This is a genomic window from Synechococcus sp. R5-13, from assembly GCF_047462015.1.
Lineage (GTDB): Bacteria > Cyanobacteriota > Cyanobacteriia > Thermostichales > Thermostichaceae > Thermostichus.
This window is the reverse complement of record NZ_JANSIL010000022.1, coordinates 1-53,508: the sequence shown is the minus strand read 5'-3', so window position 1 is coordinate 53,508 and position 53,508 is coordinate 1. Positions and strand designations below refer to the sequence as shown.

53 protein-coding genes and 1 tRNA gene are annotated in these 53,508 nt (G+C 59.1%); 23 read left to right on the top strand and 31 right to left on the bottom strand.

Features of this window, described 5'->3' with window-relative positions; genetic code table 11:
* Positions 1–161: 161 nt before the first annotated feature.
* The 3 genes from NW840_RS02000 to NW840_RS01990 form a co-directional block, all read right to left on the bottom strand.
* Positions 162–2,705, bottom strand: a complete 2,544-nt coding sequence (locus tag NW840_RS02000; RefSeq protein WP_414342096.1) for a UPF0182 family protein — start codon at positions 2,703–2,705, stop codon at positions 162–164.
* Positions 2,706–2,709: 4 nt separating this feature from the next.
* Positions 2,710–4,152 carry a TIGR03279 family radical SAM protein gene (locus tag NW840_RS01995; protein ID WP_414342094.1) on the bottom strand — a complete coding sequence of 481 codons (1,443 nt, stop codon included), beginning with the start codon at positions 4,150–4,152 and terminating at the stop codon, positions 2,710–2,712.
* 108 nt (positions 4,153–4,260) lie between these two features.
* Positions 4,261–4,545 carry a DUF2103 domain-containing protein gene (locus NW840_RS01990; protein ID WP_011432039.1) on the bottom strand — a complete coding sequence of 95 codons (285 nt, stop codon included), beginning with the start codon at positions 4,543–4,545 and terminating at the stop codon, positions 4,261–4,263.
* A 21-nt stretch (positions 4,546–4,566) separates the two neighbouring features.
* Between NW840_RS01990 and NW840_RS01985 the strand changes: the two genes are divergently transcribed.
* From NW840_RS01985 to NW840_RS01960, 6 genes are all read left to right on the top strand, one after another.
* On the top strand, positions 4,567–5,316 hold the full coding sequence (locus NW840_RS01985) for a molybdenum cofactor guanylyltransferase (RefSeq protein WP_414342092.1): 750 nt from the start codon (positions 4,567–4,569) through the stop codon (positions 5,314–5,316).
* Between the two features lie 32 nt (positions 5,317–5,348).
* Positions 5,349–7,490: an FAD-dependent oxidoreductase gene (locus tag NW840_RS01980; RefSeq protein ID WP_414342090.1), complete on the top strand. Its 2,142-nt coding sequence runs from the start codon at positions 5,349–5,351 to the stop codon at positions 7,488–7,490.
* A 326-nt stretch (positions 7,491–7,816) separates the two neighbouring features.
* Complete coding sequence (locus NW840_RS01975) at positions 7,817–8,155, top strand: hypothetical protein (RefSeq protein ID WP_414329426.1); 339 nt, start codon at positions 7,817–7,819, stop codon at positions 8,153–8,155.
* Between the two features lie 84 nt (positions 8,156–8,239).
* The gene (locus NW840_RS01970; protein ID WP_011432043.1) at positions 8,240–8,581 is read left to right on the top strand and encodes a histidine triad nucleotide-binding protein; all 342 of its coding nucleotides are present in this window, start codon (positions 8,240–8,242) and stop codon (positions 8,579–8,581) included.
* Positions 8,582–8,666: 85 nt separating this feature from the next.
* Entirely contained in the window at positions 8,667–9,317 is a 651-nt protein-coding gene (locus NW840_RS01965) for a precorrin-8X methylmutase (RefSeq protein WP_414342089.1), read from the top strand.
* 238 nt (positions 9,318–9,555) lie between these two features.
* Positions 9,556–10,035 carry a hypothetical protein gene (locus tag NW840_RS01960; protein WP_414342087.1) on the top strand — a complete coding sequence of 160 codons (480 nt, stop codon included), beginning with the start codon at positions 9,556–9,558 and terminating at the stop codon, positions 10,033–10,035.
* 106 nt (positions 10,036–10,141) lie between these two features.
* Here NW840_RS01960 and NW840_RS01955 read toward each other — a convergent pair whose 3' ends face one another.
* Together NW840_RS01955 and hflX are read right to left on the bottom strand one after the other, a co-directional pair.
* Positions 10,142–11,890 carry a diflavin flavoprotein gene (locus NW840_RS01955; RefSeq protein WP_414342085.1) on the bottom strand — a complete coding sequence of 583 codons (1,749 nt, stop codon included), beginning with the start codon at positions 11,888–11,890 and terminating at the stop codon, positions 10,142–10,144.
* Between the two features lie 115 nt (positions 11,891–12,005).
* Positions 12,006–13,772, bottom strand: a complete 1,767-nt coding sequence (hflX, locus tag NW840_RS01950) for a GTPase HflX (protein ID WP_414329429.1) — start codon at positions 13,770–13,772, stop codon at positions 12,006–12,008.
* Between the two features lie 195 nt (positions 13,773–13,967).
* Between hflX and NW840_RS01945 the strand changes: the two genes are divergently transcribed.
* The gene (locus NW840_RS01945) at positions 13,968–14,102 is read left to right on the top strand and encodes a hypothetical protein (RefSeq protein WP_414342083.1); all 135 of its coding nucleotides are present in this window, start codon (positions 13,968–13,970) and stop codon (positions 14,100–14,102) included.
* Positions 14,103–14,236: 134 nt separating this feature from the next.
* On the opposite strand, the gene NW840_RS01940 is transcribed toward NW840_RS01945, so the two are convergent.
* The 4 genes from NW840_RS01940 to NW840_RS01925 are packed head-to-tail and all read right to left on the bottom strand — an operon-like array spanning position 14,237 to position 16,246.
* On the bottom strand, positions 14,237–14,668 hold the full coding sequence (locus tag NW840_RS01940) for a DUF488 family protein (RefSeq protein WP_011430421.1): 432 nt from the start codon (positions 14,666–14,668) through the stop codon (positions 14,237–14,239).
* Positions 14,665–15,282, bottom strand: a complete 618-nt coding sequence (locus NW840_RS01935; RefSeq protein ID WP_414342081.1) for a DUF488 family protein — start codon at positions 15,280–15,282, stop codon at positions 14,665–14,667. The genes NW840_RS01940 and NW840_RS01935 overlap by 4 nt, the downstream gene beginning before the upstream one ends.
* Complete coding sequence (locus NW840_RS01930) at positions 15,279–15,773, bottom strand: dual OB domain-containing protein (RefSeq protein ID WP_414342098.1); 495 nt, start codon at positions 15,771–15,773, stop codon at positions 15,279–15,281. Before NW840_RS01930 ends, NW840_RS01935 begins: the two co-directional genes overlap by 4 nt.
* Positions 15,774–15,799: 26 nt before the next feature.
* On the bottom strand, positions 15,800–16,246 hold the full coding sequence (locus NW840_RS01925) for a hypothetical protein (protein WP_414342079.1): 447 nt from the start codon (positions 16,244–16,246) through the stop codon (positions 15,800–15,802).
* Between the two features lie 401 nt (positions 16,247–16,647).
* On the opposite strand from NW840_RS01925, the gene NW840_RS01920 reads away from it, so the two are divergent.
* Positions 16,648–17,922 (top strand): amidohydrolase family protein, encoded by a 1,275-nt coding sequence (locus NW840_RS01920; RefSeq protein ID WP_414342077.1) that lies wholly within the window; start codon positions 16,648–16,650, stop codon positions 17,920–17,922.
* A gap of 3 nt (positions 17,923–17,925) precedes the next feature.
* Here the strand turns inward: NW840_RS01920 and NW840_RS01915 are convergent, their stop codons facing one another.
* From NW840_RS01915 to NW840_RS01900, 4 genes are read right to left on the bottom strand one after another with little or no spacing between them, the layout of a single operon-like run.
* Positions 17,926–18,384 (bottom strand): FxLYD domain-containing protein, encoded by a 459-nt coding sequence (locus tag NW840_RS01915; RefSeq protein ID WP_414332474.1) that lies wholly within the window; start codon positions 18,382–18,384, stop codon positions 17,926–17,928.
* Positions 18,385–18,415: 31 nt separating this feature from the next.
* Positions 18,416–19,042, bottom strand: a complete 627-nt coding sequence (locus NW840_RS01910) for a 5-formyltetrahydrofolate cyclo-ligase (protein WP_414342075.1) — start codon at positions 19,040–19,042, stop codon at positions 18,416–18,418.
* Between the two features lie 44 nt (positions 19,043–19,086).
* Positions 19,087–19,551: an FKBP-type peptidyl-prolyl cis-trans isomerase gene (locus tag NW840_RS01905; protein ID WP_414342074.1), complete on the bottom strand. Its 465-nt coding sequence runs from the start codon at positions 19,549–19,551 to the stop codon at positions 19,087–19,089.
* A 59-nt stretch (positions 19,552–19,610) separates the two neighbouring features.
* Positions 19,611–20,291: a hypothetical protein gene (locus NW840_RS01900; protein WP_011432060.1), complete on the bottom strand. Its 681-nt coding sequence runs from the start codon at positions 20,289–20,291 to the stop codon at positions 19,611–19,613.
* Positions 20,292–20,365: 74 nt separating this feature from the next.
* On the opposite strand from NW840_RS01900, the gene cobJ reads away from it, so the two are divergent.
* The gene (gene cobJ / locus NW840_RS01895; protein ID WP_414342073.1) at positions 20,366–22,276 is read left to right on the top strand and encodes a precorrin-3B C(17)-methyltransferase; all 1,911 of its coding nucleotides are present in this window, start codon (positions 20,366–20,368) and stop codon (positions 22,274–22,276) included.
* 16 nt (positions 22,277–22,292) lie between these two features.
* Here the strand turns inward: cobJ and modB are convergent, their stop codons facing one another.
* Positions 22,293–24,080, bottom strand: a complete 1,788-nt coding sequence (gene modB / locus NW840_RS01890) for a molybdate ABC transporter permease subunit (protein ID WP_414342071.1) — start codon at positions 24,078–24,080, stop codon at positions 22,293–22,295.
* Between the two features lie 37 nt (positions 24,081–24,117).
* A complete protein-coding gene (modA, locus tag NW840_RS01885) occupies positions 24,118–24,879 on the bottom strand; it encodes a molybdate ABC transporter substrate-binding protein (RefSeq protein WP_414342069.1) in 762 nt (253 codons plus the stop codon).
* A gap of 255 nt (positions 24,880–25,134) precedes the next feature.
* On the opposite strand from modA, the gene NW840_RS01880 reads away from it, so the two are divergent.
* On the top strand, positions 25,135–25,347 hold the full coding sequence (locus NW840_RS01880) for a TOBE domain-containing protein (RefSeq protein WP_414342067.1): 213 nt from the start codon (positions 25,135–25,137) through the stop codon (positions 25,345–25,347).
* Between the two features lie 26 nt (positions 25,348–25,373).
* Here NW840_RS01880 and NW840_RS01875 read toward each other — a convergent pair whose 3' ends face one another.
* The 14 genes from NW840_RS01875 to NW840_RS01810 all read right to left on the bottom strand — a co-directional run bounded on the left by NW840_RS01875 (position 25,374) and on the right by NW840_RS01810 (position 34,365).
* On the bottom strand, positions 25,374–27,026 hold the full coding sequence (locus NW840_RS01875) for a helix-turn-helix domain-containing protein (RefSeq protein WP_414342065.1): 1,653 nt from the start codon (positions 27,024–27,026) through the stop codon (positions 25,374–25,376).
* 343 nt (positions 27,027–27,369) lie between these two features.
* On the bottom strand, positions 27,370–27,627 hold the full coding sequence (locus NW840_RS01870; protein WP_011430669.1) for a hypothetical protein: 258 nt from the start codon (positions 27,625–27,627) through the stop codon (positions 27,370–27,372).
* 99 nt (positions 27,628–27,726) lie between these two features.
* The gene (locus tag NW840_RS01865) at positions 27,727–27,996 is read right to left on the bottom strand and encodes a ferrous iron transport protein A (RefSeq protein ID WP_238376962.1); all 270 of its coding nucleotides are present in this window, start codon (positions 27,994–27,996) and stop codon (positions 27,727–27,729) included.
* A gap of 137 nt (positions 27,997–28,133) precedes the next feature.
* Positions 28,134–28,433, bottom strand: a complete 300-nt coding sequence (locus NW840_RS01860; protein ID WP_414342063.1) for a 2Fe-2S iron-sulfur cluster-binding protein — start codon at positions 28,431–28,433, stop codon at positions 28,134–28,136.
* 42 nt (positions 28,434–28,475) lie between these two features.
* Positions 28,476–28,841: a nitrogenase-stabilizing/protective protein NifW gene (nifW, locus tag NW840_RS01855; RefSeq protein WP_414342061.1), complete on the bottom strand. Its 366-nt coding sequence runs from the start codon at positions 28,839–28,841 to the stop codon at positions 28,476–28,478.
* The gene (locus NW840_RS01850; RefSeq protein ID WP_011432070.1) at positions 28,838–29,101 is read right to left on the bottom strand and encodes a CCE_0567 family metalloprotein; all 264 of its coding nucleotides are present in this window, start codon (positions 29,099–29,101) and stop codon (positions 28,838–28,840) included. Before NW840_RS01850 ends, nifW begins: the two co-directional genes overlap by 4 nt.
* Positions 29,102–29,167: 66 nt before the next feature.
* Positions 29,168–29,623, bottom strand: coding sequence for a NifX-associated nitrogen fixation protein (locus NW840_RS01845; protein ID WP_414342059.1), 456 nt, complete (start codon positions 29,621–29,623; stop codon positions 29,168–29,170).
* Positions 29,624–29,625: 2 nt separating this feature from the next.
* Positions 29,626–30,045, bottom strand: coding sequence for a nitrogen fixation protein NifX (gene nifX, locus NW840_RS01840; protein WP_414342057.1), 420 nt, complete (start codon positions 30,043–30,045; stop codon positions 29,626–29,628).
* 74 nt (positions 30,046–30,119) lie between these two features.
* Positions 30,120–31,457: a nitrogenase iron-molybdenum cofactor biosynthesis protein NifN gene (nifN, locus tag NW840_RS01835; RefSeq protein ID WP_414342055.1), complete on the bottom strand. Its 1,338-nt coding sequence runs from the start codon at positions 31,455–31,457 to the stop codon at positions 30,120–30,122.
* A complete protein-coding gene (nifE, locus tag NW840_RS01830) occupies positions 31,457–32,851 on the bottom strand; it encodes a nitrogenase iron-molybdenum cofactor biosynthesis protein NifE (protein WP_414342053.1) in 1,395 nt (464 codons plus the stop codon). The genes nifN and nifE overlap by 1 nt, the downstream gene beginning before the upstream one ends.
* On the bottom strand, positions 32,842–33,201 hold the full coding sequence (locus NW840_RS01825; protein ID WP_414342051.1) for a Mo-dependent nitrogenase C-terminal domain-containing protein: 360 nt from the start codon (positions 33,199–33,201) through the stop codon (positions 32,842–32,844). The genes nifE and NW840_RS01825 overlap by 10 nt, the downstream gene beginning before the upstream one ends.
* Before the next feature lie 3 nt (positions 33,202–33,204).
* On the bottom strand, positions 33,205–33,429 hold the full coding sequence (locus NW840_RS01820) for a DUF2949 domain-containing protein (protein WP_011430659.1): 225 nt from the start codon (positions 33,427–33,429) through the stop codon (positions 33,205–33,207).
* A 42-nt stretch (positions 33,430–33,471) separates the two neighbouring features.
* Positions 33,472–34,017, bottom strand: a complete 546-nt coding sequence (locus NW840_RS01815) for a ferritin-like domain-containing protein (RefSeq protein WP_414342049.1) — start codon at positions 34,015–34,017, stop codon at positions 33,472–33,474.
* 54 nt (positions 34,018–34,071) lie between these two features.
* Positions 34,072–34,365, bottom strand: a complete 294-nt coding sequence (locus NW840_RS01810) for an Asr1405/Asl0597 family protein (RefSeq protein ID WP_099813101.1) — start codon at positions 34,363–34,365, stop codon at positions 34,072–34,074.
* A 773-nt stretch (positions 34,366–35,138) separates the two neighbouring features.
* On the opposite strand from NW840_RS01810, the gene nifB reads away from it, so the two are divergent.
* The 12 genes from nifB to NW840_RS01750 all read left to right on the top strand — a co-directional run bounded on the left by nifB (position 35,139) and on the right by NW840_RS01750 (position 47,028).
* Positions 35,139–36,575, top strand: a complete 1,437-nt coding sequence (gene nifB, locus NW840_RS01805) for a nitrogenase cofactor biosynthesis protein NifB (RefSeq protein ID WP_414342046.1) — start codon at positions 35,139–35,141, stop codon at positions 36,573–36,575.
* Positions 36,576–36,598: 23 nt separating this feature from the next.
* A complete protein-coding gene (fdxB, locus tag NW840_RS01800; protein WP_011432079.1) occupies positions 36,599–36,892 on the top strand; it encodes a ferredoxin III, nif-specific in 294 nt (97 codons plus the stop codon).
* Between the two features lie 39 nt (positions 36,893–36,931).
* Positions 36,932–38,131, top strand: a complete 1,200-nt coding sequence (gene nifS, locus NW840_RS01795) for a cysteine desulfurase NifS (protein ID WP_414342044.1) — start codon at positions 36,932–36,934, stop codon at positions 38,129–38,131.
* Positions 38,132–38,190: 59 nt separating this feature from the next.
* Positions 38,191–39,102: a Fe-S cluster assembly protein NifU gene (gene nifU / locus NW840_RS01790; protein ID WP_414342042.1), complete on the top strand. Its 912-nt coding sequence runs from the start codon at positions 38,191–38,193 to the stop codon at positions 39,100–39,102.
* Positions 39,103–39,379: 277 nt separating this feature from the next.
* On the top strand, positions 39,380–40,258 hold the full coding sequence (nifH, locus tag NW840_RS01785; RefSeq protein ID WP_011430651.1) for a nitrogenase iron protein: 879 nt from the start codon (positions 39,380–39,382) through the stop codon (positions 40,256–40,258).
* A 95-nt stretch (positions 40,259–40,353) separates the two neighbouring features.
* The gene (nifD, locus tag NW840_RS01780) at positions 40,354–41,817 is read left to right on the top strand and encodes a nitrogenase molybdenum-iron protein alpha chain (protein ID WP_414342039.1); all 1,464 of its coding nucleotides are present in this window, start codon (positions 40,354–40,356) and stop codon (positions 41,815–41,817) included.
* Positions 41,818–41,882: 65 nt separating this feature from the next.
* Complete coding sequence (nifK, locus tag NW840_RS01775) at positions 41,883–43,418, top strand: nitrogenase molybdenum-iron protein subunit beta (protein ID WP_414342037.1); 1,536 nt, start codon at positions 41,883–41,885, stop codon at positions 43,416–43,418.
* Between the two features lie 247 nt (positions 43,419–43,665).
* Positions 43,666–44,853, top strand: a complete 1,188-nt coding sequence (gene nifV, locus NW840_RS01770) for a homocitrate synthase (protein ID WP_414342035.1) — start codon at positions 43,666–43,668, stop codon at positions 44,851–44,853.
* Between the two features lie 135 nt (positions 44,854–44,988).
* Positions 44,989–45,252, top strand: a complete 264-nt coding sequence (locus NW840_RS01765; protein WP_011430646.1) for a nitrogen fixation protein NifZ — start codon at positions 44,989–44,991, stop codon at positions 45,250–45,252.
* Positions 45,249–45,449, top strand: coding sequence for a putative nitrogen fixation protein NifT (gene nifT / locus NW840_RS01760; RefSeq protein WP_414342032.1), 201 nt, complete (start codon positions 45,249–45,251; stop codon positions 45,447–45,449). The genes NW840_RS01765 and nifT overlap by 4 nt, the downstream gene beginning before the upstream one ends.
* A gap of 136 nt (positions 45,450–45,585) precedes the next feature.
* Positions 45,586–46,788 carry an OFA family MFS transporter gene (locus NW840_RS01755; RefSeq protein ID WP_414342029.1) on the top strand — a complete coding sequence of 401 codons (1,203 nt, stop codon included), beginning with the start codon at positions 45,586–45,588 and terminating at the stop codon, positions 46,786–46,788.
* A gap of 156 nt (positions 46,789–46,944) precedes the next feature.
* A tRNA-Leu gene (locus NW840_RS01750) sits at positions 46,945–47,028 on the top strand.
* On the opposite strand, the gene NW840_RS01745 is transcribed toward NW840_RS01750, so the two are convergent.
* On the bottom strand, positions 47,029–49,212 hold the full coding sequence (locus NW840_RS01745; protein ID WP_414342027.1) for a glycosyltransferase 61 family protein: 2,184 nt from the start codon (positions 49,210–49,212) through the stop codon (positions 47,029–47,031).
* A 193-nt stretch (positions 49,213–49,405) separates the two neighbouring features.
* On the opposite strand from NW840_RS01745, the gene NW840_RS01740 reads away from it, so the two are divergent.
* The gene (locus NW840_RS01740) at positions 49,406–52,102 is read left to right on the top strand and encodes a phycobilisome rod-core linker polypeptide (protein WP_414342025.1); all 2,697 of its coding nucleotides are present in this window, start codon (positions 49,406–49,408) and stop codon (positions 52,100–52,102) included.
* Positions 52,103–52,164: 62 nt separating this feature from the next.
* On the opposite strand, the gene ruvB is transcribed toward NW840_RS01740, so the two are convergent.
* Positions 52,165–53,301 carry a Holliday junction branch migration DNA helicase RuvB gene (ruvB, locus tag NW840_RS01735; RefSeq protein ID WP_011430641.1) on the bottom strand — a complete coding sequence of 379 codons (1,137 nt, stop codon included), beginning with the start codon at positions 53,299–53,301 and terminating at the stop codon, positions 52,165–52,167.
* Between the last annotated feature and the right edge of the window lie 207 nt (positions 53,302–53,508).

Sequence of the window (53,508 nt, the reverse complement as noted above, 5' to 3'; positions counted from 1 at the left end):
GCAGAACTGCTCCCACACGTTGCTGGTTGAGCGACGTTGGATAACAGTAGTCATGAGGACAAACTTCCCTAAGGAAGCGCGAAGATTGACAACCTAAACTTAAAACATCCGTTAAGTTTCGTCAACTACCTGCCTCAAAAATGAGGAGGGGATCCCTTTCTCTATCGGCTGCCCCTCGGCAGAAAGAGGGCTTCTAAGGCCTGGCCGAGAGTCGGTTCCATCACCACCCGGTCTTCGTAGGCAGCGATCACCCGGGTGAGCTGAGGCAAGCGGCCCTGTTCTGCTTCGATGTAAAGGGGCTGAACATAGAGCAAAGAAGTCTCGATAGGAATGACCAGCAGCGTGCCCAGGTTCACCCGCGACCCATGCTGGTTCCAGAGGGAAATTTGCTCGGAGATTAAGGGATCCTGATTGACCCGTGCTTCCACCTGTTCCGGGCCATAGATGAGCCGTTGCTTGGAAAACTCGTACACCAGGAGCTTGCCGTAGTTTTCCCCGTCGCAGCGGGCCGCTATCCAAGCCACCATGTTCTGCTTGTTAACAGGGGCATAGGGGGAGAGGAGGACGAACTCAGGAGTGTGGTTTGCAACCCCTTGGGGATCCCTCGGCAAGGTGAGAATGAGATACTGCGGCTGCATGGGAATGCGCCGTCGATTGCGGAACTGGCCGGGGATCTGCCATTGATCCTCGCGGTTGTAGAAGAGGCGGGGATCCGTCATGTGGTAGGTGGCAAACTGCTGCGCTTGCAGGCGGAAGAGGTCTTGGGGATAGCGGATGTGTTGCCGCAGCGGCTCCGGCATTGCCTCCAGAGGCTTGAAGAGGGTGGGGTAGATGCGGGCGTAGGCTTGGATGAGGGGATCCCGAGGGTCGGCAATGTACCAATCGATGCTGCCGTTGTAGGCGTCCATCACCGCCTTGACCGAGTTGCGGATGTAGTTGAAGGGAAAGCCGGGCAGGTGCTCCGAGTAGGGGTAGCGGCTGCTGGTGGTATAGGCATCGAAAAACCAGTAGAGCTTGCCGCCTTGAATGACCAGGTAGGGATCCCGGTCGTAGAGCAAAAAGGGCATCACCCGACGGATGCGCTCGCGGATTTGGCGGCGATAGAGAAAGCGGGTGGTAGAAGATAGCTCGCGGCTGAGAAGGATGCGCAGATCGCCAAAATGCCAGGCGTAGAGAAACCGCTGCCAGAGGTGGGGAATGGGCACGCCACCGCTGCCCTGATAGCTGCTGTACACATAGCGCTCTGCTGCAGGGTAGTCCAACTCCCGCGCCTCAGCGCCCACGAAAACATCGGTGGTGGTCAGCTCGCCATAGTAGAGGGCCGGCTGCTCCACCCGCAAGACGGAGGCCACCTCAGGGTAGCGGGGAGAAACCCGCGGCGGGATATCCGATAGGAAAAAATCCGGCAGGCCCTCAGGGGTCACCACATTCACCGGGCTGAGGGTGAGGCCATAGCCGTGGGTGTAGAAAAACCGCCGGTTAACCCAGGTTTGGGCGGCGGGGGGTACCTGGGCAAAGTCCAGCTCGCGGGCGGCATGCATGACTTGGCGCAATTCTCCCCCAATGCGGTAGCGATCCACATTCACATAGGGAAATTGGTAGTAGGGGCGGATTTCTTGCAGTTGGCGGTAGGTGGCCAATAGGGGATCCGCATCCCAGAGGCGCACGTTGCTCAGGGTGGATTGATTCTGCTGCAGGATCTCCCAGGTGAGGGCTCCCCCCTCCGGGAAGGGTTGGACTTCGACATCGGCCAGGCCAAAGCCAGCACGGGTAAAACGGATGTTGTCCTCGATGTAGGGGCGCTCCAGCTCCAGCTCGTTGGGGGCCACCAAGAAAGTTTGCACCAGTTGGGGATAAAGTTGGGTGGTTAGCAGCCCAAACCCCAGGTAGGCCCCCCAGAGGATGGCCGGCGCCAGGAGAGAGCTGGCCCAGGAAGGGCACCAGGACTTGAGGAAAGGAAGGTTGAGGCGGATCCCCTGGCGGGCCAAAGCCCAGAATCCCACCGCCGTCAGGCCTGCCACCCCGCTCATCAAGGTCGTGGCCGGCAGAGTTGCATGCACATCGGCAAAACCGGCCCCAAACACAACGCCGCGGGTGGAATAGAGCAGCTCGTAGCGATCCAGCCAATGGCCCCAAGCCCGAATGAGAAACAGGGATCCCCCCAGGATCAGCAAGTGCCGCTGGGCATAGAGAGAAAGGGCCAAGGTCAGCCGTTGCTCGGAAAGCCCCAGCTCCACCAAGTAGATGAGGACAACGGTAACCAAGGTGAGCAGCACCAGGTTGAAGCACCAATGCTGCACCGTCTCCCAGAAAGGCAGGCTGAAGAGAAAAAAACTGAGATCGCGGTTGAAAATGGGATCCGACTCCCCGACGGGCCCCTGGTTCAGCCAGAGCAACAGCGTGAACCAGTGATTGGAAAGAGACCAAGCAAAGAAAACACTCAAACCTGTGGCAATCGCCCAGGCCCCGGTCAAGGTTGCCCCCCGCCAGCAGGAGCAGATGTTGGATCCCGTCACCGCCAGGGCAAAGAGGAAAGCGCCCAGGCCCAGCCCCCAGCGGGCAATCACCCGCGTCCACAGCACCGGCAGAGCATGCAGCTCGGCAAACCAAGCCAGATCTACGTAGAAAGCCGCCAAGCCCGTGATGGCCAGGATCCCCAGCCCCACCCCCAGCAGCAGAAACAATCCTCGCCGCAACCTCTGCATCGCCTCAGGATCCTCGGCTCAAAGCTGTTCTTGGTCGCGTCAGCGGTGCAGTTTCCCTTCGCCCGAGCGTTGCGGAACAACACAGGGTGCCGTAGGCATAGCCCTGTTCTAGCTGTTGCACCGCCTGCACCAAGCCTGCCGGCCCGCCGTCCACCCGCACCACCGGGATCCCCACCTGGGCCTGCAGATCCTGCCAGGTCAGATCGTCCAAAAAGCGCTCCCCGTCCTTGAGGGCGATCTGGGGTAGCAATAGCCCATCATAGTCCGCCAAGTTTTCCACAGACTTCAGGGCATCCAAGATATCCTGCCCCGTCAGCAGCCCGGTTACCGTCAGGGTTTGTCCCCAAAATTGGCTGGCAATAGGCAAAAGATCCAACTGCAGCCCGCGGATGCGGTTCATCTGCTCCACCACAGGCTGGAAGGCTTGCTCTACGGCATTGCCCACCACCCACAGAACCTTGAGGGGAGAAGGGAGCTCAGGCGGCAGTTTGAGCTGCTCGAACTGGCTGAGGAAAAGCCGCAGGGAGCCTACCCCGTTCCCCAGCTGCGGGTAATCTTCATAGTGCTCTGCCGGTGGCAGTTCCCGCCCGGCCAGCAGATACCACTCATCGGCCAGCCAGGCAAAGGTGGATCCCAATGTTTGCCGAAACCCGACCTGCAAAGTTTCCACCTGCCGGATCACTTCTCGGGCCTTGGCCGCATCGACAGGAACCAGCTCATCACCAGGGGGGCGAAAGCGCGTCAACCCCACCGGCACCACTGCTGCCGAGAGGACGGTGGGGATCCCGTCTACGGGCCGGCGAAAGGCGGCCAAATCGAGGAGTGTGCGGGTGAGGTGATCCCCATCGTTCCAGCCTGGGCAGACCACCACCTGTGCGTGCAGTTGCAAGCGATGCTGGCGAAACCAGGCCAACTGCTCCAAAATCAGGCCAGCCCGCGGGTTTTTGAGCAAGCGGCTGCGCAGCTCCGGGTCGGTAGCATGCACTGACACGTAGAGGGGAGAAAGGCGCAGGCGAGCGATGCGCTCCCATTCGGCAGCAGGCAAGTTGGTGAGGGTGAGGTAGCTGCCGTAGAGAAAGCTGAGGCGGTAGTCGTCGTCCTTGAGGTGCAGCGTTGCCCGCATTTCCGGAGGTTGTTGGTCGATGAAGCAAAAGGGACAAGCGTTGGCGCATTGGATCAGGCCATCGAACAGGGCCGTTTCAAACTCCAGCCCCAGATCCTCGTCGATCCCCTTCTCCAGCTCAACTGTGCGCGGGATCCCTTGGCTATTCAAGATCTCCAGGCTTACACACTCCTCAGCGATCAGGAAGCGGTAGTCGATGAGATCGCGGGGGCGTTCGCCGTTGATGCTGACCAGGGCCTCTCCAGGTTGGATGCCCACTTCTGCTGCCAGGGATCCGGGTAAAACAGCGCTGATACGGGCGGGCTTGAGACTAGCACGAGACATAGCTAACTCATCCTCAACTGATGTGCCATTTGCCCCAGCAGGACGAAGTTCTGGGTCGGGACAGCGTTGCGGAGCAATAACGAGACTCGGTTGACTACAAACAGTTGACTACAAACAGCGGAGAATAGCCGCCTCTAGCTCGGTTTGGCTGAGATCCGTTACCACAAACACCTCTTGCACGCTGCTTCCCTTGCGGGCCACCAGCTTGTACCCGCCCCGGATCGGCACCGAAACCCGCAACTGCAACTGGGGGATCCGCCCACGGCTGCAGGACAGAGCGCCCGGCGTCACGGTTTTAATGCCGGCCTGCCGGGTCAGGCGTTCCAAAACAGGGATCAACCCTGAGATGTGGGTGGAGTGGTTCCAAACCAGACGACCAGAGGGCTCAGACATAGCGGCTAGAGTGAGGAGAGGATGGGATCCCTATCCTATTCCCCCACCCATACCTGGTGCTCGGCAACCCTGTGGAAAAGCCGCATGCCCAAGATGTCTGAAGATTCCCTAGATTCCCTGCCTGCGGTCGTGGCTCTGATCTTGGCCGGGGGCAACAGCCGCCGCATGGGATCCGACAAAGCCTTGGTGCTTTGGGATGGGATCCCCCTGCTGCGACGGGTGGCTCAGGTGGCAGCAGCCTGCGCCGACGCGGTTTACATCCTCACCCCCTGGCCGGAGCGCTATGCGCCGGTGGTGGATCCCGGTTGGCATCTCTGGCGGGAAAACGTTCACAGCCGCGACAGCGTTGCGGAGCAACACCGAGGCCCGCTGCTGGCCTTTCAAGAGGGGATCCGGCGGCTACAAACCTTGGCTGCTCCCCCGGAGTGGATCCTGCTGCTGGCCTGCGATCTGCCCTGCTTGCAGGAGCAGGTTCTTGGGGATTGGCGACAGCGCCTTGCCACCCTGCCCCCTCAGACGGTGGCCGCCCTGCCCAAAAGTCAGCGGGGCTGGGAGCCCCTGTGTGGCTTCTATCGCCTGGCGCAGCTAGGTTCTCTGGAGAGTTTCTTGCAGGCAGGAGGAAGATCCTTTCAGGGCTGGTTGTCCCAGGTGCCAACAGCCATCCTGCCCCTGACCGTTCCCGACAGCGGGACGGAGTCCCTTGAGAGGATGCTCACCAATTGCAACACCCCTGCAGATCTGCAGCTCGGGGAACAACTGGGTAGGGGGTGATCCCCGGGATCGGCAAAGGGAGGGATCCCCTCATGTCACAATGGGTAAAGATTTGCTCGGTTTCTTATCTCGGCGCCGTGCTTACTTCCCTTTACTACCGCGAGATCCCTTGCCCCGATAGTGCTCAAGTGCTGCGCTGGCTACAGGAGTGTATCCCCCTGCCCCAAGGCAGCCAGAAGGTTCTTACCCCCACGGGCCTGCGCCTACAGGGATCCGGCGCTGAGCTGGCCCTTTTCTTGTGGTCGGGGCTGAACACTACCTATCTCAAGGTGTTCCAGTGGTCGGAGCAGCCCTTCCCCCGCCAAGCTCGCTGGCTGGGAGAGCTGGAACAGGCCATTCAAAGCCAATTTCCCCACCGCTACCCGCAGTTGCCCCAGATCGACCTGAACCGGGGATCCATCTTCGATCAGCTTGAGCCTTTCTACCCGCAAACGGTGAAGTATTTTCGGCGGATCCCCAATGGCGAGTTCGACCTACAGCGGGTGTACTGGTGGGAAAAGCGCTGGCGGGAAGAAGTACAACATTGCCACGCAGCCCACCGCTCTGCTCAGCCAGTATTGTTTCGCCAGCCTGCCCCTGAGCCGGCCCCGGTGGAGTGGGATCTGGCCATCGTGGGGGGAGCGCTGGGAGCCCTCTATGGAGCGGCCATGGCCCGCTTGGGCTACCGCGTGGCCTTGGTGGAGCGACTCCCTTTTGGCCGCATGAACCGCGAGTGGAACATCTCCCGGCGGGAGCTGCAAACCCTGGTGGATTTGGGCCTTTTGAGCGCCGAGCAGATGGAGAGCTTGATCCTGCGGGAATACACGGATGGGTTCAACAAGTTTTTTGACGGCAATAGCCCGGTTCGCGCTCCCGTTTTGCACACGCCGACGGTACTCAATCTGGCCATTGACGCGGAAAAGCTATTGCAGCTCTGTGGCCAAATTCTCACTTCCTGCGGGGGAGCTATCTACGAGCGCACCGAGTTTCAGCGGGCCTATGTTGGCGAACAAGGCGTCACGCTGGTTTTGAAGGATTTGCCCACCGGCGAGGAGTTTCGGCTGGGATCCCGCCTTGTGGTGGATGCTATGGGAACAGTCTCTCCCATTGCCCAGCAGCTTTACCGCCATCGGGCTTTTGATAGCGTCTGCCCCACGGTGGGGGCTACCATTGCGGGGGGGTTTGAGCCAGGGGTATGGGATCCCCAGTTTGGGGACATTCTGGCCAGCCATGGGGACATCAGCCGCGGTCGGCAACTCATCTGGGAGCTGTTCCCCGGGCCAGGCGAAGATCTCACCTTCTACCTGTTCCACTACCACCAGGTGCATCCAGAAAACCCCGGATCCCTGCTGGAACTGTACGAAGATTTTTTCACTATTCTGCCGGAATACCGCCGCTGCGACCCAGAGCGCTTGCAGTGGAAAAAAGCGACCTTCGGCTATATCCCCGGACGATTTGGCCAGCCCCGGCACCCTGTTCGCGGCAGCGGGGCGGAGTCTTCGGAACCCTTTGACCGGATACTGCTCATAGGGGATGCGGCGGCTATGCAATCGCCCCTTAGCTTTACCGGCTTTGGATCCCTGGTGCGCAATTGCCCCCGCCTGTGCGATCTGCTGGATACGGCGCTGCGCCACGACCTGCTCAGGGCGGCGGACTTAGCCCAGATCCGGGCCTACCAGGGCAACTCGGCCGTCACCTGGCTCTTCTCGCGGGGGATGATGGTGCCCACCGGCAAGGTGCTGCCCCCCGAGCGCATCAATGCCACTCTCAACAGCTTTTTCGGCATTCTCGCCACCGAGCCGCCGGAGGTGGTGGACGATTTCATCAAAGACCGGGCTGGCTGGCTGGCCTTTAACCGCATGGCCATCAAAGCTGCCCTGCAAAACCCACGGCTGCTGCTGTGGATCTGGGAGGCCGTAGGGGCCAAAGGCTTTGCCCAGTGGCTGCCCACCTACTTCAGCTATACCGGCCTGGCCTTGACCTCTGCTTTGTTCAGGGGCTGGCTTCCAAATCTGCTGCGTCGCCTGCAGCCCTGGCTAGAAGCGCGTTACCCCCGCCTGTGGCTGCGCTGCCTGCAGTGGAGCTACACCCTCACCTATGGGGTAGGGCAGCCGCGCATTCAGTTTCAACTCCCCCCCACTCAAGAAAAGACCCAAGACACAATACCAACTTGGATAGGATCCCTGCAGCAGTGACATACTCCCGCACTCACGCTGATGCACAGAGGGCGGGGCTCCCCGGCGGTCTAGCTAAATGCACCGGACACCAAGGCAATAGCGCTGTCGCCGTGATCCCTCAATAAGGTCTCTATCTGCCGCTCGCGTCAGCAGGGCAGCGTTTTTTCCGGCTTGGCAGCTTGCCCAAGTTGGGTATAATCAATGCCTAATCAGAGATCGACGGCAGTTGGGAAGGGATCCCGACTTCAAACCGGTCGAGAGACTGCTGAACCCCATTTTTTGAGAACCCTTATTTTCGCAAAAAGTTAGGACTGAGCCCAGTCGCGTCAGCGTTGCGGAGCAACATGGTTTACACCTTCGAGATCATCGGCATCGCCCCTGCTCTACAGTTCTTTCATCAGCAACAGAAGCTGGCCCAGCGGCCCTGTGGGGTGGAATACCTGGGTACCAGCTCCTGCACCCTCGATGCGTTGCTGGGATCCGTGGAGGAAGTGCCGGCCCGGCGCGGCTGGGACTTGGATCAGTTGGTCGACGCTGTTATCCGCTTTTGGTGCAGCAACCCCGATTTGGTGAGTTTGTGGCGCTCTCGTTTTCGCGATGCCGGGCGAGATGCGCTGTTGGTCTCGCGAGTGGGGCATATTCAATCACTGCGGCAGGAATTTGAATGGCTGCTGAAGCAGTAGGTGCCGAGCGCCACTCTCGCCACCTGGGTGGGAGAATGTGCGGTTAGCAGGTAGGCTAAGGGCAGAACTAATTTGTGAGCACCCATGAGCGACACAGTTTTCGGCAAGATTATTCGCAGGGAGATCCCTGCACAAATCGTTTACGAAGACGATAGAGCCCTGGCCTTCAAAGATATTGCCCCCCAAGCCCCTGTCCACATTTTGGTGGTGCCCAAAGAGCCCATCCCCGGCATTTCCCAGGCCAAGCCCGAACATGAGGCATTGCTGGGACATCTCCTGCTGACCGCTCAGCGGGTGGCTGCCGAGGCAGGTTTAAATAAAGGCTACCGATTGGTGATCAACGAAGGAGAAGACGGCGGGCAAACCGTCTTTCATCTCCACATTCACGTTCTGGGCGGTCGGGGGATGGGCTGGCCCCCAGGTTGAGCGATGGTTTTTCCCACCCATTGGAGCCTCTGCAGGTACAATCCTGTCATTACTGAGGATAAACGGCGGGCGGGGTCTGGGATCGATGGAGTGGCACGTAACCGATGCAGAGAGTTTGATGATCATCGACCAGGAGGTGGGCAAGCACGAGCTTTCTCCTGCTGAGTATGAGGTGGTTCGTCGGGTTATTTATGCTACTGCCGACTTTGAGTACTTGAACCTCATCCGTTTTGGTAACGAAGCCTTACAGGCTGGGGCGGCGGCCTTGGCAGCGCGTACCACCATTGTGGTCGATGAGCCGATGGTACAGGTGGGCATTGCCTGGGCTGTTCAGAACACCTTTTCCAACCCCATCTACTGCGGCAGCGAAGCGATTACCCGTCCCCAAAGGGACAAGACCCGCTCCGCTTGGGGCTTGGAAACCCTGGCCCAACGCTACCCTGAGGCGATCTTTGTGATTGGCCAATCCCAGACTGCCCTCTCCACCTTGGTGCAGCTGATTAGAAAGAAGGAGGTGGCCCCTGCTCTGGTCATCGCCACGCCGGCTGGGTTTGTGAACGTGGTGCAAGCCAAGCAGGAGCTAGCCGATTCCATGGTGCCCCACATCCGCACTGAGGGACGCAAAGGAGGCCCGGCAGTGGCTGCAGCGGTGTTGGATGGCCTGCTGGACTTGGCTTGGCACGCCTATGTACGGGTCAGCAGCGCAGACTATCCTGGCAAATCCGCCGTTTCTTGACATGCTCCTTGCTCTACTGGCTGGCTAAGCCAAGGCAAACTGCGCAGCAGTAGAGCAGGGCTTTAGACCCCATTTCTAGAGTAGGTCTGCTGATCTGATCGAGATCACTCAACTGGGGGGATCCCGGTCACTCGGCCTGCAAATTGGCATGGGCAAGATGGGAGCTGCGCTCTCAGTCCTGACTCTTCAGAAAATGGCCTGAGAAGCGGCTGGGTTGAGCTTATGGAGGGATCTTCCCGTGCGGCGTGCCATCTTCTTTTGCTGGAGCGGCTGCCTTCTGGCCTTGTTTTTTGCGCCGGGGGCTTGGGCACAAGCTGAGCCATGCCCGGTGGTCGTCCTTTCGCCCTCTTCACTGCAGTTGTCAGAATCGTCAACACTTGCCTCTACTCTCTCGACAGCCCAGAAAGTGCTCCACACTGCTACTGCACTCGACAAGGCAGAGGTTATCGCTACGCAACATTTTCCCGAACCGGTCAGCCCCTACCAGCGCTGGCGACAGAGGTATGCCCCCTCGGATCCCCTCTCTTCGGGTTTGAACAGCGTCCCTTATCGGCCAGCCCAGCAGGGATCCCAAAGGATTCAACAGGGAACAGAGGGGCTGCCCTTAGGGCCTGCGACCCGCCAAGGGGAACAGCTGGAGCAGATCGGGATCCGCCTGGGAGAAGACAGCCCCTTCTTCCTACATCCCAGTGGGTTGGTCTATCGGCAGCCCTATTGAAGTTTTTGTGAGTCTGTTCGCTACAGGGATCCCAGCTTCCCCAGGGAGAAGGGCTGGAGGTGAGGGATCATCTCTCACTTCTCCCTTCTCACTGCTCACGCCTCAATCAGTAATGATTCCCCACCTTGCGGTGGTGGATGGCGGTGAGGCCCTCTGGGCTGGAGACCCGACCAGCTTCTAGGGTGCTGTACACCACCCAGTGATCGCTGGTTTCCAGGCGGCTCACCACACGGCACTCCAGGTAGGCCAAAGCATCGGCCAAGATGGGGGATCCGTTGGCAGCAGGGTAGGTCTTAATCCCGGCAAAGCGGTCGGCTCCCGGTGGAAATCGCTTCAGGAAGTGGCGCATCAAGGGTTGGTAATGGCCTTCTTGCAGCACGTTTAACACGAAGGTATCTCCCACCTGCAGGAAGGATTCGATGGCCCGATCCTTGGCCACCGCAATGCTGATCCCCGGCGGATCGGCGCTGGCTTGGGCTACCCAGGAGGCGAGCATAGCGCTGGTGGCTTGCCCTTTGCGGGCAGTGATGATGTAGAGGCCATTGCTAATGCGGCCCAGGGCGCGATCCAGGTCGGCATCCAAGGCTTTCATCTGCTGAATGCTGCGATCCCGCGTCAGCCACTGCCCCAGATCGGTACCTGCTTCTTCGGCCAGTTGCAGCAGAGCCTCGCCGGCAGGCTGCTTAAGCAGAATGGGGGCAAACACCTCTTTGGCGCCGATTTCTTGCAGTGTGTTGCGGCAGAGGTACACCGACTCATCATCTTCGCCGCCCGACTCAAACAGACCAAAGCCTTGCTTGCTGTGGGCAGAGGCCAAAAGGGTTTTCAGCAGCACTTGAGTGGTGGCGGCCTCAGGCCCTGATTGGGGCGGCATGCCTATCACCACACCGGCGGCCAAGCTCATCAGCTCCCGCACCTCGTGGGCATCCACCAGCCGCAAATCTGCCAGCTCCACCTGGATGCCGGTTTTTTGGATCCCGCGGGCAATGGCCTGGGCCAACGCTTCCGCCTTGCCATATCCCGACAGGTAGAACACTGCCACCATCCGTTCAGCTTTGGCCTGCTCCAGGCTCCAGGTGCGGTAGTGCTCCACCCAGTCGGACAGGTGATGGCGCAGCAGGGGGCCGTGGCCGGTAGCAATGGCAGCGATGGGAGGCAAGGCTTCCATGCGCTTCAGGGCAGACAACACCGAGCGGGCATTGGGCCCCATGAGGCAGTCGTAGTAGAGCTTGAAGTCGGCCTGCAACAGGTGGGGATGTTCGTCCCAGGCGAAATCGTCGCAGTAGTGCATCCCAAACACGTCGCAGGTGTAAAGGATCTGGGTGCCGTGGTCGTAGGTGAGGATGGTGTCGGGCCAGTGCAAGTTGGGGGCAGAGATAAATTCCAGGACATGCCCCTTGCCCAGATCCAAGCGATCTCCCTGTTTCACCACCAGCCGCTGGAAGGGCCGATGCACCAGATCTTCCAGAAATTGCACCGCCACCTTGGAGGCCACCACCGTCATCTGGGGCGCCAGCTCCAGCAGATCCCCAACCAGGCCGCTGTGATCTGGCTCGGTGTGGCTGACCACCAGGTAGTCGATCTGGGCAGGATCTAGGATCCCTTGCAGGCAATCCAGGTACAACTGGCGAAACTTCTCGTGGGAGGTGTCGATGAGGGCCACCTTCTCGCCGCGAATCAAGAAGGAGTTGTAGGTGGTGCCATTTTCCAGAGCAAATTCGATGTCAAATCGATCCCGATCCCAATCTTGGGAGCGAATGGCAAGGGTGTCGGCCCCGATGGGCAGAGTTTGCAGCGTCAGATGGGGCTGGGCCAGGCGAGGTGCGACTTGAGGTGCAACTGCAGTGGTGGCCATGTTCTCTCCCTAACTTTAAGTCGGGTCACAATCCTGATCTCAATGTAACTGAATGTTTATGTTGACGGCGGATGAAGATGAGCTATGCAGGTTTGGAAATCCTTATGGAATGCTTTTAGGGATCCTTGGGTTCCTGCCAATCGAAGGGGTTAGGACTTAGGGCTGTAGCAAACTGGGCCAGGGTGTGGCGCAACTGATCCAGGTTTTGGCCGGTGGCGGCGGAAACAAACAGGGCTTTGGGGTAGAGCAGGCGGACGTCTTCCACCCATTCGGGGTCGAGGCGGTCGATTTTGTTGAACACCAGCTGGCGGGGACCAGTGGCCAAGGGCAGCTTGTCCAGCAAGGTTTCCACCGCCTCGATCTGTCCTTCCCAGTTGGGGTGAGACAGATCCACCACATGTAGTAGGGCATCGGCTTCCGTCACCTCTTCCAGGGTGGCTTGAAAGGCATCCACCAGTTGGTCTGGCAATTCGGTTAGAAATCCCACCGTGTCGGTCAGCAGGACCGCCTGCCGGTTGGGCAGATCCAGCCGCCGGGTAGTGGGATCCAAGGTGGCAAAGAGTTGGTCGGCCACGTAGACCTGGGCATGGGTGAGGGCATTGAGGAGGGTGGATTTGCCGGCGTTGGTGTAGCCCACCAGGGCCACCACGGGAATTTGGGATGCCTCGCGCCGTTGGCGCAGCCGCTGGCGGTGGCGGCGCAGCTCTTCCACCTCTTGCCGCAGCTTGCTGATGCGCCGCTGGATGGCCCGCCGCTCCATTTCCAGTTGGGTTTCCCCCGGGCCCCGAGTACCGATCCCACCCCCCAGCCGCGACATGGTGCGACCGCGACCGGCCAGGCGAGGCAGCAAATACTGCAGTTGCGCCAGCTCCACCTGCAGCTTCCCGGCTCGGGTTCTGGCCCGCTGGGCAAAAATATCCAGGATCACCTCGCTGCGATCCACCACCCGCACCCCCACCGCCTCTTCCAAGGTGCGCACCTGGCTGGGGGTGAGTTCCCGGTCGAACACCACCAAGTTAGCGCCCAGATCCTGGACCAGCAGCGCCAGCTCTTGCACCTTACCGGATCCGATTACCGTGGCCGAATTGGGGCCTTCCCGCCTCTGCCAGAGGGCCTGCAGCACCTGTCCGCCGGCGCTTTCCACCAGGCGGCCCAGCTCCGCCAACCCATCCATGAGATCCTCGTAGCTCTGCCCGGACTCCTGCAGCCCCACCAGGATGGCCCGATCCTGATCCAGATCCACCTGGCGGGCGGTCAACTGGCGCCGAAACCCATCTTCTAGCTCCGCCACCAGCTCCTGCAGATCCTGTTCTGCCAGGATCCCCAAAGGCAAAGGCTCAGAAACCTGCCAACGGCGCTCTCCCTCCGGCAGCAGATGGGCCAGATAGGCCCGGTGAACAAAGCCCGTAGCCGCTCCTCCCCGGCGTCGGTGCCCTCCTGACTTGGACACGGAAAGGGTGATGAGGGCATCCAAACGCTGCAAAGCCATGGCCGTCAGCGCTTTTTGACCGGGGCCCCCCTCCCCCATTTGGGTGGTGATGCAGCGGATCCCGGATAGGCGCTCGGCCCCCTGGCGGGGCAATTCCCAAGCGGGAATCTGGGTTTCAAAAGGGGATCCCACCCCTACGCGGATCACCTGGCCGCGCCGGTTGAGGTAAACGCTGATGGGCCGGCCTTCCAACTCTTGGGTCAGGGATCCCAGCCGTTGGGCAAACTCCACCGTCACCAGGCGGTTGGGGGGTAGGCGCAGTTGGTAAAGCCGTTGCAGTTGCTTTTGTTGGTGGGGCTTTAACCCTTTGGCCTGTTCGGGAAAGCGTCGTGGAGCGATAGCAGAGCTGAAGCGGGGGTCGGTCTGATGGCGAGAGGTGCTAGCCCTGGGCATGGGGACGGGGAAAGACCCAAAAACAAGCTTTCATCTACCATACACGCTAGCTGACAGCAGGAACTTGGGATCCAAAAGCAACGGTGGCAAACACTGGCCCAGTGTTGCGGGGGCAACAGTACGGCGATGTCATCAGCAACGGGTGCAACATTCAAACCAAGGTCATTCCCGAACAAAAGTAGGCGGAATACTTCCATGACCCAACCGAGGTACGCATGGGGCAGCCAAACCCAGACGATCACAGGCTTCCTGCTCGCCCATCATCTGCTCAAGGTCAACCCCAAAGATGTCAATGTGTTGGATCTGCCCAAGCGGGGATCCCTGTATTGAGCTTGCTGTCGGTGAGAGAGTTTCCAAATCGGTTGGGCAGTCAGGGATCCCTTTCGCTCCGTGTTGCCGGAATCCTGCTGCAACTCGGAGTAGCTGCATAAATCGGAAAAATCCGTAGTGCCAGCTCTTAGTTATCATAGATGCACGATTTCAACATCACCCCATTTTCTGTGCAAATATTCAGCAACCAGCCTACGATGACAGTGCTCAGGAGTAGCTTCACTACAAAGCAGACACCCTCCATCGAGAATACTTTTATCCACTTGATCTTCAATGCGACGCTCGGCCATCAGCGACAAAAACTGTCTCTCGTAGTTAGACCATTCACCACTGGCTTTGTAAGCATCGAGAATCTCTTGAGTTGGTGCAAGTTCCGGCAAATGAACGTATCCAAGCTTGCAGATCTCGTGAAGAAAAAACTCTAGATCCCTCTTTTTCGTGAATCCCGCCAGTTGCGAGGTGTTATTAAGTCGAGTATCAACAACTCGAACCAGACCAGGCTGTTTTAAGCGATTAAAAAATTGCTCTGCACTTTTCTTCGTAAACCCTATCGTAAATATCTTCATGGCCTCGCGCTCCGCTCATCATTTTTTGACATTTTCTCATCTCGATAGGCGACACGCCTGCCTTGAATGAGATAGGCTTCGGCTATAAACTCTTCCCGACTTCTAAACAAGTCCCCCTCTGGAAGTTTGCAAAGGGCAAGAAGACGAGATTCTAGAGCCTCATGAGTCTCCAAAGAGCCATTGGCCAAGATGTGGTTGACCGGAATCCCACTTTGAAAAAGTTTACGCGCCACCAGCAACGATCTATGACATTCAATAGGGTCTTTCTCAGCACACATCAGTGCGATCCGATACCGACTAGAACCTTGGATCAGACGGTCGATCCCTTCGAGGAAGGCTGGCTCATTTGCCAGTCGTTCATACTGAATCCTACCCTGATCATAGCAGCTCGGATTTTCGCTACGTCCTCCCAATTCTTTGCCCAGAAAGACGTAAGCAATACCTGCTGCCGCTAAAGCACTTTTCAACTTTTCTTGTGAATATTGAGGGACGTAACGGCTATATGGACGTGAGCGAACGTCGCCAATACCGGTGATGTTGTACTGGCGCAGTAAGTCTATGAAAAAATCAATCTCGTGGTTTGAGTGACCAATCGTGTAGATCTCTGATTTCATATGAGTCGACCTGAGTAGAGAACAGCCGCTATCAGCTTGTAGTAATAGCCCAAGTAGGGATCGCTAAGGCTAACACACAGCACCGGATCGGGGATGTCATATTGACCGTCTTCGCCCATTAGGAAATCCCGTTCAATCACAGGATCGGTAACATCCATGCAGTATTTTACTCCCTTGTATACAAACTCGCCGCGTACTCTACGCTTAGAATTCGGGTATCCTGGTGCCTTGTAACCAACCAACAGACGCAAATGCTCGACCGGTACAAGGTAAAGAGAAACTCCGCTTTCTCGCCCGACACTTAACCGGTTGTTCCACCCAGCATAGCTGCTCTCGCCAGTGCCCCAGAGATTCTCAGGGTTGTCTAGCCAACTGTTGATATCCTCCCAAGGCAGGTGGCCAACTTTTTTCCAGCGGTGCTTTGGATTGATAACGTGGTTCTCCCTCTGGTGAGGTAGTGGCTGAGGTGTATCACAAGAGACACAGAGAATATCAAGAAGTTCTGGGTCGCCACCGCTTAGGAAGGCTCGTGGATGTAGTTGTCAAACACGGCAAAATTGCTCAGGGCAGGATCCGGCTTGAGGCTGGATCCCATCAAAAAGCTGACTTTGGGATAGTCTTTGGCTACTTCCCGCGCTTCCCGCTCCACCCCGAAGACCTCACCCACCAGCAGTTGGACGCCGCTCTCGGCATACTGACGCAGCACCCGTGGGTAGTCGGTGTTGGAAACTGACTCCGACCAGGTATAGTCAATATCCCCCCGCTCCTGGGCGGTCATCAAGGCTTTATGGATCCGGCTCACCCACTGCTGCTCAATGGGAACCGTATAAACCCCGGCCACCTTCAGCTTGGTTCCTTGAGCCACCGCGGCATCGCGAACCAACCAGCGGCTCCCCATCAGGCCAGCCACGAAAGCCCCAGAACGCAGGCAGAAGTCCCGCCGGGAGAGTTCTAAACGTGCCATAGTCGCTTCTGTTGAGGTTACTTCGAGATCGGGTTACTGCTCGGCTTATCCTAAGGGGGAGATCCCTGAAAATATGTATCCTGAAATACAATTTTTTGAGAAGGAGCTTGTTTGTAATGGACAACGAAGTTTCGCTGACGGTTGGAATGGATGTAAGGGCCAAGTCCTCTCAAATCAGCTCTCGATAGATTATCCCTCTGACTACTTGGTTGATATCTTGCACAACCGGATGCTGTTGGGGACTACAGCCCTCTTTTATAAAGTGAGCAATAACCCAATCAACTGGTTTCCTAAATTCGGGCTTTGAGGTAATTTAAGACATCTTTATCTGATTTGGCCTATCATTCAGTCAACTGTAGTTGCTTCTTTCCATCCTAAGTTCAAACAAATAGCCACAACATATGGATCTCATTTTGCGCCGGGCCAATTTGCCGGATGGCCGCAAGGGAATCGATATCGGTATCCAGGGGGATCGCATTGTGGCTCTGGAAAGCAACTTACAAGCCACTGCCCCCCAAGAAATTGATGTCAGCAACCGCTTGGTGTCGCCCCCCTTCGTGGATGCCCACTTTCACATGGATGCCACCCTCACCTATGGGATCCCGCGCGTCAACCAGTCGGGCACCTTGCTAGAAGGGATCGCCCTCTGGGGGGAGTTGAAGCCGCTGTTGACCCCCGAGGCGGTGATGGAGCGGGCCTTGACCTATTGCGACTGGGCGGTGGCTCGTGGGATCCTGGCCATCCGCACCCATGTGGATGTGTGCGATCCCAACCTGTTGGCGGTGCGGGCGCTGCTGGAAGTCAAGCAAAAAGTGGCTCCCTACTTGGATTTGCAACTGGTGGCCTTTCCTCAGGATGGCTACTATCGCTCGCCAGGGGCGGTGCAGCTCCTGGAGAAGGCTCTGGATTTGGGGGTGGAGGTGGTGGGCGGGATCCCCCACTTCGAGCGGACGATGGCCGAAGGGACGGCTTCGGTGCGGGCCCTATGTGAAATTGCAGCAGCGCGGGGTCTGCGGGTGGATCTGCACTGCGACGAGACGGACGATCCGCTTTCGCGCCATGTGGAAACCTTGGCCTACGAAACGCTGCGGCTGGGCTTGCAGGGGCGGGTAGCCGGATCCCACCTAACCTCGATGCACTCGATGGACAACGCCTACGTGAGCAAGTTAATTCCTCTAATGGCCGAGGCGGAGCTGGGGGTGGTTGCCAACCCGCTGGTAAACCTAGTGCTGCAGGGGCGCCACGACACCTACCCCAAGCGGCGGGGGCTGACCCGGGTGCCCGAGCTGATGGCCGCAGGCTTGACGGTGGCCTTTGGTCATGACTGTGTGATGGATCCCTGGTACCCTTTGGGCAGCGGCAACATGCTGGAGGTGGCCCACATGGCCATCCACGCCGCCCACCTGACAGGCTATGAGCAGATGCGCCAGTGTTTTTTGGCGGTAACAGAAAACCCGGCCCGCATTCTGGGGTTGGAAGGCTACGGCCTGGAACCCGGCTGCTACGCCGATCTGGTGGTGCTCCAGGTCGCCGATGCCGTCGAAGCCATTCGCCTGAAACCGGCTTGCCTGTATGTCTTCCGCCGGGGCCGGCTGATCGCCCAAACGCCGCCTGTGGTCGCCCAGCTCCATTTGCCTGAGCGCCCCACCCAGGTGGAGTTCACCCGCCAGCTTTAGACGTTAACGACGCACGGTGCCGCTGAAGCCGCTGGCCTTGAATTGCTCCAGGGTGAGGGGCAGGGGGCTGGTTATGGGCACCGAGATGCGAATTGAAAAAGGGCTCTCGCCGGGAGGAACTTCTGCAATGGCCCCCAGGCGGGTACGCTCCGGCAGAACCTCGTTGCCGTTGGCATCGTAAAGCCGACCGAAGACATCCGCGTTCAGCAGGGTATTTTTGGAGCGGTTGACCACTGTGCCTTCGACGAACAGGCACCTGGCCGGTATGGGGTTGCCGTTGCTGGTCACCAGGTTGGTGTATTCGGGGGTATCGGGACAGGGGGTGACGTGGAGATCCTTCAGTTGCAGGGGGATCGCCCCAAAGCCCATCAAGAGCACCGCCAATGCCACACAGCCAAAGCTCATGCAGACAAGACGCAGCTTTTGGGTTAGCCACTGCGCCGGCTTCCAAACTTGGCTCATCGTTTTTCCTCCAGGGCCCACCCTCTTTAGTCTAGGGGATCCCCGTCTCGTAGAACCTTTCCTCGGTTTGGATCCCATCCAGGCGCTGATCCCAAGGATCCTGAGGCAGGGGCTGCTCCAGCAAGCAGGCTTGGGGGAGGATGCCCCACTTGGGCACACTGGGATCCGGCAAAGCGGCCAAAAAGCGGTCGTAATAGCCGCCGCCATAGCCCAAACGCCTTCCCCAACGATCGCAGGCCAGGGCGGGCACCAGGATCAAATCCGCCTCGGTGGGGTCGAGGGTTTTGCTGTGGGGAGAGGGCTCCAGTAGCCCCCGGCGATTGGGAATCAGCTCAGCCGAGCCGTACCGGTGCCACTGCATTTGCCGCCGCGGCAGACAACGGGGGATCCCCCACTGCTTCTCCGGGAAAAGGACAAACAGGGATCCCAAGTCCACCTCGGAGCCGAAGGCCACATAGGCCAGGATGGTTTTGGCGGCCAAAAGTTGGGGGCAAGAGGCCAAATGAGCCACGATCTTCTGGCTGATAAGGGATCTGTCCAACCTCTGCCGTAGCTGGCGAAAGTGCTGGCGCAGGCGAGCTTTTTCTAGGGCAGGATCTGCTGCCAGAGAACTGGGCCGCCAAGAAGAAGACAGTTCCGGGGAAGGGAGTTCCTGCACAAGCCCAATGCCGCTTGGATATTCGGTCTCTGCAAGATCTGAATCTACTGGATGGCCAGGAGCTCCACTTCAAAATCCAAGGTGGCATTGGGGGGTATCACCCCGCCTGCCCCGCGGCTGCCATAGGCCAACTCCGGCGGAATGCGCAAGTACCGCTTGCCCCCCACCCGCATGGTGGCCAGCCCTTCCTCCCAACCGCGGATGACTTGGCCCACTCCGTAGGTGAAGATAAAAGGCTGATTGCGCTTGTAGGAGCTATCGAAGATGGTGCCATCCTGTAGCTTGCCCACGTAGTTGACCACCACCGTTTGCCCCGGCTGAGGGGAAGGCCCACTGCCTTGAGTGATGTCGTAGTATTGCAATCCCGACTCGGTGGTGATGAAGTCCTTGGCTGGGGATTGCACGCTCACCACCGGATTGTCTTTGGCCCGCGACAGAGCCACGGCCGGCTGGCCGCCCCACACCCCGAGCCACAGCAAACACAGCACCAGCAGCAGCACCCGTTTCATCGTTGGCATCCCCCCGCCGCCGACTTTTGGCTTTCCTTTAACAATCTTAGGGGATCCCGTCAGCCTTTCAGTTCGGCAAATTCGATAATCTGACCCTGGTGATCCCGCACCCAAAAGACGAAGGGCTTCTCGGAGCGAATGCTGTTGCGGATCCCTTGTTTGTTGATTCGCTTCAGAAGGGCCTTAAGGGACTCCCGCTCATAGCTGACATGGCGATAGCGAACGCCGCTGCTGCGGCCCGCTGCCGGTACAGTCCCGTAAGCAGAAGCAGATGAGGAGCTAGGCCTAGAGGCGTTGCCGTAGGAACCGGACCCCGCATAGGGATCTGTAGAGCCAGGGATCACGTGCAATTGAACATTGTCGGAGAGTTGGTACCAAAGTCCGGGGGTATCCAATTGGGTGGGCCCAGAGGTGGGACGGGCTTTGGCATCGAAGCGGGGACTGAGGCCAATATCCCCTGGAAAGTAAGCGGATCCTAGGCTGTAGCCGACCATGCTTTGCTCGTAGCCGTAGTAGTACTGCAGGGGCAGCTCCGCTTCCGGCAGTTTCAACACCTTCTCGTAAAACCCTCTGGCCTGCTCCAAGTCCGGCACGATGATGGTGTGGACGCGGGGAGCGCCGCTTAAGAATGTCCACATGGCCCCCCCATAGGCCGATAGCAGCAAAAACATCAGCCCCTTGGTGGAGAGCAAAACCTCCAGGGGGATCAGGGGCAGCATCAGTCCGGGTGGGATGACCATCAGCACTTGTCCATTCGCGGGTGGCTCTATGTCCAGTATAGGATCCGGGGAAGTTTCAGCCTTGGCCCACCTCGATGAAGCTCGCTCTGTTTGCCCCCAGCCCGCGCGCCCGCCGGTTGGCCGACTCCCTGATCCCCCTCCTAGGCAAGGAGGTCATCTGCTGGAGCAAAGCTGAACCGCAGGGGCTGCCCTCCCCCTGGCAAGCCTACGGGGATCCCAGCCATCCCACAGCGCCCAGATCTCTGGCAGAAGCTGTTGCCCAAACTTGGCCCCAGGTGCAGGGCTGTCTTTTCATCCTGGCCGCAGGGTCGGTGGTGCGGCTCATTGCCCCCCTCTTGCAGGACAAGCAGCGGGATCCAGCGGTGGTGGTGGTGGACGAAGCCGGTCGCTGGGCTATTAGCCTGTGCGGGGGACATGTGGGGGGGGCCGATGCCCTGGCGCGGCAGGTGGCCGCTACCTTGGGAGCCCAGCCGGTTCTCACCTCTGCTTCCGAGGGGCTGGGGATCCCGCCTTTGGATTTGCTGGGGGATCCCTACGGCTGGCGGCGGGGCGCTGGAGATTGGAACGGGGTGGCAGCCGCCTTGACGCGGGGAGAGCCGGTGGCCGTTCACCAGACCTGCGGCACGCGGCTTTGGCGACAAGCTTGGCCGGCAGATCATCCCCTAGTGGCCTCCTCTCCTCCCCATCCCGTTGCCCAGATCTGGATTGGGGAATACCTCTCCCCTCCCACGGGGATCCCGACAGTGCACTGGCATCCGCGGGTGCTCTGGGTGGGGGTGGGCTGCGAGCGGGGCACTACCCGCGTTTGGCTAGAGGGATCCCTGCGCCGCCTGCTGCAGGCCCAGGGGCTGGCGTTCGAGGCCATTGCCGGCCTGGCCACCCTAGAGCTCAAGCGAGACGAGCCGGGTCTTTTGGAGCTGGCTCAGGCCCACGGCTGGCCCATTGAGTTTTTCCCGGCAGAGGCTTTGGCCGGGATCCCGGTGCCCCACCCTTCGGAGGCGGTGCGGCAGGCGGTGGGCACCCCCTCCGTAGCCGAGGCGGCTGCTCTTTTGGCGGCTCAGATCTGGGGAAGAGGTGACCGAGCTTTTGAGAGGCCCTCTTGCGTTGCGGAGAAGGTAGAGCCCTTTGGGGGAGCAACCCTCCTCTGCCCCAAGCAGGTCTTCACCTCGAAAACCGAAGGGGCCTGTACCCTGGCCATTGCCCGCGCTGCCCGGGAATATTCCCCTCGCAGTGGCCATCTGTGGCTTATTGGCACCGGCCCCGGCGATCCCGCTCAATTGACCTTGGCCGCCCGCCTGGCTTTAGCCCAAGCTGAGGTGGTGATTGGCTACCAGCTTTATCTGGATCTGGTGGATCCCCTTTTGCACCCCGGCCAAATCCGGGAGGCCTCTCCCATTACCCAAGAGCTGCAGCGAGCCGAACGGGCGATTGCTTGGGCGCAGCAGGGGCTGAAGGTGGCGGTGATTTCTTCGGGGGATGCGGGCATTTACGGCATGGCGGGGCTAGTGTTGGAGTGCTTGGTCCGCTCTGGCTGGGATGGGATCCGCCCTTCTCTGGAGGTGCTGCCGGGGATCTCTGCCTTCCAGGCGGCTGCCGCCCGGCTGGGGGCTCCGCTGATGCACGACTTCTGCGCCATTTCCCTCTCGGATCTGCTTACCCCCTGGCCAGTGATTGCAAAACGCCTGCAGGCGGCTGCAGCTGCCGATTTTGTGGTGGCCCTTTACAACCCCCGCTCCCGGCAGCGGGTGGATCCCTTCCTCAAGGCTCTGCAGATCTTTTTGCAGGCCCGGCCCGCCCATACCCCTGTGGCTTTGGCCCGCAACCTCTACCGCCCTGGCGAAACTCTCCGCCTTACCACCCTGGGGGAGCTGGATCCAGAGGAGGTGGACATGCTCACCCTGGTCTTTATCGGCAACTCCCAGACCTTTCGCCATGGGGAGCGGCTGATTACCCCGCGGGGCTACCGCTTGGGCGAGCCCACCTGACTCCTGGGCTCCAGACTCAAAACACCCTCAGATGCCGGGGATCCAACTGCAGCCACCACGGGGATCCCCAACCTTCCACCTCTCGCCAGCGCTCCCGCCACACCTCAGCTTGCAGGTGATAGTCCTGGCGGTGGGCAGGAGGGCTGCCCAGCTTAAAGAAGAGGGTCAGCCGGTGGGGGGTCTCGCTCCACTTCACCAGCCAAGCCGGAAACGTGTTGGGCAGCTTCCCGTCGGGCCTGAAGGTGAGGTGGTGGGCGCGGATGGCGATGTATTCTCCCGCTGGGGATCCCTGTACCTGCAGCTCACAGCCCCAATCCAAGGCCAGCACCCGTTGAGGGCCCAGGAGCTTGGCCCGCGAGATGTTTTTGCAACCCGTCAGTTGCGCCACACTAAGGCAGGGGGGAGCCTCAAATAGCTGACGCTTGTCCCCCTGGGCAATGATTCGCCCCTGCTCCATTACAGCCAGATCCCCGCAGAGGCGGAAGGCTTCCTCAATGTTGTGGGTTACCAAAAGCGTGACTCCCTTGTAGTCGGCTAGGATCTCCCCCATCTCCTGCTCCAGTTGGCTGCGCAGGTGGGCATCCAAAGCAGAAAAAGGCTCATCCAGCAGCAAGATCTCCGGCTCAGAAGCCAAGGCTCGCGCCAGGGCCACCCGCTGCTGCTGTCCTCCGGAGAGCTCCGTGGGATAGCGGTTTTCCCAGCCCTTCAGCTTGACCAACCGCAGCTGGGCCTGGATCCGCTCCTGTTTTTCCGCTTCGCTCAAGCCCGCAGGGATCCCAAAAGCGATGTTCTGGGCGACGGTGAGATGGGGAAACAGAGCGTAGTTCTGGAAGATCACCCCTACCCGTCGCTGAGCGGGGGGCAGCCGGATCCCCTGTTCGGCGTCAAACAACGCCCGCTCGTTGAGCAAAATGCGCCCACCATCCGGGGTTTCGATCCCGGCAATGCAGCGCAAAAGTAGGCTTTTGCCGGATCCAGAGGCCCCCAGCAGTCCTAATGGCCGCCCGTCGCAGCTCAGTTGCGCCTGCAGCTCAAATTGGGGCAGCTTCTTGTCAATGTCTACCCAGAGGCGGGGGGCCGGAGTTGAGAAATCCAGATCCCTTCTGGTGAGAACCTGTAGAGGACGAGAGGGAGGTCGCTGCCAGGGCCGTCGCTGAAACCAAAGGTTAACTGCCGTCATCACCCCCAAGGACAACATCAAGACCAAGGCCGAGCTAATGGCTGCCCCCCGCATGTCCCCCGCCTGAACGGCAAAGAAGATGGCCATGGACAGGGTTTGCGTGCGGCCTGGGATGTTGCCTGCCAGCATCAAGGTGGCGCCGAACTCCCCCAGAGCGCGGGCAAAACTGAGGGTAACCCCCGCTAGGATCCCTGGTAAGGCCAGTGGGATCAGCACCTGCGTAAAAATCTTGGCCCTACTTGCTCCCAGGGTGCGGGCTGCCGCCACCAGCGTCGGGTCGATCTGCTGGAAAGCTCCCAAGGCCGTGCGGTACATCAGGGGCAGGGCCACCACCACTGCCGTGATCACCCCGGCATACCAGGTGAAGATGACCGATAGGTTCAGCGAGGCCAAAAGTTGTCCCAGAAGGGTTCGCCGACCAAATAGCAGCAACAATAGGAACCCCACCATGGTGGGCGGCAACACCAGCGGCGCCAACAAGAGGGCCTCGATGAGAGAGCGCCAGCGACCTCGGTAGTGCAACATCCCGTAAGCCGCCAGCGTCCCCACCCCAAAGGTGATAGCTGTGGCCAAGCCGGCAATCCGTAGGGAGATCCAAAGCGGGGATAGGTCGTAGTCGCTCATTTGGAGTAACTCATCCGCGCCATTGCAGAGGGATCCCTCACAGGCGGATAAAGCCGTACTTCACAAACACCTCTGCTGCTTCTTCTGAGGTTAAAAACTCCAAGTAAGACTGTCCGGCGGGAGTATCGCGCACCAATGCCACCGGGTAGATAATTGGCGTAATGGGATCCGCCGTAGCCACTACTCGCACCCGATTTGAAAGCTGAGCATCCGAGGTAAACAGGATCCCGGCGTCGGCATTGCCCTGCTCCACCGCCGTCAAAATTTCCCGCACCGTGCTGGCAAACACCATCTTGGGCCGCAGCGTCTCAAACACCCCTGCTTGGGTGAGAATTTCCTGGGCATAGCGTCCGGCGGGCATGGCCTGCAGATCCCCAATGGACAGAACCCGGATCTCTTCCGCCACCAAGTCGGCAAAATCCTGAACCTTGGTTCTGGCATTGGCAGGCACAATTAAAGCCATGCGGTTGCTGAGAAGATCTCGCCGGGATCCTGCCACCAGCAGGTTTTGCTTGGCAAGGGCGTCCATAAAAGAGGCGGCTGCGAAAAATACCACGTCCAAAGGAGCCCCCTGCTCCACCTGTTGCTGGAGAGAGCCGGAATTGGCGAAGTTGTACTCAACCTTGATGTCGGGATAGCGGGCGGTGAACAACCGGTCGATTTCCGTTAAAGCCGGTTGCAAGCTCACCGCAGCCCCCACCAAAATGGGCTGAGATTGCGCCAAGCCGGGAGCCGACCCCCACCTCAAAGCCAGAGCGGCTAGGATCCCCAGGAATAACATTGCAGTTCTTCGTTTCATAGCCATTCTTCTTTGACCCGTGACGACTTTCAGAACAGGAAAATCCACCAATCGCTCGGTACTTTGACCATTAGAGGTTGCAGTTTGTATCTTCAGGATACATAATCTAGACTATTGGCAGCTCTTCCTCCCCAGAGGCAACGATAAGCATCTGATAGTATTGAAACCGGTGTTGAATGACCATCCGGCAAGCTCCTCTCTTGTTCAGTTCGGTCAACACCCCTGTTGCTCTGCTTGTTCAACAAAGGAGAAGTCATGCAAATCAGCACTCGCAACTTGTTTAAAGGAACTGTAAAAAGTGTCCAGGTGGGCATGGTCAATGCCGAAATTGTTCTGGAAGTTGCACCAGGCATAGAAATAACAGCCATTATTTCTAAGCACTCTGCCGAACGGTTGGGCATAGCAGTTGGGAAAGAAGCGTATGCTGCCATCAAAGCCTCGGATGTGGTCATTGCCGTGGATGAGTGAGTGGATGAGTGAATTGAGTAACTGGCCTAGACTTGCTGTTGCCTGGGATCCAAATACAGGGCTTTGATAAGGCGCTGGCGATCGTTTAGGCTGATCTGAAGCCGCCCATTCTCTACATCCCGCACCCAGCTCTGGCTGCGCCCCAGCCTCTGGGCCAATTCCCGCTGGCTGATTCCCTTTTGCTGGCGTGCCGCCGAGATATCCGCTCCACGCAAAGCTTTGCTTGAGGGGAAGTCTTTTGGGTTTTCGGGAGGGCCAGGGAGATCCGAGTCTGTTGCAACAGGCGCAGACTTTGCCCTACGCTGCCGCCGAGATCCCGATTCTCGGGTCGGGGATCTGGCTTCTTGAACTGCTTGACGATGCCAGTCGGAGGGCGGATGAAACCGCTGAATGCGAGCCTGCATCAAAAGTCCCCACTTGCCCCGTGGCCCGGCAGCGGTCAGCAGGCCGCCATTGTTGGCATCTTCAATCCAAAAGTTCAATGCCTCGTCCGCATCCTCGGGCACAGCTTCCAGGCGAGCCCACAGGGGTTGAATGGAAGAAGGATAGGTGAGGGGATCGAACTCCGGCTTGAGGCCGTAGTGGTTGAGAACCTCCAGATCGCTTTCAAAGGTGCGCAGCAGCCGTTTGCGTTCTTGGAGATTGAGATAGGCTTCCTGCAGTCGCTTTTCCCCGTAGGCCACCCGCATCAGGGTAGGCACCGTCAGACGCTGTTGCCGCCCCATCCTCACTTTGAACAACAGCCACAGCAGCAAGCGCATGGCTCCTTCATGATGCTGCCAATGGCTCATCACTGCCTGCAACAGGGATAGGGGCAGGCTGCTGTACTGATAAAAGGCTTGCCCCTGGCGGCACCCTTGTCGATTGAGAAAGTACCGTGTCCATTCGCCGGGCTGAATCGCCCAAGTCAGGCCCACTAGATGGTTGCAGCCCTGCTCATCTTTTTGAAAGTGGCGATGCATCTTGAGCAGCCTCCACAGAGGGCCAGCCGGTACCGAAAACCCCTTCACCCGCCCCTGATCCGGCCAATCGATGGAGACTTGAATCCGACAGAGCTGCTCTATCCAGGTCATGAACAGGTGGAGACGGGTCATCTTGCTCAGATCTTTACGTTTATCCCAGCCCAAATAGGACTCCAATTGTGAGTCGGTGAAAACAAAGGATTCCTTCCAGGGGCTATCCAACCCGGCGGCATAGGCAGCAAAAATAAGATGCAAACAGGCAGTTCGCACATCGATCGGAGCACTTTGTGGGATCCCGTCCAAACATAGAGTTAGGGTCAGAGATCCCTGGTTGTGGCCAACAGATTTCTGATAGCAAACCTGGTTATCTCCCTGCTTTTGCAGATTGAGAGATTGAAATTGAGATAGGAAATTGCAAGCTTCCCAGACCACAATTGACGAAGCAAAAGCCTGGCTATGGCCGTTCAAAAATAGAGGTGGACTGCTGCGAATGCGGGCCGTGACCGTGCGGTTGCGCCCCTTCATGGCTTCATAAGGCTGCGGGGCAGAACCGGGACACAGGCTAACGCACTGAGGTTCTGGGAAGAAACCTTCGCAGTCGTTGCACAACAGAGGATTAATCCAGTATTCCCCATCCTGGACAACGATAGCTTTTGTAGGACAGCTATCTACGCAAGCGTGGCAACCGATACAATCCCCTGAGATTTGATAAGCCATAGCCCTCAAACTCCATAACGTTTCCCTGTAGCTCTCCCTCGTTCACACCTGCTATCGCATCTGCAAAACCCTAAACCCGGCCATGGAGACCTTCCTCGCAAAGCCGTGGCAGCCCGGCGAGAGACCTTAGTTTAAGGTCTGTTTCCTAAGCTCAATTCGTGAACTGGATTGAACGATACCTCAAAAGATCCCCGGCAGGCCAGGGAGATTTGGTCTAGGGTGAACCTTCTGGAAAGCTTTGCTTTCTCTTAACTTCTAATGTTTGCAGTGAACTTTTGAGATGGCTTTGCAGGCTACTCCTCCCCCCTTGAGAGCCTTTTAGGGATCCGAACTGCAGCAAGTGTCAGGCAAAACGCTCAATAACCAAGCCGACACAAGGTCGTCCGCCCACCCAATACGCCGATTCATCGGCCAGGTTGTGGCTTGGCTCCAGATGCCAACCCAAGGGATTGGGTTCTAGCTCCAGCGCCCGCACGATTTCCTCTGGGCTTAGTCCTGTGCAGAGTTGGATGTGTTGCAACTTGGGGAAAGGCTTTTCCACAAGGCTAAGCTCTTCAGCAGCTTTAAGGATGGAGCCCAGGTGCAACAAACAGGTGTTCATGGCTTTGCTCCCAAATCAAGATAGGTTATGAAGAGATGAGCTTCCCTTACTTTGAGTGTCCCTCATTACAGGTTAAAAATTGGGTAAATAGACTACATTTTAGAAGGCTCTTGGCAAATTTAAGATTGTTTTCTTATTCGGTTCTTGGGTAGACATCAAGGCGCAACGGGGATCCATGTAAACCCAGATGGGTTTAGCTAAATGAGCAGGAAGGGAAAGTTGGCCACTGGGTAGGAGTAGGATCCACTCAGGGTGACGTTGGATAACCTGGAGATAGGTACCTGGAGTGAGACCCATTTGCTGCAATTGGGCGCAAGCAGCTTCGGATCCGCGCAGTTGGTAGATGCGACCTTCTTCTCCAACCTTCATGAGTTGGAGAGGAGATATGGTTATTGAGATCTTAGGGACGGTGGGCGGTGCCAACATATAGGGATCCCTAATTCTAGAAAAAAATAGAAAAAAGGCTGCTTAAGCCTAGCGGCAAGCAGCTGGAGAGCGGCGGTCTATCAAACCAAGTAAGCTTCCTGGTGGGTACGAATTGTACAACTGGAGCGAGGTCTGGCCACACAGAGCAGCACAAATCCTTTGGCTATTTGCTCCTCATCCAGAAAGGTTTGCTCCGATTGATCGACTTCTCCTTCTACCACTTTGGCCACGCAAGAGGAACAACTACCGGAGCGGCAGGAAGAGGGCAAATCCACATCTTGATCCTCAGCCGCTTCTAGGATGGTTGAATCTTCATCTACTGAGATATAGGTGTCGAGCCGTCGTTTTGGGTTAACCAAGTGAACTGTGTAGGTAGCCATGATGAGATCTCCAGAGAGTTGACGAGGGGTAAACAAGGGAGCTTAGGCAGGGATCCCAGGGCTGCATTCGCCCCGCTCTCCCGAAGAGCTGCAGCCGGCACAGCCGCCAACGGGATCCGGACAACCATAGTCTTGAAAGACTCGGAATAGCTTCTCCTGCTGCGGAGTAGAGGTGAGAAAGGTTTGGTACGCTTTTTCCAGCGCTTGCCGAGCTTGCTCCAATCGCTCTTCTTCGCTGCCCTGGAAACACTCCAGAGGGCCTAGATACTGAGCGAATTTGCGTAAGATATGCAGGCGATTCACGTTGACCACCCGCGGATCGTAGGGGAGCTCGAAAAAAGCGAAATAATCCTCGGCATTGACTAGGGCTTGGAAGTCTTTCCAACGGCGGTTGCGGTTCCAACTCATCGGCAGGTCTCCAGGGTTTTCAAGCGTTGTCTGAGGGTGTGCAGCCGGGCAAACAGGGCATAGGTGCGGGCTGCCAAGTCGGGGAGTCGCTCGAACCCGTCGGGTAGCCCCTCGGCCAGATCGTGCAGATCCATTTTCAGTTGGCCTGCTTTGCTGTTTAGTCGCTTGATCTCGGTGCGGAGCTGGTCGGCAGACAGGTGTTCGAAGGGCTCGAAATCCAGGCCGTTCACAACATTCTCAACGTCACTCTCATTCAACATGGGCAAGGCACTCCTAATTGCTGAAGAAAAAGAAGAAAAAATGGCTGCCGGGACGGAGACAAGCGGCTACAGTCGGCCCACCTCGGGGTAGATTCGGGCCAGTTGGATCCCTTTGTCGATAAGGGCAGTAGCTTTTTCAGTGAGCTGTTCGAGAGACTCGAAACCGAAGCGATGGGCGTCTCGCAGGGTGTTGACCACCAACAACAACCGCCCTGAGAAGACCAGCACCCAACCAAAGCCTTCGCTGTTGAGATCCAGCACCACCTGAGCTAGGAGGCCCGTTTCCTTTTCAATCAGGGCGGCAATGGCGCGGTAGTAGATGAGAATGCGGCTCCGCACTGCCGGATCCACCTCCCCTTCCAGGGATATTTGGCGCTTCTGGGCTTTGGTGACGACAAAGGGCTTGAGCAGCAACTCATCCCTCCAGGTGCGGTAGGTGCCGTAGGGATCCGCCGCCCGCATCTGGCGAACGATCTCCTGCAGGATGGGGCTGGTCGAGGGGGAAAGAGGGGTAACCGTCATGGCTAAACCTCCGCAGGGGAAGTAGAGGGATTTGGGGCTTCGGCTTTGCGGGCGCGCTCGGCCAAGAGCACTTTGCGCAGCCAGGGGGGAGGATTGTGCAGGGTGGTTACCAGGCGCTGCAACAAGCTCTCGATGGATTCTTCTTCCGACTGCACTTTAATGGGGGTGATGCGGCGGTTGATCAGGCGGGCGGCGGCACTGCTGCCAATGGCAGCCACGTAGATGAGGGTGACATCGGCCAAAGCCTGCAGCTTGGGCACCAGCTTGTCCTCGTTGCCATCTGCCTCCAAGTTGCCTCCAAAGGTGAGGGTCTTACAAAATCGGTAGCCTTCGGGGGTGACTTCGTAGAGGTCGATCTGGTTGGCCCAGCCAAAGTGGGCATTGACGTGCTTGCCGTCGCGGGTTGTAAAGGCCACTTGCATAGGCGTTCTCCTTAGAACCGTGAACTTGAGGGTTTAGGGGAGCTAGGGGGATCTAGCTCGAAGCTCTGGATCCCTTAGAATCCCTGCCTAGAAACCTGGGGTGGGCTGGGGTGACGGGCTTCCTCCTGCTCCATCAGCAGGTTGCCAACGGCAAACAGTTGGGATAGGGTGCCGCGATAGCCCACCTGACAGAGGTGGTTGGCCCCCAGCCGGTCGAAGATAGGGATCCCCATTCGATGCACTGGGATCCCCAGCCGCTTGCCCAGGCGCGCCACGTGGGAGTTGCCCACCAGCAGGTCAGCCCCGGGTGCTAGCTCCTCCAGATCCCCCAGATCTCCCACCCGCACTGCCTCAATGGGAAGGGTGGTCAAGTGGGGATCCGGTGTGGGACTGATGGCCGCCTGGATCTGACAGCCCATATCCAGCAGCCAGTCCACCCACCCCCAGAGCAGATCGGCTTCTAGGGCCAAGGCAATCCGCTGGTTGCCGAAGAAAAAGTGGCAGTCCAGGAGGGCATCCTGGACTTGGCTGCGCTGGCGGCGGTAGCGCAGGGGCACCGGCTGCTGGCTGTAGTCGGCCAAGGTTGCCAAAAAGGGATCCACAGCCTTGAGGCCGGTTAGGTGGGGAAAAGCCCGATAGGGGGTGCCGAAACGCTGGGCCAGGAGCTGGGCGACAGGGCGCATGCTCTCCCCAATGGCCAAGGTGAGGCCGGATCGCCCCAGCTGCCGCAGTTGCTTGAGGCTGGTGCCGCCGTCCGGGGTTGCCCTAAAGCCAGTGCCCAAGTGGCCATCTAGGGAGCCTGAGAGATCCGGCACCAAGATTGGCTCCAGGCCAAAAGCTTCCACCATTTCCTTGATCTCCTGGGCATCGGCGGGGGTGAGGGCAGGCCCGCACAGCACCGTTACCTGGGCAGGGCGGACGGATCCCGACGGCGATTCCGGCAGGGTGCTGACCAAGCTGTTGACGGCGATGGCATAGCCGTCTTGCAGGGATCCTTTAAAGTCAGGCGTAGAGGCCAAGACGATGGGCAGATCCTGCAATTGCGGCTGGCGTCGGCGCAGCTCCCGCAGGATGCGCGGCATATCGTCCCCGCGGGTTTCCGTGAGGCCGGTGGTCAGAAGACCAATCAGCTCCGGCTGGGCCTTCTCCACCAAGGTGAGGATGGCAGCTTCGACATTCTCCTCCCCCCCCAAGATGGTGTCCACTTCGGACATGGCAGTGGTGGACATGGGAATGGCCTCGCGGAAATGACGTACCAGCAGCGCTTTGGCAAAGGCCGTACAGCCTTGGGAACCGTGGAAGAGCGGCAGACAGCCCTTGATCCCCAGAAAGGCCAGGGCCGCTCCCAGCGGAGCGCTGAGTTTGAGGGGGTTGACGCTGAGAGGCTTGCGTTCTTGGATGAGCTGGGCCATTATCCCACCTCCTCTTCGGCTGGAGTCTCCCAGGGGGCAGGCCGTCGCAACTGCTCCCAGATGGGGCTGTGGAGAGCGGCATCGATCTCCCGCGCCAAGTTCACCAGGCCGCGATAGCCGGCATAGGCATGGTGCCGCTCCTGGTTGATGTCCAGAAAGGGGATGCGGGCCTTGAGGGCGGTGTACTGGTTGCGTCCGCCGGCGATGAGCAAGTCCGCCTTCGTGCGCCTCACCACTTGGAGCAGCTCTTGGGGGCTGCCCTTGTCCAGGAGAATGCCCTCTTGGCCAAGCAGCTCGCGGATGCGGGCTTTGTCTTCTTCGGTGCTTTTGCGGGTGCTGGTGGCCGTTACCTGCATCCCCAGATCTCGAGCGGCGGAGATGATCGACCAACTTTTCACCCCGCCGGTATAAAGGACAACTCGTTTGCCCGCCAGCCGCTGCCGGTAGGGGGCCAAAGCCGCCTCGGTGGCGCGAGTTTCCCGCTCGATGAGGGCCTCGGTACGCTCCTGCAGTTGCGGATCCTTCAGCCCTTGGGCAATGGCCCGTAGGCAGTGGTTCATCTCCTGCAGCCCGTAAAAGGAAGCCTCAATGTAGGGGATCCCGTAGCGCTCCTGCATCTTGCGGCCCACATTGAGCAGGGCTTTGGCGCAGATGAGGACGTTCAGCTTGGCCCGGTGGGCGGTACAGATCTCGCGGTAGCGGCCATCGCCGGTGATCTTGGCCAAGATGCGGATCCCCAGCTCGTCAAACAGAGGCAAGACATCCCACAGCTCGCCGGCAATGTTGTACTCGCCGATGAGGTTAATGTCGCGGGGAGTGGTGTACTCCGGGGAGGCGGTGCCGATAACATAGTCCAGCAGGGCTTCTCCGGCCAGACGGTTGCCTAGGTTTTTGCTGCCCACAAAGCCGGGCGCATTCACCGGAATGACCGGGATCCCAAGCTGGCGGCTGGCCCGCTGACACACGGCCTCCACATCGTCGCCAATGAGGGCAGTTACACAAGTGAGATAGACAAAAATGGCGGCAGGCTGGTATTTGGCCTGCAAGTCAAGGATGGCCTGGAACAGCTTTTCCTCCCCACCGAAGATGATCTCGTTCTCGCTCAGATCGGTGGTGAAGCCCACCCGATAAAGCTGGGGGCCAGAAGAGAGGCTGCCCCGCGTCCCCCAAGAGTTGCCGCTGCAGGCGATTGGCCCATGTACTAGATGGGCGGCATCGGCGATCGGCACCAGGGCAATCGAAGCCCCGTCAAAGGCACAGCCTCCCTGCGCTCCTCCTGGCTTGGCTTGCTCGGCACAGACTTTGTTTTTGCCTTTGCCGTCTTTCTTGTGGTTGTGCTCGCAGGCGGTCTCGTTGAGCAGCTCCGCCACTTTAGTCCGGCTGATCAAAGGCATGATGGGATCTCCTGAGAAGAGGGGGGCTGGGGTTGAGCCGCAGCTTCGGCCAGATAAGCCGCCGCCCGTAGCCGCAGGGCGATGATCTCCTCGTAGAGGGGGTTGATGCGACAGAGGGCCGGAATGTGGACGGTGCGGGATCCCAGTCGGATATCCCGCTCAAAGGGACAGGAAGCCGGGATCAAACGGCAAATCCAACGGGCCTGCCGGGATCCCCGAATTTCAATGCTGTTGAGCCAGCGGCGCGGCCACTTCAGGGCGGATCTGAAAATTGAGTTCAAAACCAGGCCGAGCCATCCCAAAGGGTTGCCGACTCTGGGAAAGGGAAGAGAAGGGTAGGGATAAGTCATGGCTTAAACCTCCGAATGGGTAGAATTGGTAACAAGAGGAGGGGGAGCACACCATTCAAAAATCTGCTCCAGTTGCTCCAAGGAAATCAGCCCGTAATGCCAAAGAATCATGGGCAAAGGGCCCTGTTCACACCCATGCCGTTTCAGGGCGAAGGTGAGGGCGGATTCCGGGATCCCAAGCTCAACTTGCAAAAACTGCAGCAGCGGCGCCCGATCGGGGGTAAGCATGGCAGAGTCTCCCAAAACGAGGGGTGGGCGTAGATGGGCAAGCTAGGATGGGGACAAGCCCAAAACCAAGCTGTCGGCAGCCAGAAAGTGGGCCAGGTGAAAGGCCCGTTCTTCCGTCCGCAGCAAAATCTGCTCGTAGAGGTGACGGGTGGCGCGATCCCCAACACTTTCCGCCAGAGCCGCCTGGCGACGCAGCAGATCGATTAGGCTTTGCTCGGCCCGCAAATCCGCTTCCAGCATGGGCCGCACAGCCAACGCATCGTCCCCTTCTGGGCTGAAGCAGCACAGCTCCGCCAGCTTGGCAAAGCTGGAGGCCGGGATCCCACCCAGGCCGTTCAGGCGCTCCCCCACCTCATGGGCGTGGTTCTGAACTTCCTGTAGACTTTCGTTGAAAAATTGATGAATTGAGTAGAACTCTGCTCCTTCGACAACCAGATGGTGCTTCAGATACTGCAAATACAGCCCCTGAAGACTGGCCCAAGCCAGGTTGAGGCCCTCGCAGATGGGAACCGTGATCTCCCGTCCCAGGTGAACGGGGTTGTCTCGGACTTGTTGGAAGGAGTGAGTTGAGGGGGATGGAGTGGTCATTGGCGCTACCAAAACGAGGTGAACAGGAGAAGCAAGAAGGCAAACGGCAGAGGTTCAGGGGTGGTCATCCCCTCCTGCAGATCTCTCAGGGGGATCCCAGGTCTGGAGAGACCAGCAGCGATCCAACCAACTCAGCCAGCCAGAGCGGTTGAGGGTGAAAAGGCGGAGCACACTGTGGACGAGGAGGGCTTCGGTGGGGGTGCGAATCATCACCCACAGTTGGCCGGTCGGGGTACAGCCACAGGTCAAATCCAGCTCTTGCAGACGGTAGAGAATCCGCCAGCGATCGCAACGGGGCACCTGCAGCACTTCAGCCGTTTTCGGTGGGGGAGAAACAAGGGGGGACATAAGCTCACCGGTTGGGAAGCAGGGGGCGAGTCTCAACAGAGGGGCAGAACCGTTGGGGTTCTGTTCCCCCGCTTATATCCCCCGCTTATAGCAAGCGGCTGCAGGGGCTCAGGCTTGGCAGCGGGCGATCAGGACTGATTGAGTTATTGCTGATGTACTCAAGCCCTGGAAGCTTGGCCCAGAGCGCAAAAAAAGTTTTTCTGGGGATAGGGGGTTGAGTCTTTTGCCTGCAGGGATCCGGTATTTTCGGGGAAGGGTATGGGTATTTGAGCGAGTACATCCCCCCTGTCACAACAAGAAAGTCCGACGGCCTGCCGCCGCAATAGTCTTCACTTCCTTGGCGAGGACTTTGCCCCAGGGGGATCTTTCCTCAAACTCAAACGGCTATTTTCAATACACTTTTGGGCTGATACGATATTAAATCGTAGCAATTGATGCAAAACGCAGCCGAGGCTGCGGCGCTTGAGTGCATCTGAGCAGATTTTTAGTATTTCTTAAGCATTGCCCCAAGCCCTTGTCGAATCAGGGATTCCGGGGATCCTCCCCACAGCCGGATCCCCCGCCCCTTTGGGTCAAAATACGGCATCCCCGGCCTTGAAAAACCAGACCCTTGACCCCTAAAAAAAGTTGGATTTGGCCTGCCATCAGGCTTTGCAGGTCTTGAGTACAAAGCCAATAAACTCGATCAGTTCTACCGGGCTGAGTGCAACGGAGCGGGCAGAGGGCGGTTGATATAACCGCCAGTAACGTTCTATCCCCTGGTTGACCCCACTATGCCGCCCCTTTCAACTCCGCCCCGCCAGGGATCCCCTTCCCCATCGGCCTGCGCTTGCAGCAGCAGCCCCCGCCAGGCTCTCCCCCCTCATCTGCAGCAACGCATCGCCACCCATCCCTGCTACAGCGAAGCAGCTCACCATCACTACGCCCGCATGCACGTGGCGGTAGCCCCCGCCTGCAACATCCAGTGCAACTACTGCAACCGCAAGTTCGACTGTGCCAACGAGAGCCGGCCCGGTGTGGTCAGCGAGCTGCTTACCCCGGCGGAAGCCGCCCACAAAGTGCTGGTGATTGCCGGCAAGATCCCGCAACTGACGGTGGTGGGCATTGCTGGGCCTGGGGATCCCTTGGCCAACCCCAAGCAAACCTTCGAGACCTTTGCCCGCATTGCCGAGAAAGCTCCGGATCTCAAGCTCTGCCTTTCCACCAACGGCCTGATGTTGCCGGACTACATCGACGAGATCAAACGGCTGAACATTGACCACGTCACCCTGACCATCAACATGGTGGATCCGGAGATCGGAGCCAGGATCTACCCCTGGATCCGCTGGCGACGCAAGCGCATTCGAGGGGTGGAGGCAGCCCGCATCCTGCACGAACGGCAGATGGAAAGCCTGGATCTGCTGCGGGAGGCAGACATCCTCTGCAAAGTCAACTCCGTTCTCATTCCCGGCATCAACGACACCCACCTCTTGGAAGTGAACCGGGTGATCCAGGAGAAAGGGGCTTTCTTGCACAACATCATGCCCCTGATCTCGGCGCCTGAACACGGCACCTACTTCGGCCTTATCGGCCAGCGGGGCCCCACCCCTCAGGAGTTGAAAGCCCTGCAAGATCGGTGCTCCGGCAACATGCGGATGATGCGCCACTGTCGCCAGTGTCGGGCGGACGCGGTGGGCCTTCTGGGGGAAGACCGCAGCCAAGAGTTCACCAAGGAGCGCTTTATGCAGATGACCCCCGAGTACGACCCCGAAAAACGCCGCCAGGTACAGGCAAGCATTGCCCAACTGCAAGCTCAGCAGCAGGCAGCCCCGACCCACTGGACAGCCGACCTGCCTCCCGACAGCCCCTCCATCCTGGTGGCCGTGGCCAGCAAAGGCGGTGGCTTGGTCAATCGCCACTTCGGCCATGCGCGGGAGTTTTTGATCTACGAGGTCAACGCCCGTGGGGCGCAGTTTGTCGGCCACCGCAAGATCCCGCAGTACTGCCACGGGGGATCCGGGGAGGACAACAACCTAGAGCAAATCCTGGATCTCATCAGGGATTGCCGAGCCGTGCTGGTCTCCAAGATCGGCGATTGCCCCATGAAGCGTATTCGCGAGGCCGGCATCGAAGTGGTGGAAGACTACGACCTCATCGAAACGGTGGCCCTCAAGTTTTACCGCACCTGGTTGGTCAACCAGACCTTGGACAGCAAATCTCCCCGATCCTAAAAATCTCGCTTTGGAGCTTGGCCATGGCTACTGTAACTGCTCTCACCAAAGGCGGACTGCCCTGGATCCCACAGTTTATCGAAAGCCTGGATATCAGCCGCTGCCTCGGCTGTAGCCGTTGCCTCAAAGTCTGTGGCCGGGGTGTGTTTGCCCTCAGAGCCCTCAACGAAGACGGCGAGTTTGTCGACAACGAAGAGGAAGAAGAAAGTGAGCGCAAAGTGATGACCATCCTCAATGCCGCCCTCTGCATCGGCTGTCAGGCTTGCGCCCGCATTTGCCCAAAGCAGTGCCATTCCCACGCTCCGCAAGCCGTTTAACGTTGCCCAACCCCTACCTTGTATCGATTCGGAGCCTGTATGAACCCTGTGATCTACCTGGACAACAACGCCACCACCGCTGTGGATCCCCTGGTTCTGGAGGCGATGCTGCCCTATTTGCAGACCTTCTACGGTAACCCCTCCTCGATGCACAGTTTTGGCGGCCAGGTGGGGCGTGCCCTCAACCAAGCCCGCGAACAGGTGGCAGCCCTTCTGGGAGCCGACCCGACGGAGATCGTCTTCACCAGTGGCGGCACCGAAGGCAACACCACGGCCATTTATGCAGCCTTGGCAGCCCAACCCCAGAAGCGCCACCTCATCACCACGCAGGTAGAGCACGCCTCGGTGCTCAACGTCTGCAAGCACCTGGAAAAACAAGGCTACCGCGTCACCTACCTCTCGGTGGATGAGCAAGGCTGCCTGGACTTGCTGGAGTTGGAAGCAGCCCTGACCGGCGATACTGCCCTGGTGAGCTGCATGGCCGCCAACAACGAGACGGGCGTGCTTTTCCCCATCGAGGCGGTGGGATCCCTGGCTCGCAGCTATGGGGCTGTTGTCCATGTGGACGCAGTGCAGGCGGTGGGCAAAATCCCTCTCGATCTGCAGCGCCTGCCGGTGGATCTCCTCACCCTTTCCGGGCACAAGCTGCATGCCCCCAAGGGGATCGGCGCTCTCTATGTGCGGCGGGGCTTGCGCTTCCGTCCGTTGCTGCTGGGAGGGCATCAGGAGCGAGGCCGCCGCGCCGGGACGGAAAATGTGCCGGGCATCATCGCCCTGGGCAAAGCGGCTGAGCTGGCCCAAGCCCACCTGGGGGATCCCCATGAGCGGCTGCTGCGGGATCACCTGGAGCAGGGCTTGCTGCAGCGGATCCCGGATATCCAGGTTAACGGCCACCCCACCCGGCGGCTGCCCAACACCACCAACCTGGGCTTCAAGTTCGTGGAAGGGGAGGCGATCCTCTTCTGGCTGAACAAATACGGCATCTGCGCCTCCTCCGGCTCCGCCTGCACCTCGGGATCCCTGGAACCCTCCCATGTGCTGCGGGCCATGCGCCTGCCCTACACCGTTTTGCACGGCTCGATCCGCTTCAGCCTCTCTCGCTTTACCCAGCCGGCAGAGGTGGAGCGGGTGCTGGAGGTTTTGCCGGGGATCATCGAGCATTTGCGGGCCATCTCCCCCTTCAGCCACGAGGCGGAAGACTGGCTGCAACAGCAGGAGCGGGAACTGGCTCACCGCTGACCGCCCGGCTCAAACTCATCTTCGCTCGACCGTTAGCATCCTCAACTCAGGATCCAGCCATGTGGGACTACAGCGAAAAAGTTTTGGAACTCTTCTACCACCCCAAAAACCAAGGGGCAATGGATCCCAGCTCCGAGCCTGGTGTTCGGGTGGTGGTGGGAGAAGTGGGCAGCATCACCTGTGGCGATGCCCTGCGGCTCTACTTAAAGGTGGACGAGGCTAGCGAGCGGATTTTAGCTGCCAGCTTCCAAACCTTCGGCTGCACCAGCGCCATTGCCTCTTCCTCGGCCCTGACGGAGCTGATCACCGGCCTCACTCTGGATGAAGCCCTGCGGATCGACAACCGCCAAATCGCTGACTACCTAGGCGGCCTGCCCCCCGCCAAGATGCACTGCTCGGTGATGGGGCAAGAGGCTCTGGAGGCAGCCATCTACAGCTATCGCGGCCTTCCTCTGCCTGACCACACGGATGATGACAGCGCTTTGGTCTGCTCCTGCTTTGGCGTCAGCGAGCAAAAGATCCGCCGCTTGATCCGGGAAAACCACCTCACCTCCGCTGAGGAAGTAACAGCCTACAGCAAAGCGGGTGGTGGCTGTGGTTCCTGCCTGGCCCAGATTGAAGACCTGATTGCCGCTGTTCTGGCCGAGACCGACACGATCCCTTCAGAAGATTCAAGAAATTCAAAAGGGAACTCCCAAAACCAGACAGAGCCCTCTCCCGCTGCTCCCTCTCCCCTCACCACCTTGCAAAAGATCGCCCGCATTCAGGCCGTCCTGGAGGAGGAAGTTCGCCCGCTGCTGTTGGCCGATGGCGGCGATGTGGAGCTTTACGACCTGGAAGGGGATCAGGTGTGGGTGCGCCTCAAGGGATCCTGCACCACCTGCCCCAGCCAGCAAAACACCCTGCGGTTGCTCATCGAAACCCGCCTGCAAGAACAGGTGTGGCCCACCTTAACCGTGCATGCCCTCTAGTTCCCCATTCTCGATAAGCCTGAGAGCCCTATGATCTGCCCCACTGTTACTCCCCGTCGCTTCCCCCATCTCCTGCCTCGATTCGGGAGGGCCCCACCGTTCAACCGGTTTGCTTTTGGATTCCAAGGGATCCAAGGCTGCCTTCCCGCGAGCTGAAATCCTTTGCAGTAAGGATCCCGTCTCGCTAATGCGACCAGTTGCGCCCATTGGCAAGAGATTTCTAACCCTTAAGTCGCCCTCAAGTTTTTCCTCAAGTCTTCATTAGGAGAACTGAACCATGAGACAAATTGCATTCTACGGCAAAGGCGGTATCGGCAAATCCACCACCTGTCAGAATACCGTTGCCGGTATGGCCGAATTGGGACAGCGGATCATGATCGTCGGCTGCGACCCGAAGGCCGATTCCACCCGCCTCATGTTGCACTGCAAAGCCCAGACCACCGTCCTTCACCTGGCGGCTGAGCGGGGATCCGTAGAAGACGTGGAGCTGGAAGAAGTGGTGCTCACCGGCTACCGAGGGGTGCGCTGCGTGGAATCCGGTGGCCCCGAGCCTGGTGTTGGCTGTGCCGGACGAGGCATCATCACCGCCATCAATTTCTTGGAAGAAAACGGTGCCTACGAGGATCTGGACTTTGTCTGCTACGACGTGCTGGGGGACGTGGTCTGCGGCGGTTTTGCCATGCCCATTCGGGAGGGCAAGGCCCAAGAGATCTACATTGTTTGCTCCGGCGAAATGATGGCCATGTATGCGGCCAACAACATCGCCCGCGGCGTGCTGAAATACGCCTACTCTGGCGGCGTGCGCTTGGGTGGCTTGATCTGCAACAGCCGCAAAGTGGATCGCGAGATCGAGCTGATCGAAGCTCTGGCCGAAAAGCTCAACACCAAAATGCTGCATTTCATCCCCCGCGACAATGTGGTTCAGCACGCAGAATTGCGCCGCATGACGGTGATCGAGTACTCCCCCGACTGCAACCAAGCTGACGAGTATCGGGCCTTGGCCAAAAAGATCATCAACAACACGGATCTGAGGATCCCCACCCCCATCTCTATGGATGAGCTGGAGCAGTTGTTGATAGAGTTCGGCGTTTTGGACGACGACCAGAAAATCGCCCACCTCATCGGCAAAACCGAAAAAGAGTTGGCCCCTGTCTGATCCCCGAAAAGACGGGCTGGGGGTAGCTGGTTTCCTCCCTCAGCCCCCCTTCGCACTGTGGCTTTTATCCATGACACCCAATAGCTGAGGTTCTCATGACTACTCTGAAAAGTACCCTCAAAGAGGAAACCCGGAAAATCGTAACGGAGGTTCTGGAAACCTACCCCGAAAAAGCTCAGAAAAAGAGAGCTAAGCACCTCAACGTCTATGACGAGGGCAAAGCAGATTGCGGAGTAAAATCTAACATTAAATCCATCCCCGGCGTCATGACCACCCGCGGCTGTGCTTACGCCGGTTCCAAAGGAGTGGTGTGGGGGCCGGTCAAAGACATGATCCACCTCAGCCACGGCCCCGTGGGCTGCGGCTACTACTCCTGGTCGGGACGGCGCAATTACTACGTGGGAATCACCGGGGTGAACACCTTCGGCACCATGCAGTTCACCTCCGATTTCCAGGAGCGAGATGTGGTGTTCGGGGGGGACAAAAAACTGGCCAAACTCTTGGTAGAAGCCAGCGAACTCTTCCCCTTGGCCAAAGGCATTACCATCCAGTCCGAATGCCCCGTCGGCTTGATCGGGGATGACATCGAGGCAGTGGCCAAGAGAGTTTCCAAAGAAATTGGCAAGCCGGTGGTACCGGTGCGCTGCGAAGGCTTTCGGGGGGTCTCCCAGTCCCTGGGCCACCACATCGCCAACGATACGGTGCGGGACTGGGTTCTGCCCATTGCCGACAAGAAAGCCAAGGAGGGATCCCTCAACTTTGAGCCCGGCCCTTATGATGTGGCCCTGATTGGGGACTACAACATCGGCGGCGACGCCTGGTCTTCCCGGATTTTGCTGGAAGAGATGGGCCTGCGGGTGGTGACCCAGTTCTCCGGCGATGGCACCTGGAACGAGATGTTGCTTGCCCCCCGGGTAAAGCTGAATCTCATCCACTGCTACCGCTCCATGAACTACATCTGCCGCCACATGGAGGAAACCTACGGGATCCCCTGGCTGGAGTTCAACTTCTTTGGCCCTACCCAAATTGCCAAGTCGCTGCGGGCCATCGCCCAGCGGTTTGACGAGACCATCCAGGCCAAGGCGGAGCAGGTGATCGCCAAGTACAAGCCCCAGAGCGAGGCCATCATTGCCAAGTACCGTCCCCGCCTCGAGGGCAAACGGGTGATGCTGATGGTGGGCGGACTGCGGCCCCGCCACGTCATCCCGGCCTTCCGGGAGCTGGGCATGGAGGTGATTGCCACCGGCTACGAATTCGGCCACGGCGACGACTACAAGCGCACCACCCAGTACATCGACGACGGCACCCTCATCTACGATGACGTGTCCGCCTACGAGTTTGAAGAATTTGCCAAGAGGTTGAAGCCAGATCTCATCGCCTCCGGCATCAAGGAGAAGTACGTCTTTCAAAAGATGGCTTTGCCCTTCCGCCAGATGCACTCTTGGGACTACTCCGGCCCCTACCACGGCTACGACGGCTTTGCCGTGTTCGCTCGCGATATGGATTTGGCTTTGAATAGCCCCACCTGGGATCTGGTCAAAGCCCCCTGGAAGTCTTAGCTTGCCGCCGGGATCCCAGACGCGAACGGCCCTTCCTTCCCCTGCCCCTCATTAGGAGACCGACCATGCCGCAAGATATCCAAGACATCAAAGATCATGCCCGCCTGTTTCAAGATCCGGAATATCAGGCGCTTCTGCAGTGCAAGCAAACCTTTGAAGATCTCCCTTCCCCGGAAGAAGTGGCCCGGGTGGCCGAATGGACAAAATCTTGGGAATACCGGGAGAAAAACTTTCAGCGGGAAGCTTTGACGATAAACCCTGCCAAAGCCTGCCAACCCTTGGGGGCCATCTTCGCCGCTGTCGGCTTTGAGGGAACTTTGCCCTTTGTCCATGGATCCCAGGGGTGTGTGGCCTATTTTCGCACCCATCTCACCCGCCACTTTAAGGAGCCCTTTTCGGCGGTCTCCACCTCGATGACGGAAGATGCGGCGGTGTTTGGCGGCCTCAAAAACCTAATCGAGGGACTGGAAAATGCCTACGCCCTCTACAAGCCCAAGATGATCGCCGTGTGCACCACCTGCATGGCGGAGGTGATCGGGGATGACCTGGGGGCCTTCATCACCACGGCCAGAAATGAGGGAGTGATTTCCCGCGACTTCCCGGTGCCCTATGCCCACACGCCAAGCTTTGTGGGATCCCACATCACCGGCTATGACAACATGCTCAAGGCCATTCTCAGCACCCTCACCGAGCCGGTGGGCCGCACGGGTAGCAATGGCTACATCAACGTCATCCCTGGCTTCGATACCTACATGGGCAACTTGCGGGAGATCAAGCGCATCTTCGGCTTATTTGGGATCCCGCTGACTTTGCTGGCGGACAACTCCGACTATTTGGATTCGCCCAACGACGGCACTTTCCACATGTATCCCGGAGGAACCCCTTTGGAGGCGGCTGCCCAATGCCTCAACGCCGAGGCTACTTTTTCCTTCCAGCGCTACACCACGCCCAAGACCCTGGAGTTTCTAGCAGAGGCCTCGGGTCGGCCCACCCTGACGGCGCGGCCAGTGGGCATTCGGGGCACGGATGAGTTTTTGATGCAGCTATCCCAGTTAACGGGCAAGCCCATTCCCGCCGAGCTGGAGATCGAACGGGGCCGGGCGGTGGATGCTTTCACGGACTCCCAAGCGTGGATCCACGGCAAGCGGGTAGCCCTGTATGGGGATCCGGATCTGGTGATGGGCTTGCTCAGCCTGTTGCTGGAGCTGGGAGCGGAGCCGATCCATGTGGTGGTGACCAACAGCAACGAGGAGTTCGAAGCCGAGGCGCGGGCACTGCTGGCCTCCAGTCCCTATGGACAGGGGGCAACCGTCTGGGGGGGCAAGGATCTCTGGCATCTGCGCTCTCTGATGTTCACCGAGCCGGTGGATCTGCTGATCGGCAATTCCTACGGCAAATACCTATGGCGGGATACGGGCACGCCTTTGGTGCGCATCGGCTACCCCATCTTCGACCGCCACCATCTGCACCGCTATCCCACCTATGGCTATGTGGGGGCGCTCAACCTCCTTAACTGGCTGGTCAACACCCTTCTGGATGAGGCCGATCGGCGCAGCATCATCCCCGGCAAAACCGACATCTCCTTCGACTTAATTCGTTGATGGCCAGAGCAGCGGGATCCCAAAGGCCGGACTTTGTCGGACTTTGTCAAGGATCCCCTGCTCCAAAACCGCCAGGAGGAACAGCCAAGCCTTACAGAAATCTGATGAATTCTGCCAGAACTTCGGTTGAGCTTCCTATCCTGGACGGTATTGCCCTGACGCACCCAGGGTCGCGCCAGCGGTGCGAAGCACCATCGACGGCCAGCCGGTTGCCTTGTCAGGCCGTAGGTCTTGGAGGATGGATCCCATGAATTCCTCTGTTACCATCAACGACACCACCCTGCGCGATGGGGAGCAAGCAGCAGGGGTAGCCTTCCAAATCCCCGAGAAGATCTCCATTGCCGCCCTCTTGGATGCCATTGGCGTACCCGAAATTGAGGTGGGGATCCCGGCCATGGGCGCTGTGGAAACGGAAGCCATTCGCGCCATGCTCAGCCTGGGGCTGCGGGCTCAGCTGCTGGGCTGGAACCGGGCTGTGCCCAGCGATATCCTCGCCTCTATTCGTTGCGGCCTCAAGCGGATCCACATCTCCGTGCCGGTCTCGGATCGGCAAATGGCCGCTAAGTTCCAAGGGGATCGCCCTCGGCTGCTGCGACAGTTGCGCCAATGCGTGGAGATGGCCTTGGAGCAAGGGCTGTGGGTCTCGGTGGGGGCAGAAGATGCCAGCCGCACCCCCCTGGAGCAGGTGATCGAGTTGGCCCAAATGGCCCAAAGCTGGGGCTGTCGGCGCTTCCGCTACTGCGATACGGTGGGCGTTTTGGATCCTTTTAGCACCTACAAGCAGATTCGCCGTCTGGTGCGGGCCATCGATATCCCTGTGGAGATGCATACCCACAACGACCTGGGCATGGCCACTGCCAATGCCTTAGCCGGGATCCGCGCCGGCGCTCAGTCGGTGAACACCACCGTCAACGGCCTGGGGGAACGGGCCGGCAATGCCCCCCTGGAAGAGGTGGTGATGGCTTTGCGCTACACCTTGGGGATCGATGTTGGGGTGGATACCCGCCGTTTGCGGGAGCTGTCTCAACAGGTGGCGCGGGCCAGCGGTGCTCCCCTACCTCCCTGGAAGGCCATCGTCGGTGACAACGCCTTTGCCCACGAGTCGGGCATTCACGCTGCAGGGGTGCTACGGGATCCCCAGACCTATGAGCCTTTCCCACCAGAAGCCGTGGGCGGCCAGCGGCGGCTGGTGTTGGGCAAACACTCCGGCAGGCATTTGCTGCTCCAGATCCTCAAGGAACACGGGATCCCTGTCGAGCAGATCCCACCTGGCCAACTGGAAAAGCTCCTGGAACAGGTGCGGCAGCACGTCACCCACTGCAAACATCCGATCCCACCGGCGGAACTGGCCCGTTATTGCCGCGCAACGCTGACGCAATGGGCGCAACACACTCCAGAACCCATCCCAGAGGAAAGCCATCCCGATGTTGTCTAACCGCTTGTCCGGAAAGGAAACTTCCAAATCTCAGGCCATTTTGGCAGCCGTGTCTCGACGGGCACGCCAAGTAGGCCGCAGCCTAACCCGCCAAGAGCTTTGTCGAGTGTTGGCAGAAATCACAGGAGGTACCCCATGAGCGACGAACTGGAGCTGGATCGCCCTCCCCAATTTGAGCTGGGCGACAAAGTCCGCATCCGTAAGGTCATCCGCAACGATGGCACCTTCTTCGGCCAGCCGGTGGGAAAAATCTTAGCCGTTCCCGGCGACGAAGGTTACGTGATTTCCATTGGCACCTTTCTACAACGGTTTTACGTCTATGCCGTCCACTGCTTGGCCAAAGGCTTGGTGGTGGGGTGCCGTGCCCAAGAGCTGGAACTTGTGGAGAAAGGGCTATGAAAGTCATCCTGCACGAAAGTGCCTACGGGCATTTGATGGTCTACGTTCCCAAAAAAGATCTGGAAGAATCGGTTGTGGCCACCCGTTCAGAGGCCGGGGAAACCATTTTCACCTTGAGCAACGGTTGGGAATTGTCCATCCCGGAGCTGCCGGAGCCTTTGTCTCTGCCCAGGACGGTAGAGGCCAAACGCCTCTAGCCAACGGTTGGCTAAAAATTCTGTTGGCCTATCCCCGAAAGGGCTGAGAGAATGGGTTGAACTCAGCTCCAACAAGCTCTAGATACCCATGAAAAGGGTTGGATTCCCCGTTACTTTGTATGGACAACCGGCCCATATGGGGAGATGGCTTTTTATCCTCCTGGGGCTCCTGGTTCTTCTTTGCCTGGGAACCGTCTATTCCTGGAGCATTTTCCGCAAGCCTCTGGAAACAGAGCTGGGGATTGGGGCCAGTGAGAGCCTGCTGCCCTACACGGTTGCCCTCGTGTTCTACGCTACCCTCATGCCCATCACAGGGTTTGTCATCCCCCGCTGGGGATCCCGCCGAGTACTGGCTCTGGGGGGCAGCTTGGTGGGCCTGGGCTATGGGCTGGCCAGCTTCGCCCCCTCCATTGGGTGGATTGCCCTCTGCTATGGAGTCATTGCCGGCAGCGGTGTGGGAATAGCCTATGGAGTGCCAATGGCCGTGGCAGCCCGTTGGTTCCCGGATCGCAAGGGATTGGCGGTGGGGTCCACCATTATCGGCTTTGGCCTATCCCCCCTGCTCACTGCTCCTCTAGCCAACCGCTTGATCGAGGCGCTGGGGGTTCGACCTACGCTGCTGATTTTGGGGATCCTCTTCGCGGCAGTGATCTTGGGGATCGCAACCCAACTGAGATTTCCTCCCCCCGATTGGATCCCTTCCTCATCTTTTCCAAGAAAATCCACGAATGGCCCAGATCGCTCTCCGTTGACTTCTCGGCGCTCTCTCCCTCTGCTGAGGAACCCCTCCTTCTATGGCCTGTGGATCTGCTATGCCATCGGCACCCTGGTTGGTTTAAGCGCCATTGGGATTTCCGGCCCCGTGGGGGAAGAGCTGATCGGCCTGGATCCCACTGCGGCTGCCAACAGCGTGGCTCTCTTCGCCCTTTTCAACGGGCTCAGCCGTCCTCTGTTTGGCTGGTTGGCCGATCGATTACATCCCCATCAGGTCACTACGGGCTCCTATGGGCTGATCCTGCTGGCCTGTGGGCTAATGCTCCTGCCTCCTCAGGGATCCCTTCTGGCCTACTGGGTAACTTTTTCCTTGCTTTGGTTTTGCCTGGGGGGGTGGCTGGCCATGGCTCCCGCCCTGACCCTGCGCTTGTTTGATCCCGAACGCTACGCCCAGAACTACGGCATTGTGTTTACCGCCTATGGAGTTGGGGCCTTGGTGGGAACGATGATCGCGGGGCAAATTCGCGATAGGCTGGGCAGCTATAGCTATACCTTTTATGGGATGGCCGCCTTGGCGGTGGTGGGGATCTGGGTGGCCAACGTTTTTTTGAAAGAGAAGTTGTAGGAGCTTCAAGCCAGCGGGCACAGCAGGGATCCCATCAGCAGGGGCAGCAATCCCCTACTTCATACCCTCCACTGCAGGGCTGGGTGAACCAACTTAAAGACTTGCCCCCCCAAGGCAAGCAGTTTGGTAGAGTAGTACGGCTATTGCCGACAGATTGGGATCGTGGCGGAATGGTAGACGCTACGGACTTAAAATCCGTTGTTCCTCAAGAACGTGAGGGTTCGAGTCCCTCCGATCCCATTATCCCCTGATCCCTGTCTGTTCCAGCACATTCAGCAAGTCCGGGATCCGAACCCAGGCATCTTCTCGATCCAAATCGGGGCTGGAAAGAAGAGCCACCAAAGCCGGATTGCAAACAGGCGCCACCAAGGGGAAATACCTTAACCCTGCCACCTGAGCAATACTCCAAAAATAGGGAAGCACTGCATTGCTGGGCAAGATCTCGATGACGGTGGTGCCGGGTGGACAAAAGGCGAGGTTGGTCAGGCCCGCCCCGTGGATCCCGATCACCGCCTCTGCCCCCTGCATCAGGGCTATTTGCTCGGGAAGAGAGAGGGTTTCCATCTGCACCGGTACAAATCCCCAGGGGCGCAAGCAGGCCAGCACCTCCGCTTCGTTGATCACCCGCCGCCAGCGGGCAGAGCGACGGCTGATGTAAATTCGCCGCGGTTGTAAGGGGTCAATGGAGAAACTCGGCTGGGCCAGTTGCCGCAGCACCTCCAATCCCCTAGGCGTCAAGCACCCCACCGGAGCGCCTGCTGAGGGCACGATCAGGTTTTGGGCTTGCAGATGGGATCCCCCCAACTGCTCAAAGCTGAGGATGCGCTCGGCTGGGATCCCCAAAGCAGCCAAGCTCTGCACCTGAAAGGGCTTTCTTTGATACCCGTGGATCAAGATGGGGATGTCCTTTTCCAGGGCGCCCGACCGCTGCAGGATATCGAGGGCCGGCAGAATATCCACCATCCAGTGAAAGTAATTAACTGCCCCCAAGGGCAAAAGGGCAACGGGGCCATCCAGTGGGATCGGTGGGGGGAGATGGGGCAAGCCCAGCAGGGGGTGGTGTCGCAGGTGATCTGGCCTGTAGTCCCAGTCGAGGAACTCCGGCGGCGGCAAGCTCAGGGATAGATCGGCGAGCAATTCTCCCCGGCGGGTGAGCACCCCGCTGGCAAAGCTGGCGTAGAGGTGGCGGGGATAGTGGCCCACGTGGACGGATCCTCGGGGGATCTGGGCGACAAAGGTCTCTGCCAAGGGGATGCGCTGCGGGCGCAACTTTTGCAAAATGGCGGGATCAGCCGCAGGGGGCGCTTTTAGACAGAGAACCCCCCCTGGATCCAGCAGTTGGTAGTCCCCTTCGCCCGTGGCCTGATGCCACTGTCGGGTGGTGAGGTAGCCTTGGGTTGGCACCGGCCAGAAGTCGGTTGTAGGGGGGGTGTTCTGGGAAAAAGAGTCCGCTTGAAGGGCAACGCCTTCTGGAGCCCAACGCTGCCGCCAAGCCGAGTACAGCAGGCAATCGGGGCCCTCCCCTCTGCATGCCTGCTCCAGTCCAGACCGCAGAGGGCTTTCTCTGCCACTGCCCTCGCACCACGCCTGCACCCAATTCCGTTCCGCTGCCACCGCTCGGCAAACCTTCTCCCAAGCCGCCTCAGGGTGAGCCAACCGCACTTCCGCTTCCGCCCAGTAGCTGTAGAGCTGCGCCGTCCCGGTGCCCCGCGCCTCAGCCGCCTGGAAACACCGCACAGCCTGAACTGGATCCTGCAGATCCAGCCACGCCAGGCCCATCTGTACCCAGGGATCCCCCCACTCAGGGCGCAGCCGCGCAGCCTCCTGCAGAGGGGAAATCGCCTCTCGCAAACGGCCCAGCTTCATCAGGGCCAAGCCCCAGCGCCAAAAACTCTCTGCCGCCGTCGGATCCTGCTGGCAAGCCCGCTCAAACCACTCTGCTGCCGAGCTCCACAGCCGGCTCCGCTCTTGGGTCAGGCCAATGCGGTGGGCAGCCAAAGCCTGGCCAGAAGACGGCTCCAGCTGTCCATCCCCCAACTCCAGAAGCTGCCGATACAGAGCTGCTGCCTGCGGCCAATGGCCCTTCTCCCACAGGCTTTCCGCCAAAGCCTGCAAGCTCCTCAGCAGGTGGTAGACGGCCTCGGATTCGGCCACCCCCCCCGCTTGCAGCATCGCCAAGCCCTCTTGCCACACCAGCTGCGCCTCCAGTTCCCGACCCAGCAGGAGATAGGCGGCTCCCAGCTCCCAATACAGCTCTGGAGAGGGGGATCCCTGCTCGAGCTGTTGCTGTAAAACCTGGGTAACGCGTTCGTAATGTCCCTGCTCCCAATCCTCAAGGAGAAAAGCGGAAGACAACAGATGGGAGGGTAGAGCTGGGTTGAGAGCCATGTCTTTGTGGATGAGAAACAGTGTTACAAACTGCAACAACCTCCCCACTCTGGGCCCGTGCCCCTAGTATTCTAGGCTTGGCTTCCCCCTCAGGGATCGGGCATCGATCCTTCTCAGCTCAGAGAGGGATGCTCCTCCAGTCGTGGGTCAGCCTCTTCACCCCCTTCGATGGCACTGTCCTCGGCCTTTGTCGGCAGTTTTTTCGATCAAAACGGAGTTTAAAAGATCGATGGGTATCAACGTATCCGCTGGCGCAGTCGTTTCCAACCCCCGTCTCTACCAAACCGTGCCTGTATCGACCATCTCCCAGGCGGAACAGCAGGATCGCTATCTGGGACGCACCGAGCTGGATCGCCTCGAGGACTTTTTCTCCAGCGGCCTGAAACGGCTAGAGATTGCCGAGGTCATTGCGGCCAATTCGGAAATCATCGTCAGCCGGGCAGCCAACCGCATCTTCACAGGGGGCTCGCCCATGGCCTATCTGGAGCGGCCAGAAGCGACCCAAGACGAGAAAGAAGCCTTCAAGCTGGGTACTGCCTTCTACGTGGAATCCACCGGCGGATTCATTGAGGCCATCCGCAACATCTTTAGCGCCAGCGGTGTGGAGATTCCCCCCAATTTCCGCCCCATCAACATCTCCCGCTACGGAGCTGCCAACATGCGCAAATCGCTGCGGGATCTGAGCTGGTTTTTGCGCTACGTTACCTACGCCCTGGTGGCCGGGGATCCCAGCATCATCGCCGTCAACACCCGCGGCCTGCGGGAGATCATCGAAAACGCCTGCTCCGCCGAGGCCACCATTGTCGCCATTCAAGAGATGAAGCGGGCAGCGGCTGGCTACTTCCGCAAAGATGCCGAAGCGGTTGCCATCATCAACCAATACTTCGATGTTTTGCTGAGCGAGTTCATCGCTCCCGCCCCTTCCGACAAGCTGCGGCAGCGCAATGCCAGCACCGCCGACGGGATCCCTCTGCAAGGGCTGCAGCTACCCCAGATCTACAACTTGGCTGCCGAAAAAGTTCCCGTTTTTGCCATGAAGCCGGGGCTGTCCAACGCCGAGAAGGAAGAAGTCATCAAGGCCGCCTACCGGCAGGTGTTTGAGCGGGACATCCGCCGCGCCTACGGCCTCAAGCTTTCCAACCTGGAGTCGAAGGTGAAAAACGGCGAGATCTCCATGAAGGAGTTCATTCGCCGCCTGGGCAAATCGGAGCTCTACCGCAAGCAGTTTTACGAGCCTTACATCAACAGCCGCGTCGTGGAGCTGGCCTTCCGCCACTTCCTGGGCCGGGCCCCTGAAACCCGCGAGGAAGTGCAGACCTACTTCTCCATCGTCTCCAGCAAGGGCCTGGCCGGCCTGGTGGACGCGCTGGTGGATAGCCGCGAGTACGGAGACTACTTCGGCGAAGAGACGGTACCCTACCTGCGCAAGCTGGGGGTAGAAGCGCAAACCAGCGCCAACTGGGGGGCCAAATTCGACCTCTACACCTACGCTGCCCCCCGCCGCAAGGTGCCCCAGTTCATTACCCTCTTTGCCCGCTACAACCGGCCTCTGCCGGATCAGCATGCCTATGGCTCCGGCAATGACCCGCTGGAGATCCAATTTGGGGCCATCTTCCCCAAGGAAACCCGTTCCCTCAGCGCTCGCCCTGCTCCCTTCAACAAAGATGTCAAGCGCATCCTCATCCGGCGCGGCTTTGCCCTGACCAACGAGCGCACCAATCCCAAGGCAGTGGGGGATCCCGGTAGCCTTGGCCCCAAAGTCTTCAAGCTCACCCAAACTCCCGGCGATCGCAGCCGGCGGCTGGGGGTGCGGGCGGGGATTGTTGGCAGCGAAGTCTCGACGCAAGCGGTGATCCGCGCCTGCTACCAGCAGGTGTACGGTTACATGCCCTACGAAGGCCAACGGCTGACCCGCTGGGAGATCAAGCTGGAGTCGGGGGAAATTCCTGTCAAAGAGTTTGTGCGCCAACTGGCCAAGTCGGATCTCTTCCGCAACAAGTACTGGTCCAGCTTGTATGTCTGCAAAGCCATCGAGTTCATCCACCGCAAGCTGCTGGGCCGACCCACCTACGGGCGCCAGGAGATGAACCGCCTATTTGACATCGCCTCCAAGCAAGGGTTCTACGCCGTCGTGGACGCCATCCTCGACAGCGAGGAGTACCAGCAGGTCTTCGGGGAAGATATCGTGCCCTATGAGCGCTACCTCACCCCCGGCGGTCTGGCGTTGCGGCGGATGCGGTCGGGATCCAGCGACATGGCTGTTGCAACCAAGCCCATTCGCACCGACGACGACATCCCTCTCTTTGTCAAGTTGGGTCAGCCTCGGGATATGCCTTCCGGCGAGCTGGAAATCCAGCGGCGGGCCCAGCAGGGGGTGCCCAAGGTACGCCAAGAGATCCCTGTCTTCAAGCTCACCAGCCTGGCCAACAAAGCGGAAGTCAACAACCTCATCCGCGCCGCCTACCGGCAGGTCTTCGAGCGGGATATGGACATCTACAACATCAGCGCCGAGCTCAGCTCTGCCGAGTCCAAGCTGCGCAACGGCGAGATCACCGTCAAGGAGTTCATCGAGGCCCTGGGGTGTTCCGAGCTGTACCGCTCCGAGTTCTATGCCCCCTATCCCAACACCAAGGTGATCGAGCTGGGCACCAAGCACTTCCTGGGCCGTGCGCCTCTCAACCAGCAGGAGATCCGCAAGTACAACCAGATCTTGGCCACCCAGGGGGTGAAAGCCTTTGTGCGCGCCCTGCTGAACACCCAGGAGTATCGGGATCTCTTCGGCGAGGACACGGTGCCCTATCGCCGCTTCCCCACCTTGCCGGCGGCCAACTTCCCCAACACGCAGGAGCTGTACGGTCGCCTTACCAAGCAAAACCGCGAGCTGGTGGTGCCCAGCTTCAGCCCTGTGGGCAATGACCGTAGCTAGATGGGGCTCTCAACTGCTCTCTTTCTTGTGAGAGAGGGGTCGGGGGTGAGGGGAGAGACGAGTTAGCTCCACAAAGGCAGGGGGGATTGGGCTTCATAGCCCAGATGCCGTAGCGCAGCGGGAGTGACCACTCGGCCACGGGGTGTACGCTGCAGGTAGCCGATCTGCAGCAGATAAGGCTCATACACTTCTTCAATGGTTTGGGGATCCTCACCCGTCACCGCGGCCATCGTCTCCAAGCCCACTGGCCCTCCACCGAACTGCTCCACCAGCACCGTCAGCAGCTTGCGATCGATCCAATCCAAACCCATGGGATCCACCTGGAACAGCTCCAGAGCGGCTGCTGCCACTTCTTGGCTAATGTGGCCATCCCCTCGCACCTGGGCGTAATCTCGCACCCGCTTGAACAGGCGGTTGGCAATGCGGGGCGTGCCCCGAGAACGGCGGGCGATCTCTGCAGCCCCTTCTGGATCGGTGGAGACATTTAAGAGGCGAGCCGTGCGCAGCACGATCTGCACCAGCTCGTGAGGCTCGTAAAAGCGCAGCCGTTGCACGTGGCCAAAGCGATCCCGCAGCGGAGAAGTGAGGGCGCCAATGCGGGTTGTGGCCCCGATGAGGGTAAAGCGTTCCAAGGGCAGAGAGGTGATGCGAGCAGAGCGACCTTTGCCAATGGTGATATCAAGACGAAAATCCTCCATCGCCGGATAGAGCAATTCTTCTGTAACCTTGGGCAGGCGGTGGATCTCGTCAATAAACAACACATCCCCCCGCTTCAAGCGCACCAAATACCCGGCAATGTCGCGGGGGCTCTCCAAAGCCGGCGCGGTGGTCATGTAGAACTGGGATCCCATTTCTGCCGCCAGCACTGCTGCCACCGTGGTTTTGCCTAGACCAGGCGGGCCGTAGAACAGCAGGTGATCCAGAGGCTCTTGGCGAGCGCGGGCCGCCGCAATGGCAATGGAGAGCACTTCTTTAAGTTCCGTCTGGCCAATATATTCCGCTAGGGTGCGCGGGCGCAGGGATTCTTCCTGGGCTTCGCCAGGGTGGGCTTGCGGCTGCAACAGGGCAGAGGGATCCGCTCCCCTTTCCCCAGCAAAGCTCAACTCTCTGCCTTCTTTTCTCCAGGCTGAAGACTTTTGCTGCCGCCGCTTGGGGCCCTCAGCGTTCTGGCCTGTATCCCGAGAAGAAATGATTGCCATATCCCTAAGTCACAGAGGCAATGGCCCCAATTTAACTCTAGAAAAGCTCTGGGAAAGATCACCCCAGCAAAGAGAACAAAAAAATCCCCCAGACCAAGCTGGGGGATCCACCAATGCTGTTGAAGCGTCAGGTCAGACCATCAGCCACGCACCGCAGGCGCTACCTCCACCGCCGCCAAATCCAGCGGGAAGTTGTGCGCATTCCGC

Excerpts from the sequence above, each read along its gene's own strand:
- NW840_RS02000 (WP_414342096.1), bottom strand. The coding sequence starts at position 2,705 with ATGCAGAGGTTGCGGCGAGGATTGTTTCTGCTGCTGGGGGTGGGGCTG.
- NW840_RS01995 (WP_414342094.1), bottom strand. The coding sequence starts at position 4,152 with ATGTCTCGTGCTAGTCTCAAGCCCGCCCGTATCAGCGCTGTTTTACCC.
- NW840_RS01990 (WP_011432039.1), bottom strand. The coding sequence starts at position 4,545 with ATGTCTGAGCCCTCTGGTCGTCTGGTTTGGAACCACTCCACCCACATC.
- NW840_RS01985 (WP_414342092.1), top strand. The coding sequence starts at position 4,567 with ATGGGATCCCTATCCTATTCCCCCACCCATACCTGGTGCTCGGCAACC.
- NW840_RS01980 (WP_414342090.1), top strand. The coding sequence starts at position 5,349 with ATGTCACAATGGGTAAAGATTTGCTCGGTTTCTTATCTCGGCGCCGTG.
- NW840_RS01975 (WP_414329426.1), top strand. The coding sequence starts at position 7,817 with ATGGTTTACACCTTCGAGATCATCGGCATCGCCCCTGCTCTACAGTTC.
- NW840_RS01970 (WP_011432043.1), top strand. The coding sequence starts at position 8,240 with ATGAGCGACACAGTTTTCGGCAAGATTATTCGCAGGGAGATCCCTGCA.
- NW840_RS01965 (WP_414342089.1), top strand. The coding sequence starts at position 8,667 with ATGGAGTGGCACGTAACCGATGCAGAGAGTTTGATGATCATCGACCAG.
- NW840_RS01955 (WP_414342085.1), bottom strand. The coding sequence starts at position 11,890 with ATGGCCACCACTGCAGTTGCACCTCAAGTCGCACCTCGCCTGGCCCAG.
- hflX (WP_414329429.1), bottom strand. The coding sequence starts at position 13,772 with ATGCCCAGGGCTAGCACCTCTCGCCATCAGACCGACCCCCGCTTCAGC.
- NW840_RS01945 (WP_414342083.1), top strand. The coding sequence starts at position 13,968 with ATGACCCAACCGAGGTACGCATGGGGCAGCCAAACCCAGACGATCACA.
- NW840_RS01940 (WP_011430421.1), bottom strand. The coding sequence starts at position 14,668 with ATGAAGATATTTACGATAGGGTTTACGAAGAAAAGTGCAGAGCAATTT.
- NW840_RS01935 (WP_414342081.1), bottom strand. The coding sequence starts at position 15,282 with ATGAAATCAGAGATCTACACGATTGGTCACTCAAACCACGAGATTGAT.
- NW840_RS01925 (WP_414342079.1), bottom strand. The coding sequence starts at position 16,246 with ATGGCACGTTTAGAACTCTCCCGGCGGGACTTCTGCCTGCGTTCTGGG.
- NW840_RS01920 (WP_414342077.1), top strand. The coding sequence starts at position 16,648 with ATGGATCTCATTTTGCGCCGGGCCAATTTGCCGGATGGCCGCAAGGGA.
- NW840_RS01915 (WP_414332474.1), bottom strand. The coding sequence starts at position 18,384 with ATGAGCCAAGTTTGGAAGCCGGCGCAGTGGCTAACCCAAAAGCTGCGT.
- NW840_RS01905 (WP_414342074.1), bottom strand. The coding sequence starts at position 19,551 with ATGAAACGGGTGCTGCTGCTGGTGCTGTGTTTGCTGTGGCTCGGGGTG.
- NW840_RS01900 (WP_011432060.1), bottom strand. The coding sequence starts at position 20,291 with ATGGTCATCCCACCCGGACTGATGCTGCCCCTGATCCCCCTGGAGGTT.
- cobJ (WP_414342073.1), top strand. The coding sequence starts at position 20,366 with ATGAAGCTCGCTCTGTTTGCCCCCAGCCCGCGCGCCCGCCGGTTGGCC.
- modB (WP_414342071.1), bottom strand. The coding sequence starts at position 24,080 with ATGAGCGACTACGACCTATCCCCGCTTTGGATCTCCCTACGGATTGCC.
- modA (WP_414342069.1), bottom strand. The coding sequence starts at position 24,879 with ATGAAACGAAGAACTGCAATGTTATTCCTGGGGATCCTAGCCGCTCTG.
- NW840_RS01880 (WP_414342067.1), top strand. The coding sequence starts at position 25,135 with ATGCAAATCAGCACTCGCAACTTGTTTAAAGGAACTGTAAAAAGTGTC.
- NW840_RS01875 (WP_414342065.1), bottom strand. The coding sequence starts at position 27,026 with ATGGCTTATCAAATCTCAGGGGATTGTATCGGTTGCCACGCTTGCGTA.
- NW840_RS01870 (WP_011430669.1), bottom strand. The coding sequence starts at position 27,627 with ATGAACACCTGTTTGTTGCACCTGGGCTCCATCCTTAAAGCTGCTGAA.
- NW840_RS01865 (WP_238376962.1), bottom strand. The coding sequence starts at position 27,996 with ATGAAGGTTGGAGAAGAAGGTCGCATCTACCAACTGCGCGGATCCGAA.
- NW840_RS01860 (WP_414342063.1), bottom strand. The coding sequence starts at position 28,433 with ATGGCTACCTACACAGTTCACTTGGTTAACCCAAAACGACGGCTCGAC.
- nifW (WP_414342061.1), bottom strand. The coding sequence starts at position 28,841 with ATGAGTTGGAACCGCAACCGCCGTTGGAAAGACTTCCAAGCCCTAGTC.
- NW840_RS01850 (WP_011432070.1), bottom strand. The coding sequence starts at position 29,101 with ATGTTGAATGAGAGTGACGTTGAGAATGTTGTGAACGGCCTGGATTTC.
- NW840_RS01845 (WP_414342059.1), bottom strand. The coding sequence starts at position 29,623 with ATGACGGTTACCCCTCTTTCCCCCTCGACCAGCCCCATCCTGCAGGAG.
- nifX (WP_414342057.1), bottom strand. The coding sequence starts at position 30,045 with ATGCAAGTGGCCTTTACAACCCGCGACGGCAAGCACGTCAATGCCCAC.
- nifN (WP_414342055.1), bottom strand. The coding sequence starts at position 31,457 with ATGGCCCAGCTCATCCAAGAACGCAAGCCTCTCAGCGTCAACCCCCTC.
- nifE (WP_414342053.1), bottom strand. The coding sequence starts at position 32,851 with ATGCCTTTGATCAGCCGGACTAAAGTGGCGGAGCTGCTCAACGAGACC.
- NW840_RS01825 (WP_414342051.1), bottom strand. The coding sequence starts at position 33,201 with ATGACTTATCCCTACCCTTCTCTTCCCTTTCCCAGAGTCGGCAACCCT.
- NW840_RS01820 (WP_011430659.1), bottom strand. The coding sequence starts at position 33,429 with ATGCTTACCCCCGATCGGGCGCCGCTGCTGCAGTTTTTGCAAGTTGAG.
- NW840_RS01815 (WP_414342049.1), bottom strand. The coding sequence starts at position 34,017 with ATGACCACTCCATCCCCCTCAACTCACTCCTTCCAACAAGTCCGAGAC.
- NW840_RS01810 (WP_099813101.1), bottom strand. The coding sequence starts at position 34,365 with ATGTCCCCCCTTGTTTCTCCCCCACCGAAAACGGCTGAAGTGCTGCAG.
- nifB (WP_414342046.1), top strand. The coding sequence starts at position 35,139 with ATGCCGCCCCTTTCAACTCCGCCCCGCCAGGGATCCCCTTCCCCATCG.
- fdxB (WP_011432079.1), top strand. The coding sequence starts at position 36,599 with ATGGCTACTGTAACTGCTCTCACCAAAGGCGGACTGCCCTGGATCCCA.
- nifS (WP_414342044.1), top strand. The coding sequence starts at position 36,932 with ATGAACCCTGTGATCTACCTGGACAACAACGCCACCACCGCTGTGGAT.
- nifU (WP_414342042.1), top strand. The coding sequence starts at position 38,191 with ATGTGGGACTACAGCGAAAAAGTTTTGGAACTCTTCTACCACCCCAAA.
- nifH (WP_011430651.1), top strand. The coding sequence starts at position 39,380 with ATGAGACAAATTGCATTCTACGGCAAAGGCGGTATCGGCAAATCCACC.
- nifD (WP_414342039.1), top strand. The coding sequence starts at position 40,354 with ATGACTACTCTGAAAAGTACCCTCAAAGAGGAAACCCGGAAAATCGTA.
- nifK (WP_414342037.1), top strand. The coding sequence starts at position 41,883 with ATGCCGCAAGATATCCAAGACATCAAAGATCATGCCCGCCTGTTTCAA.
- nifV (WP_414342035.1), top strand. The coding sequence starts at position 43,666 with ATGAATTCCTCTGTTACCATCAACGACACCACCCTGCGCGATGGGGAG.
- NW840_RS01765 (WP_011430646.1), top strand. The coding sequence starts at position 44,989 with ATGAGCGACGAACTGGAGCTGGATCGCCCTCCCCAATTTGAGCTGGGC.
- nifT (WP_414342032.1), top strand. The coding sequence starts at position 45,249 with ATGAAAGTCATCCTGCACGAAAGTGCCTACGGGCATTTGATGGTCTAC.
- NW840_RS01755 (WP_414342029.1), top strand. The coding sequence starts at position 45,586 with ATGGGGAGATGGCTTTTTATCCTCCTGGGGCTCCTGGTTCTTCTTTGC.
- NW840_RS01740 (WP_414342025.1), top strand. The coding sequence starts at position 49,406 with ATGGGTATCAACGTATCCGCTGGCGCAGTCGTTTCCAACCCCCGTCTC.
- ruvB (WP_011430641.1), bottom strand. The coding sequence starts at position 53,301 with ATGGCAATCATTTCTTCTCGGGATACAGGCCAGAACGCTGAGGGCCCC.